38 protein-coding genes (1 of these 38 running past the window's edge) are annotated in these 57,671 nt (G+C 73.3%); 16 read left to right on the forward strand and 22 right to left on the reverse strand.

Annotated features, from left to right (window positions below; translation table 11 throughout):
* Positions 1 to 441: 441 nt before the first annotated feature.
* Both ACYVOO_RS07145 and ptsP read left to right on the forward strand, forming a co-directional pair.
* On the forward strand, positions 442 to 891 hold the full coding sequence (locus ACYVOO_RS07145) for a PTS sugar transporter subunit IIA (protein ID WP_461014775.1): 450 nt from the start codon (positions 442 to 444) through the stop codon (positions 889 to 891).
* 151 nt (positions 892 to 1,042) lie between these two features.
* Positions 1,043 to 2,713 carry a phosphoenolpyruvate--protein phosphotransferase gene (ptsP, locus tag ACYVOO_RS07150; RefSeq protein WP_461014776.1) on the forward strand — a complete coding sequence of 557 codons (1,671 nt, stop codon included), beginning with the start codon at positions 1,043 to 1,045 and terminating at the stop codon, positions 2,711 to 2,713.
* Positions 2,714 to 2,898: 185 nt separating this feature from the next.
* Here ptsP and ACYVOO_RS07155 read toward each other — a convergent pair whose 3' ends face one another.
* Together ACYVOO_RS07155 and ACYVOO_RS07160 are read right to left on the reverse strand one after the other, a co-directional pair.
* On the reverse strand, positions 2,899 to 3,792 hold the full coding sequence (locus ACYVOO_RS07155; RefSeq protein ID WP_461014777.1) for a hypothetical protein: 894 nt from the start codon (positions 3,790 to 3,792) through the stop codon (positions 2,899 to 2,901).
* A gap of 154 nt (positions 3,793 to 3,946) precedes the next feature.
* Entirely contained in the window at positions 3,947 to 5,986 is a 2,040-nt protein-coding gene (locus tag ACYVOO_RS07160) for an acetoacetate--CoA ligase (RefSeq protein WP_461014778.1), read from the reverse strand.
* A gap of 450 nt (positions 5,987 to 6,436) precedes the next feature.
* Here ACYVOO_RS07160 and ACYVOO_RS07165 point away from each other — a divergent pair, with 450 nt between their 5' ends.
* The 6 genes from ACYVOO_RS07165 to glpK all read left to right on the forward strand — a co-directional run bounded on the left by ACYVOO_RS07165 (position 6,437) and on the right by glpK (position 14,777).
* Positions 6,437 to 8,821 (forward strand): glycoside hydrolase family 31 protein, encoded by a 2,385-nt coding sequence (locus ACYVOO_RS07165; RefSeq protein WP_461014779.1) that lies wholly within the window; start codon positions 6,437 to 6,439, stop codon positions 8,819 to 8,821.
* A gap of 14 nt (positions 8,822 to 8,835) precedes the next feature.
* Positions 8,836 to 9,687 (forward strand): M15 family metallopeptidase, encoded by an 852-nt coding sequence (locus tag ACYVOO_RS07170; protein ID WP_461014780.1) that lies wholly within the window; start codon positions 8,836 to 8,838, stop codon positions 9,685 to 9,687.
* Between the two features lie 177 nt (positions 9,688 to 9,864).
* Positions 9,865 to 10,317, forward strand: coding sequence for a Zn-ribbon domain-containing OB-fold protein (locus tag ACYVOO_RS07175; protein WP_461014781.1), 453 nt, complete (start codon positions 9,865 to 9,867; stop codon positions 10,315 to 10,317).
* A complete protein-coding gene (locus ACYVOO_RS07180) occupies positions 10,314 to 11,543 on the forward strand; it encodes a lipid-transfer protein (protein WP_461014782.1) in 1,230 nt (409 codons plus the stop codon). Before ACYVOO_RS07175 ends, ACYVOO_RS07180 begins: the two co-directional genes overlap by 4 nt.
* 917 nt (positions 11,544 to 12,460) lie before the next feature.
* Positions 12,461 to 13,195 carry an MIP/aquaporin family protein gene (locus tag ACYVOO_RS07185; protein WP_461014783.1) on the forward strand — a complete coding sequence of 245 codons (735 nt, stop codon included), beginning with the start codon at positions 12,461 to 12,463 and terminating at the stop codon, positions 13,193 to 13,195.
* Between the two features lie 70 nt (positions 13,196 to 13,265).
* Positions 13,266 to 14,777, forward strand: coding sequence for a glycerol kinase GlpK (gene glpK, locus ACYVOO_RS07190; RefSeq protein WP_461014784.1), 1,512 nt, complete (start codon positions 13,266 to 13,268; stop codon positions 14,775 to 14,777).
* A 144-nt stretch (positions 14,778 to 14,921) separates the two neighbouring features.
* On the opposite strand, the gene ACYVOO_RS07195 is transcribed toward glpK, so the two are convergent.
* From ACYVOO_RS07195 to ACYVOO_RS07210, 4 genes are read right to left on the reverse strand one after another with little or no spacing between them, the layout of a single operon-like run.
* The gene (locus ACYVOO_RS07195) at positions 14,922 to 15,545 is read right to left on the reverse strand and encodes a GTP-binding protein (RefSeq protein WP_461014785.1); all 624 of its coding nucleotides are present in this window, start codon (positions 15,543 to 15,545) and stop codon (positions 14,922 to 14,924) included.
* The gene (locus ACYVOO_RS07200; protein ID WP_461014786.1) at positions 15,526 to 16,050 is read right to left on the reverse strand and encodes a DUF742 domain-containing protein; all 525 of its coding nucleotides are present in this window, start codon (positions 16,048 to 16,050) and stop codon (positions 15,526 to 15,528) included. The genes ACYVOO_RS07195 and ACYVOO_RS07200 overlap by 20 nt, the downstream gene beginning before the upstream one ends.
* Positions 16,051 to 16,071: 21 nt before the next feature.
* Positions 16,072 to 16,503 carry a roadblock/LC7 domain-containing protein gene (locus ACYVOO_RS07205; protein ID WP_453348183.1) on the reverse strand — a complete coding sequence of 144 codons (432 nt, stop codon included), beginning with the start codon at positions 16,501 to 16,503 and terminating at the stop codon, positions 16,072 to 16,074.
* Complete coding sequence (locus tag ACYVOO_RS07210; protein ID WP_461014787.1) at positions 16,500 to 19,514, reverse strand: nitrate- and nitrite sensing domain-containing protein; 3,015 nt, start codon at positions 19,512 to 19,514, stop codon at positions 16,500 to 16,502. The genes ACYVOO_RS07205 and ACYVOO_RS07210 overlap by 4 nt, the downstream gene beginning before the upstream one ends.
* A 236-nt stretch (positions 19,515 to 19,750) precedes the next feature.
* Here ACYVOO_RS07210 and ACYVOO_RS07215 point away from each other — a divergent pair, with 236 nt between their 5' ends.
* Positions 19,751 to 20,245, forward strand: coding sequence for a hypothetical protein (locus ACYVOO_RS07215; RefSeq protein ID WP_461014788.1), 495 nt, complete (start codon positions 19,751 to 19,753; stop codon positions 20,243 to 20,245).
* 37 nt (positions 20,246 to 20,282) lie between these two features.
* Here ACYVOO_RS07215 and ACYVOO_RS07220 read toward each other — a convergent pair whose 3' ends face one another.
* From ACYVOO_RS07220 to ACYVOO_RS07240, 5 genes are all read right to left on the reverse strand, one after another.
* Positions 20,283 to 25,208 carry a hypothetical protein gene (locus tag ACYVOO_RS07220; RefSeq protein ID WP_461014789.1) on the reverse strand — a complete coding sequence of 1,642 codons (4,926 nt, stop codon included), beginning with the start codon at positions 25,206 to 25,208 and terminating at the stop codon, positions 20,283 to 20,285.
* A 95-nt stretch (positions 25,209 to 25,303) separates the two neighbouring features.
* Positions 25,304 to 26,179 (reverse strand): hypothetical protein, encoded by an 876-nt coding sequence (locus tag ACYVOO_RS07225; RefSeq protein ID WP_461014893.1) that lies wholly within the window; start codon positions 26,177 to 26,179, stop codon positions 25,304 to 25,306.
* Between the two features lie 559 nt (positions 26,180 to 26,738).
* Positions 26,739 to 28,250, reverse strand: a complete 1,512-nt coding sequence (locus ACYVOO_RS07230) for a hypothetical protein (protein WP_461014790.1) — start codon at positions 28,248 to 28,250, stop codon at positions 26,739 to 26,741.
* Between the two features lie 167 nt (positions 28,251 to 28,417).
* Positions 28,418 to 32,053, reverse strand: coding sequence for a hydantoinase B/oxoprolinase family protein (locus ACYVOO_RS07235; RefSeq protein WP_461014791.1), 3,636 nt, complete (start codon positions 32,051 to 32,053; stop codon positions 28,418 to 28,420).
* A gap of 165 nt (positions 32,054 to 32,218) precedes the next feature.
* Positions 32,219 to 33,679 (reverse strand): La RNA-binding domain-containing protein, encoded by a 1,461-nt coding sequence (locus tag ACYVOO_RS07240; RefSeq protein ID WP_461014894.1) that lies wholly within the window; start codon positions 33,677 to 33,679, stop codon positions 32,219 to 32,221.
* Between the two features lie 304 nt (positions 33,680 to 33,983).
* Here ACYVOO_RS07240 and ACYVOO_RS07245 point away from each other — a divergent pair, with 304 nt between their 5' ends.
* Positions 33,984 to 35,531: a PP2C family protein-serine/threonine phosphatase gene (locus ACYVOO_RS07245; protein WP_461014792.1), complete on the forward strand. Its 1,548-nt coding sequence runs from the start codon at positions 33,984 to 33,986 to the stop codon at positions 35,529 to 35,531.
* Between the two features lie 45 nt (positions 35,532 to 35,576).
* Here ACYVOO_RS07245 and ACYVOO_RS07250 read toward each other — a convergent pair whose 3' ends face one another.
* Complete coding sequence (locus ACYVOO_RS07250; RefSeq protein WP_461014793.1) at positions 35,577 to 37,085, reverse strand: DNA-binding protein NsdB; 1,509 nt, start codon at positions 37,083 to 37,085, stop codon at positions 35,577 to 35,579.
* Between the two features lie 305 nt (positions 37,086 to 37,390).
* Between ACYVOO_RS07250 and ACYVOO_RS07255 the strand changes: the two genes are divergently transcribed.
* Together ACYVOO_RS07255 and ACYVOO_RS07260 are read left to right on the forward strand one after the other, a co-directional pair.
* Positions 37,391 to 38,551, forward strand: a complete 1,161-nt coding sequence (locus ACYVOO_RS07255) for an aminoglycoside phosphotransferase family protein (protein ID WP_461014794.1) — start codon at positions 37,391 to 37,393, stop codon at positions 38,549 to 38,551.
* 312 nt (positions 38,552 to 38,863) lie between these two features.
* Positions 38,864 to 40,894 (forward strand): N-acetylmuramoyl-L-alanine amidase, encoded by a 2,031-nt coding sequence (locus tag ACYVOO_RS07260; RefSeq protein WP_461014795.1) that lies wholly within the window; start codon positions 38,864 to 38,866, stop codon positions 40,892 to 40,894.
* Here the strand turns inward: ACYVOO_RS07260 and ACYVOO_RS07265 are convergent.
* The 4 genes from ACYVOO_RS07265 to ACYVOO_RS07280 all read right to left on the reverse strand — a co-directional run bounded on the left by ACYVOO_RS07265 (position 40,878) and on the right by ACYVOO_RS07280 (position 47,795).
* Positions 40,878 to 43,361 (reverse strand): glycoside hydrolase family 95 protein, encoded by a 2,484-nt coding sequence (locus ACYVOO_RS07265; protein WP_461014796.1) that lies wholly within the window; start codon positions 43,359 to 43,361, stop codon positions 40,878 to 40,880. The two genes, ACYVOO_RS07260 and ACYVOO_RS07265, sit on opposite strands and share 17 nt — an antisense overlap.
* A 309-nt stretch (positions 43,362 to 43,670) precedes the next feature.
* Positions 43,671 to 44,069 (reverse strand): hypothetical protein, encoded by a 399-nt coding sequence (locus tag ACYVOO_RS07270; RefSeq protein WP_461014797.1) that lies wholly within the window; start codon positions 44,067 to 44,069, stop codon positions 43,671 to 43,673.
* Positions 44,070 to 44,341: 272 nt separating this feature from the next.
* On the reverse strand, positions 44,342 to 44,839 hold the full coding sequence (locus tag ACYVOO_RS07275) for a glycosyltransferase family protein (protein WP_453348171.1): 498 nt from the start codon (positions 44,837 to 44,839) through the stop codon (positions 44,342 to 44,344).
* A gap of 28 nt (positions 44,840 to 44,867) precedes the next feature.
* A complete protein-coding gene (locus tag ACYVOO_RS07280) occupies positions 44,868 to 47,795 on the reverse strand; it encodes an ATP-binding protein (RefSeq protein ID WP_461014798.1) in 2,928 nt (975 codons plus the stop codon).
* A 211-nt stretch (positions 47,796 to 48,006) separates the two neighbouring features.
* Between ACYVOO_RS07280 and ACYVOO_RS07285 the strand changes: the two genes are divergently transcribed.
* Complete coding sequence (locus ACYVOO_RS07285; protein WP_461014799.1) at positions 48,007 to 49,137, forward strand: terpene synthase family protein; 1,131 nt, start codon at positions 48,007 to 48,009, stop codon at positions 49,135 to 49,137.
* Between the two features lie 60 nt (positions 49,138 to 49,197).
* Here ACYVOO_RS07285 and ACYVOO_RS07290 read toward each other — a convergent pair whose 3' ends face one another.
* The 5 genes from ACYVOO_RS07290 to ACYVOO_RS07310 form a co-directional block, all read right to left on the reverse strand.
* On the reverse strand, positions 49,198 to 49,428 hold the full coding sequence (locus ACYVOO_RS07290) for a DUF397 domain-containing protein (protein WP_453348168.1): 231 nt from the start codon (positions 49,426 to 49,428) through the stop codon (positions 49,198 to 49,200).
* A gap of 116 nt (positions 49,429 to 49,544) precedes the next feature.
* On the reverse strand, positions 49,545 to 50,732 hold the full coding sequence (locus ACYVOO_RS07295; protein WP_461014800.1) for a thiolase domain-containing protein: 1,188 nt from the start codon (positions 50,730 to 50,732) through the stop codon (positions 49,545 to 49,547).
* A complete protein-coding gene (locus ACYVOO_RS07300; RefSeq protein WP_461014801.1) occupies positions 50,729 to 51,808 on the reverse strand; it encodes a thiolase domain-containing protein in 1,080 nt (359 codons plus the stop codon). The genes ACYVOO_RS07295 and ACYVOO_RS07300 overlap by 4 nt, the downstream gene beginning before the upstream one ends.
* Complete coding sequence (locus ACYVOO_RS07305) at positions 51,808 to 52,827, reverse strand: Zn-ribbon domain-containing OB-fold protein (RefSeq protein ID WP_461014802.1); 1,020 nt, start codon at positions 52,825 to 52,827, stop codon at positions 51,808 to 51,810. Before ACYVOO_RS07305 ends, ACYVOO_RS07300 begins: the two co-directional genes overlap by 1 nt.
* Before the next feature lie 92 nt (positions 52,828 to 52,919).
* A complete protein-coding gene (locus tag ACYVOO_RS07310; RefSeq protein WP_461014803.1) occupies positions 52,920 to 53,732 on the reverse strand; it encodes a crotonase/enoyl-CoA hydratase family protein in 813 nt (270 codons plus the stop codon).
* A gap of 192 nt (positions 53,733 to 53,924) precedes the next feature.
* On the opposite strand from ACYVOO_RS07310, the gene ACYVOO_RS07315 reads away from it, so the two are divergent.
* Complete coding sequence (locus tag ACYVOO_RS07315; protein WP_461014804.1) at positions 53,925 to 55,556, forward strand: acyl-CoA synthetase; 1,632 nt, start codon at positions 53,925 to 53,927, stop codon at positions 55,554 to 55,556.
* Positions 55,549 to 56,775, forward strand: coding sequence for an NADH:flavin oxidoreductase (locus tag ACYVOO_RS07320; protein ID WP_461014805.1), 1,227 nt, complete (start codon positions 55,549 to 55,551; stop codon positions 56,773 to 56,775). The genes ACYVOO_RS07315 and ACYVOO_RS07320 overlap by 8 nt, the downstream gene beginning before the upstream one ends.
* A gap of 61 nt (positions 56,776 to 56,836) precedes the next feature.
* Here ACYVOO_RS07320 and ACYVOO_RS07325 read toward each other — a convergent pair whose 3' ends face one another.
* On the reverse strand, positions 56,837 to 57,352 hold the full coding sequence (locus ACYVOO_RS07325; protein ID WP_461014806.1) for a VOC family protein: 516 nt from the start codon (positions 57,350 to 57,352) through the stop codon (positions 56,837 to 56,839).
* Positions 57,353 to 57,532: 180 nt separating this feature from the next.
* Here ACYVOO_RS07325 and ACYVOO_RS07330 point away from each other — a divergent pair, with 180 nt between their 5' ends.
* Positions 57,533 to 57,671 carry the beginning of a TetR/AcrR family transcriptional regulator gene (locus ACYVOO_RS07330; protein WP_461014807.1) on the forward strand. 455 nt of this gene lie beyond the right edge of the window, so only the first 139 of its 594 coding nucleotides appear in the window; it begins with the start codon at positions 57,533 to 57,535; the stop codon falls past the right edge of the window.

The following is a 57,671-nucleotide window of genomic DNA, read 5'->3' on the forward strand; positions in this document are numbered from 1 at the left end:
AAACGGACGCTTCCTTTGTACTCACCCTCTCGGGCTTTCCTCCGGGCGCTTCCCTTTCGGTGTCTCCGACTCTATCAGACCCTTTTCCGTTGATCGAAATTCGGGTTGATCGCAGACATGCGAAACCGAATCGACAAAAGAAAGGATGTGGATCATCGGTGACCGCCCACGCTTCGGCTCGGCCTTCGTCGTGGGCAGGGGGACGACAGTACAGGCACGCCGAGAGCAGAGGCAAATCGGTTTTGCAGGGCTGCCGCGAGGCTGCTTGATCGCGCGCGCGTGAGCGCGTGCACGTGAGGCACGGGCCCGTGTGGGCGGGCGGCGCGTCCCCGCACGCGCGATCGGAATCCGTTGTTCCTATGACTTACGCTTCTGAGCGGTGCGCCGTCCTGGACAGGTTGCGACGGCGGCTGATCGATCCTCGCCCTTCGGAGGCTTCCCATGACCACCGTGACGTCCCCGCTGACCGGACGTGCCATCGGACTCTCGGCCGTTCCCGACCCGGTGTTCTCCGGGGCCATGGTGGGCCCCGGCACCGCCATCGACCCCGTCCGGGAGCGTACCGAGGCGCTGGCGCCCGTCGATGGCATCGTCGTCTCGCTCCACCCGCACGCCTTCGTCGTGGTGGACGCCGAAGGACACGGTGTGCTGACGCACCTGGGCATCGACACCGTGCAGCTCAACGGTGACGGGTTCGAGCTGCTGGCCGCCAAGGGCGACACCGTGCGGCGCGGCGATTCGATCGTGCGCTGGGACCCGGCCGCCGTGGAGGCGGCGGGCAAGTCGCCCGTCTCCCCCGTGGTGGCGCTCGAGGCAACCGCCGACTCGCTGACCGATGTCGTGGACGACGGCGACATCGAGGCGGGCAAGACCCTCTTCGGCTGGAGCTGACCCCCGGACCGGCTCCGTCGCACAGGACGCGCGGATCGCACAGATCCCACGGATCGCACGGGGCGCCGGTCACGCGTAAGAGGCGGAAGAGCGCGAGAGAGAACAGCGGTGGCCGTGAGCGAGCCGCCGCACCGAACCGGAGACGGGTGAGATGGACACAACGCTTCGAGGCGTCGGCGTCAGTCACGGGGTGGCGATCGGCGAGGTACGGCACATGGGCACCGCGGTACTGGAGCCCCCGGCCAAGCAGATCGGCCCCGACGAGGCCCCGCGCGAGCAGCAGCGGGCGCACCAGGCCGTGGAGGCGGTCGCCAACGACCTGATCGCGCGCGGCAATCTCGCGGGCGGCGAGGCCCAGGCCGTGCTCGAGGCGCAGGCGATGATGGCCCAGGACCCGGAGCTGATGGCCGACGTCGAGCGGCGGATCACCGTCGGGAGCACGGCCGAGCGTGCCGTGTACGACGCGTTCGCCGCCTACCGGGCTCTGCTGGCGGGCGCCGGTGACTATCTCGCCGGGCGGGTGGCCGACCTGGACGACGTGCGCAACCGCATCGTCGCTCGGCTGCTGGGCGTGCCGATGCCGGGCGTGCCGGACAGCGACCAGCCGTACGTGCTCATCGCCCGCGATCTCGCGCCCGCCGACACCGCGCTGCTGGACCCCGCGCTGGTGCTGGGCTTCGTGACCGAGGAGGGCGGTCCGACCAGTCACAGCGCGATCCTGGCGCGGGCGCTGGGCGTGCCCGCCGTCGTCGCGCTGCCCGGTGCAGGGGAGCTGGTGGAGGGCACCGTCGTCGCGGTGGACGGGAGCACCGGCGAGATCGTGGTCAACCCGGACGCGGACGAGCGGGCCGCGCTGGAGAAGGCCGCCGAGGAGCGCAAGGCCGCGCTGGAGGGCGTCAAGGGGCCGGGGGCGACCTCGGACGGGCACAAGGTGCCGCTGCTGGCGAACGTGGGCGGGCCCTCGGACGTGCCCGCGGCCGTGGAGGCAGGCGCCGAGGGTGTGGGCCTGTTCCGTACGGAGTTCCTGTTCCTGGACAACAGTGAGCAGGCGCCCTCGGAGGAGAAGCAGGTCGAGGCGTACCGGCAGGTGCTGGAGGCGTTCCCCGAGGGGCGTGTGGTCGTGCGCGTGCTGGACGCGGGCGCCGACAAGCCGCTGGACTTCCTGAGCCCGGGCGAGGAGCCGAACCCGGCGCTGGGCGTGCGCGGGCTGCGGACGCTGCTGGACCACCCCGAGGTGCTGCGCGGTCAGCTCCGTGCACTGGCCAAGGCCGCCGAGGGGCTGCCCGTCTACCTTGAGGTCATGGCGCCGATGGTGGCGGACCGTACGGACGCGAAGGCGTTCGCGGACGCGTGCCGCGAGGCCGGGCTGCGGGCGAAGTTCGGCGCGATGGTGGAGATCCCCTCCGCCGCGCTGCGGGCGAGGTCGGTCCTCCAAGAGGTGGAGTTCCTTTCGCTGGGCACCAACGATCTGGCGCAGTACACCTTCGCCGCCGACCGGCAGGTGGGTGCCGTCTCCCGGCTCCAGGACCCGTGGCAGCCCGCGCTGCTCGACCTGGTGTCGCTGTCCGCCGAGGCGGCGAAGGCCGAGGGCAAGAGCTGCGGCGTGTGCGGCGAGGCCGCGTCGGATCCGCTGCTGGCGTGTGTGCTGACGGGGCTCGGCGTGACGAGCCTGTCGATGGGCGCCGCCTCGATCCCGTATGTGCGCGCCACGCTGGCGAAGCACACGCTCGCGCAGTGCGAGCGTGCCGCTTCCGCCGCGCGGGCAGCGGACACCGCCGAGGAGGCGCGGATCGCCGCGCAGGCGGTGCTGTCCGGGGAGTGAGCGCGGGGGCCGGGGCGCCCCTGGCGTCCCCGGCGTCCCGGTGATCGCTGACGACGGTGATGACGGTAATGACGGCGACGGTGCCGGTCGGTCCGCTGCGGCGGGGCGGTCGGCACCGTTCGCGTTCCGGCGCCCGTCCGCGTACGGGCAGCGTCCCCGTGTGGCACGTGCGGCACGTATAGCTCTCAGCAGTGCAGGTCACCTCCCGGGTGGGGCAGTTCGAGTCCGGGGAGGTGATCGACGCCGTGCTCGGGCGGCACGGGATCGCCGGTGACGGGGTCCGTGCAGTAGGCCGTGAAGACCTCGGCGGCTGTGAGGGCGCGCAGCCAGTCGCCGTGGAGGTTCCAGCCGCGCACCGTGTCCCGGGCGCCCTCCCGTTCGGTGCGCAGGACCAGGCCGCCGGGGCTGTCCGTGGCGAGTCCGGCGGCCAGTGAGGTGGTGAGGGCGAGCGCCGCGGTCTCGTCGACGCGGAGGGCTCCGTCCTCGTCGGCGTACGCGTCGAGCGCGGTGACGAGCGGGGAGCCCGGGACGCCGACGCTGCACACCAGGTGGTGCGTGCCCTCCCCCGCCGCCTCCATGAGGAGGGACACCGCCCGCGCCGCGCGGTCCAGGGAGACGCGCGCGATATCGGCTCCGCAGGCCGCGCACGCGCCGGCGCGGGAGAGGACCTCGGCGGCCTTCTCCCAGGCGGCCCGGCACGCCTGGGTGTCGGTGAGGGCCTGGACGAGCCGGGCCATGGGCTGTCCCGTGTACGCCACCGTGGCCCCGGAGGCGGCGACCTCCGCGACATAGCGGGTGCGGCTCGCCGGGGTGTCGGGATCGAGGCGTTCCTCGTGGCAGAAGAGGCGGTAGTCCACGGCGTCGAAGACGGCGACGCGGGTGTGGATGCCCTCTCCGGAGAGTGAGCGCAGCAGTCCCTCCATCTGCCGCAGATACGTCCGGTGGTCCGCGAAGGTGAAGGAGCGATAGCCGCGCATCAGCGCGAAGTCGGACTCCTCCGCCAGGACGGCGACCGTGCTGGGCGCCTCGCGGCGCAGTGCCCTGTGCGGGCCGCGCTTCCGGCTGCGGGTGTGTGCCATGGGGTCCCCCCTGGGTGCGTACGGATCACTTGGTCACTCACCGTAATCGGGGGGTCTGACATCGGGCGCCGCTGCGGCCCCGCACGGGGTGCGGGGCCGCAGCGGTCAGGGGTCAGTGGTCAGGGGTCAGTGGTCAGGGGTCAGTGGCCAGGGGTCAGGCGTCGTGCGGGGTGCGTTCCCGCGCGAGGCGCTCGTAGAAGCGGAGCAGCTCGACGTTGTCGACGGAGCCGGGGTTGACGGCCTTGTCGAGCGGGGTGCCCTGGAGGAGCCGCTTGACCGGGACTTCGAGGCGCTTGCCCGTGAGGGTGTGCGGGACGCCGGAGATCTCGATGATCTCGTCGGGGACGTGGCGCGGTGACAGGCCCTCGCGGATGACGCGCTTGACGCGGTCGCGCAGCGCGTCGTCGAGGGTGGCGCCCTCCGCGAGGTGGACGAAGAGCGGCATCCAGTAGCCGCCGTCGGGCTGTTCGACGCCGATGACCAGGGATTCGCGGATCTCGGGGAGGCGTTCGACGGCCTCGTAGATGTCGGCCGAGCCCATGCGGACGCCCTGGCGGTTGAGGGTGGAGTCGGAGCGGCCGTGGATGACGACGGTGTTGCGCTCGGTGAGGGTGATCCAGTCGCCGTGGCGCCAGGTGCCGGGGAACATCTCGAAGTAGCTGTCGCGGTAGCGGGAGCCGTCGGGGTCGTTCCAGAAGCGGATCGGCATGGAGGGCATGGGCGTGGTGACGACGAGTTCGCCGACCTCGCCGATGAGGGGCTTGCCCTGCGGGTCCCACGACTGGAGCCCCGTGGCGAGGGAGGGCGCCTGGAGTTCGCCGGTGTGGACGGGGAGGGTGGGCACGGCTCCGGCGAAGCAGCTGCACACGTCCGTGCCGCCGCTGACGGAGGCGATCCACATGTCGGCGGAGACCTCGTCGTGGATCCAGCGGAAGCCGTCGGGCGGCAGCGGGGAGCCGGTGGTGGCGACGCACCTGACGCGGGAGAGGTCGAGGTCGCGCCCTGGGTGGACGTCCGCCTTCCGGCAGGCCATGACATAGGCGGCCGAGGTGCCGAAGACCGTGGCACCGGTCTCCGCCGCTACGCGCCACTGCGCTTCGGTGGACGGGTATCCGGGGCTGCCGTCGTAGGTGACGACCGTGCAGCCGGTGAGCAGTCCCGAGACGAGGAGGTTCCACATCATCCAGCCCGTGGAGGTGTACCAGAAGAAGCGGTCCTCGGGGCCCGTGTCGTTGTGGAGGCTCAGTTGCTTGAGGTGCTCCAGGAGGATGCCGCCCTGGGACTGGACGATGGCCTTGGGCAGGCCCGTGGTGCCCGAGGAGTAGAGCACCCACAGGGGGTGGTCGAAGGGGACCTGCTCGAAGACCGGTGAGGCGTCCTCGGAGCCGGCGGGGGCCGAGGTGACGGCGGACCATTCGAGGGCGCCCTCGGGGGCCGGGGTGCCGATGAGGGGGACGTGGACGACGGCGCGCAGGGTGGGCAGCTCACCGCGCAGTTCGGCGACGGTCTCGCGGCGGTCGTGCTCCTTGCCGCCGTAGCGGTACCCGTCGACGGTGAACAGGACAGTGGGCTCGACCTGCTGGAAGCGGTCCAGGACGCTGCGGGCGCCGAAGTCGGGGGCGCACGAGGTCCACACGGCGCCGACGGCCGCGGTGGCGAGGAGGGCGATGGCGGCTTCGGGGATGTTGGGGAGGTAGCCGCTGACGCGGTCGCCCGGACGGACGCCGAGGCGGCGCAGCTCGGCCGAGAGCGAGCCGACCTGGCGGCGGAGTTCGGACCAGGTGACGGGGGTGGGCTCGTGGCGCTCGTCGACGTGGAGCAGCGCTGGGTCGTCGGCGCGTGCCGGGTCCTCGGAGGCGCGCAGCGCGTGCTCGGCGTAGTTGAGGGTGGCGCCGGGGAACCAGCGGGCGCCTGGCATGGAGGCGTCGGCGAGGACAGTCTCGTAGGGGGTGGTGAAGCGGATGTCGAACCACTCGGTGACCGCCTGCCAGAAGGTGGTCAGCTCGTCGACGGACCAGCGTTGCAGGGCCGCGTAGCTCGCGACGGGGTCGCCCGGGGTGGCAGCCGGGGCGCCGTGCCGTTCGGCCGCCCACTTCTGGAAGCGGGTGATCCGGGCGCTCTCGACGCGTTCGGGGCCCGGCTGCCAGAGGGGTTCGGGCGCGGGGGACGGCGTCGTGCTGTGCGCTGCGGTCATTGCGGCTCCCTGGCTGGTCCCTGCGTTTTGCTACGCGTCGTGTCGTGGTGTGTCGTGCTGTGTCGTGTCGTGGCTGGTGCCGGCGTGTGGGTCGTCGTGTTCCGTGGTCGTCTTTCGTGGCCGTGCGGCCCGTCGTCCGGCGGGCCGGGATGCGCGGCGTGCGTGCTGGGGGTACGTGCGCGTGCGCGTGGCTGACCTGGACGATGCCACGTGATCAACTTGGACGCCAGGGTCGGCGTCACACCCCCGGGGTCCGGGGAATGTGGCCCGGCCACGGGTCGGCACGCGCGCAGGGGCGCGCGCCGCACGCGTCGTGCGCCGGGCGCGGGCGGCCCCGGAGGGCCGTCGGAGCCGAATCGGCGTCCCCTTGGCGAACGCCCGGCAACAAAGCGGGTGAACGGAAGTTGAACGGCACTGACTCACACCGGACACGATGGCAGGCTGAGCAGCATGGATGCGCGTGGCCTGGTGCGGTCGGTAAGAGTGGTCGGTGCGGCGCGGGGTGCGCGCGCCGTGCGGTCGGCGTGGCGGCGCAGGCGCGCGGACGCGGCGGGACTGCCCCGGCAGCGCGCGGAGAGAGCCCGGGTGCCGGGCCGGGTGAAGAGCGCGGAGCCCCAGCCGGGCGGTGGCGTGATCCGGTTCGAGCGCTCGTCGCTGCGCGTGCGGGTGGCGGCGGGCGGCGCGGTCTTCTGCGGCTGGGACGGAGCGGGCCCCGAGCCCTCGTACGCGCTCGCCCATCAGGTACCGGCCGCCGACACGCGGGCGCAGTTGGAGCCGGACAAGGACGGCGGCTGGCGAGTGGTCTCGGAGCGGATGCTGGTGACCGTCTCGCGGCACGGCGCCGTGGACATCAGGACGCCGGGCGGCGTGCTGCTCCGTCGCGAGATGCCCCCGCGCTGGTGGGAACCGGAGGGCGAGGAGCGGCAGGAGCCGCCGGAGGGCGAGGAGGGGCACGAGGGCCCCGAGGGACCGGGCGCGCGCTGGCTGGTGCGCTCCGAGGTGACGCCCGACGCGCGGTTCTTCGGCCTCGGCGGGCGGCCGGGCGGGCCCCGGCTGCGCGACGGCACGTACCGGCTGTGGAACACGGGTCCGGGCCCCTCCGGCACGGACCGGGTGCCCGTCTACGTCACCATGCCGGTGCAGCTCGTCGTGGCGGACGCGGGGACGCACCTGGTGTTCCACGACAACTCGTGGGACGGCGAGGTCACGCTGCGCGAGGGGCGCGAGGGCGGCGGCTCAGGCCACGACAGGCCGGGCCGCTGCGCGGTGCGGGTCAGCGGCGGGCCGCTCCGCTACTGGGTGATCGCGGGAGCGCCCGCGCGGGTGCTGTACGGCTGGGCCTCGCTGACGGGCGCTCCGGCGCTGCCGCCGCGCTGGGCGCTCGGCCATCAGCACGGGCGGTGGGGTTTCCGCGACGAGGCGGAGGTGCGCCGGGTGGCGGCCGGGTACCGGGAGCGGGGGCTGGCCCTGAAGGCGCTGCACCTGGACATAGACCACCTCGACGGGCACCGGGTCTTCACCGTCGACCGGGGGCGCTTCCCCGATCTGCCGCGCCTGGCCGCCGAACTGCGCGGTGAGGGGGTGCGGATGGTCTCGGCCGTCGATCCCGCCGTGAAGGCCGAGCGCGGCACCGCCGTCTACGACAGCGGCTCGGCGGCCGGGGCCTTCGTGCGGGACGCGCGCGGGCGCGAGGTGCGCGGGGTGGCGTGGGCGGGCGAGGCGGTCTTCCCCGACTTCACCGATCCGCTGGTGCGCAAGTGGTGGAGCGGGCTGTACGCGGAACGGCTCGCGCAGGGCTTCTCCGGGGTGTGGCACGGCAGGAACGAGCCGACGTCCTTCGCCGCGTTCGGCGATCCCACGCTCCCCCTCTCGTCGCGGCACGCCCTGGAGGGCCGGGGCGGCGACCACAGGGAGGCGCACAACGTCTACGCGCTGACCATGGCGCGCGCCGGGCACGAGGGGCTGCGGGAACTGCGGCCCCAGGAGCGCCCGTTCCTCTTCTCGCGCTCCGGCTGGGCGGGGATGCAGCGATACGGCGGCTCCTGGTCGGGCGAGGTGGCCACGGGGTGGGCGGGGCTGCGTGCCTCGCTGTCGCTGGTGCTCGGCATGGGGCTGTGCGGGGTGCCGTATTCGGGCCCCGACATCGGGGGGTTCACGGGGACGCCGTCACCCGAGCTGTATCTGCGCTGGTTCCAGCTGGGCGCGTATCTGCCGCTGTTCCGCACCTTCGGGGCCAAGTGGGCGGGCCGGAGGGAGCCGTGGGAGTTCGGGCCCGAGGTGCTGGAGCACTGCACGGCGGCGCTGGCGGAGCGGGAGCGGCTGCTGCCCTACTTCGTCACCCTCGCGCAGTTGGCGCACCGCACGGGCGCCCCGTATGTGCGGCCCGTGTGGTGGCAGCATCCGCGGGACCGGGCGCTGCGCGACTGCGAGGACGCGTTCCTGCTGGGGGACGCGCTGCTGGTGGCGCCCGTGCTGGAGGAGGGGGTCAGGCGGCGTGCGGTGCGGCTGCCGCGCGGACGCTGGTACGACACGGCGACGGGGCGCGCGTACGAGGGCCCGGGGACGGTGCACGTCGAGGCTCCGCTGTCGCGGATACCGGTGCTGGTGCGGGCCGGTGCGGCGCTGCCGGTCAGGGGCGACGGCGGGGAGACGGAGCTGGAGGTGTGGGCCCCGGCTGCGGGCCGCACGGGGAGCGGGCTGGTGATCGCGGACGCGGGGGACGGCTGGGAGCGTTCAGAGCCGGAGCGCTTCACGGTGCTGCTGCGCGGGGGAAAGCCGGTGGTCGGGCGGGGTAACGGGGAGCCCGTGGGGTATCCGGTCCGGGTCCGCACCTGATAGATGAAGGGGTCATGGCAATCAGACGACCCTTCCGGGGCATCGGGTTCGCGGCGGCGCTCTTCGCCGCCGCCTCCCTCCTCACCGTCGCACCAGAGGCACAGGCCGATGCGCGGACTCAGGCGCAGGCTCAGACGCGGGCCGCGCCGGAGCCGAAGGCTCCCGAGGAGTTCGTCGCCCTGCGCGACGTCGACAAGTCGATCCTCCAGGAGATCCGCTATCCCACGGAGCACAACTTCGTGGGTGAGCCGGTCGACGGCTACCGCCAGCCCCTGTGCATCGTCACCAAGGACACCGCCAAGGCGCTGCACAAGGCCCAGGTCTCCTTCCTGAAGCGTGGCTACTCCCTGAAGGTGTACGACTGCTACCGGCCGCAGCGGGCCGTCGACCACTTCGTGGCGTGGGCCAAGGACCTCGACGACCAGCGGATGAAGGACGAGTTCTATCCGCGCGTGGACAAGACGCGCCTCTTCGAGGACGGCTACATCGCCGAGAAGTCGGGGCACAGCCGCGGCAGCACCGTCGATCTGACGCTGGTGAAGCTCCCGGCCCAGCCGACGCGTCCGTACGAGCCCGGTGAGCCGCTCGTGCCCTGCTTCGCTCCCCAGGAGGAGCGCTTCCCTGACAACTCGATCGACATGGGGACGGGCTTCGACTGCTTCGACACGCTGTCCCACACGCTCGATCCGCGCGTCCAGGGCGAGCAGCGGGAGAACCGGCTGCGGCTGAAGGACGGCCTTGAGGCGGCCGGGTTCACGAACCTGCCCGAGGAGTGGTGGCACTTCACGCTCTCGGACGAGACGTTCCCCGACAGCTACTTCGACTTCCCCGTCGACCGGCGCTCACTCGAAGGCAAGCGGAAGTAGCCGCGCCGCGCACCCCAGGGCAACGCGCGGGGCAACGCGCGACGGCGGCTCGGGACCACCCCCGTGGGCCCCGTGCCGCCGTCGGCGCTCGTGACACCCGGCTCGTTCCCGTGCCAGACTCCTGACGACCCATCAGATTTGATGGGGCGCGGAGCCGCGACACCCAGGGAGGGACCGGTGCCACCTATACGTACGCCCGTCGCCGATGGATGGTTCAGCGAAGAGGGCGGGGATTTCACCCTTCTCGGTACCAGATGCCTCACCTGTACCTCGGTCTTCTTCCCGCGCGAGGACACCTTCTGCCGCAACCCCTCGTGCGCCGGTACACGCCTGGAGGAGGTGCCGCTCTCGCGGCGTGGCCGCGTGTGGTCCTACACGGACGGGCGCTACCAGCCGCCCCCGCCCTACGTCTGGGACGCGGACCGTGAGTGGGAGCCATACGCGCTGGTCGCCGTCGAGCTGGAGGCGGAGCGCATGGTGGTGCTCGGGCAGGCGCCGCCCGGGGTCACGGTGGACGACCTGGCCGTCGGCATGGAGGTCGAGGTGGTGCCCGGCGTGCTCAACGAGGACGCGGAGCACATCTGGACCACCTGGCACTGGAAGCCCGTGCCCGTGGAGGGCGCGCGGTGAGCGCCGCGACGCACGAGGGCGGGGACGTGACGCCGCAGGGCGGGGACGTGGCCGTCCTCGGCGCGGGGATGCACCCCTGGGGCAAGTGGGGCCGCCCCTTCGTCGAGTACGGGGTGACGGCGGCCAGGGAGGCGCTGGCGGACGCGGGCCTGGAGTGGAGCGACGTCGACTCGGTCGTCGGCGCCGACACCGTGCGCGGCGGCTACCCCGGCTATGTGGCGGGCTCGACGTTCGCGCGGGCGCTGGGCTGGCAGGGCGCGCGCGTCACCAGCGTGTACGCCGCCTGCGCCTCGGGAGCCCAGGCCGTGGCCACGGCACGCGCGCAGATCCTCTCGGGCATGGCGGAGACGGTGCTGGTGGTCGGGGCCGACGCCGCGCCCAAGGGCTTCTTCCGGCCCGCGGGCGGCGACCGCGCCGACGACCCGGACTGGCAGCGCTTCCGGATCCTGGGCGCGACCAACCCCGCGTACTTCGCGCTCTACGCGCGCCGCCGGATGGCCCTGTACGGCGACACGGCCGAGGACTTCGCCCACGTCAAGGTCAAGAACGCGGCTGCCGGGACGCTGAATCCGTACGCGCGCTACCGCAAGGAAGTCAGCCCAGGAGACGTCGCCGCCTCGCCCGTCGTGGCCGATCCGCTGCGGCTGCTGGACATCTGCGCCACCTCCGACGGAGGCGCGGCGCTCGTCCTCTCCAGCCTCGGTTTCGCCCGCCGCCACGGCGCCGCGCGCCCCGTGCGCGTCCGCGCCGTCTCCACCGTCACACCGCGCTACCCGAACACCCTGCTGGACCTCCCGTACCTGGCGACCGACTCGGCCGCCGCCGTGCCGGAACCGGAGCGCGGCTTCCGCGCCTCGATCGCGGACGCCGCCTACGAGGAGGCGGGACTCGGGCCAGGGGACATGTCGCTGGCAGAGGTGTACGACCTGTCCACCGCGCTGGAACTCCAGTGGTATGAGGACCTCGGATTCGCCGCCGAGGGCGAGGGCGCCGCGCTGCTGCGCTCGGGCGGCACGAAGCTCGGCGGGCGGCTCCCCGTCAACACGAGCGGGGGCCTGGCCTCCTTCGGTGAGGCCGTGCCCGCGCAGGCCATCGCGCAGGTCTGCGAGCTGACGTGGCAGTTGCGCGGCGTCGCGGGCGAGCGCCAGGTCCCGGGGGCCAGGGCGGGGATCAGCGCGAACCAGGGCCTGTTCGGTCACGGCTCGTCGGTGATAGCGGTGCGGTAGCCCTTCGCAGGGTGCGGAAGGAAACGGGGGTGCTTTGTTCGTCGGGGGTGTTGCGCGGGACGGTTCGCCGGTGAGGTGGGCGCCGCAGGGTCCCGCGCTGATTTTGTGCCCCTGCCCGGGGGTGCCGTCGTGTGGCGGGGCGCCGTGTTCGGCTGCCTGGCCGGTGGCTTCGGCGCGGCGTATGGACCGGTGCGTCGCGGCTGGCGCCGCGTGATTCTTGGCTTGCGCCGGTGGCCGTGTGGGATTGCTGTGTGGTGGGGGTCGGCGCCGCGCCGGGGTGTCTCCTCGGCGTGAAGGTCTCGCGTTCGGCTTTCCGCCGGTGACTTGCTCGTCCTGCGGGGACACCCCACCGCACCACCTCCCACCCGGTGACCAACAGCAGGTCGGTGCCCCCTCCGCTTGTCACCATGCTGTGTGCCCGCACCTGACGGTACGGACCCAGCCCTGCCCGGGAAGCCGACGACGGCGGCCCACCACCCTTGTTGTGGGCAAGCGTCCCGCTCGGCGGGACGGGTGGGCACAACCCGTGCCACCGGGCCGCAGTCGCGCAACGAACCCCAGGGGGCTCCGACAGAGCGCACCCCCACGAGAAACGGGCACCCCGTGCGGGGGGCAACGTCGCGCCCTGTGAGAGAGCGCCGCCCGTGAAGGGCCAACCCCCCGTTTCAATCCGCACCCCGCGAAGGGAGCCGCACCCCGCGAAGGGGAACCGCGGACGCGGCCAGTCCGCACCGTCCATGACCTTGACGGCCCCTCACCAGCGTTGAACACTGCCGTCACGCTCGTCGCGGAGGCCGGGCGTGGCGCGGGCCACCTGGCTTCGCCGTCCCCTGGCGCCGCTCCGTAGCCACGGAAGCACGCACCCTACAGGGGACCGCCGGGGCCGCCACCCCGGCCGAGGGCACTAGGAGCCGTTCATGGACCAATTCTCCAACGGGGACATTTTCGCGGGTGAGATCATCGGCACCGCGATCCTGATCCTCTTCGGCGCGGGCGTCTGCGCCGCGGTCAATCTGCGCTTCTCGAAGGCGAAGGAGGGCGGCTGGATCGTCATCGCCTTCGGCTGGGGCATGGGCGTCCTGGCGGGCGCGTACACCGCGGCGCCCCTGTCCGGGGGGCACCTCAACCCCGCGGTCACCGTCGGCATCGCCATGGACACCGGCCAGTGGGGGAAGGTCCCCGTCTACTTCCTGGGGCAGATGATCGGCGCGATCATCGGCGCGGTGCTCGCCTGGGGCGTGTACTACGCGCAGTTCACCGCGAACACGGACCCGGAGTTCGCGCAGGACACCCTCGGCAACTTCTCCACGATCCCCGAGGTCCGCAATCCCGTCGCCAACCTCATCACCGAGGTCATCGCGACGATGGCGCTGGTGCTGCCCGTGCTGGCCTTCGGCCTCACCAAGGGCCTCGGCGAGTCCGGTACCGCGACGCTGATCGTGGCGCTGCTCGTCGTCGGCATCGGTCTCTCCCTCGGCGGGCCCACGGGCTACGCCATCAACCCCGCCCGCGACCTCGGCCCTCGCATCGCCCACTCGCTGCTGCCGATCCCCAACAAGGGGACCTCCGACTGGGGTTACGCCTGGGTCCCCGTCGTCGGCCCCCTGCTCGGCGCCGTGATCGCGGCCGGGATCTTCAAGCTCGCCTACTGACCACGCCGGGGCGGGACGGACGCCCCTGGCTCACCGGCCTCCTGAGCGCACTTCCGAGAGGGACGTGACCATGACGGACAAGTACGTCGCCGCAATCGACCAGGGCACCACCTCCAGCCGCTGCATCGTCTTCGACCACGACGGCGCGATCGTCGCCGTCGACCAGCGCGAGCACCGCCAGATCTTCCCCAAGCCGGGCTGGGTGGAGCACGACGCCACCGAGATCTGGTCCAAGGTCCAGGCCGTGGTCGCGGGCGCCCTCGCCAAGGCGGGACTGCGCGCCGACCAGCTCAGCGCCCTGGGCATCACCAACCAGCGCGAGACGACGGTCATGTGGGACCGCGCCACGGGCAAGCCCGTGCACAACGCCATCGTCTGGCAGGACACCCGCACCTCTGCCCTGTGCGCGGAGCTGGGCGGGGACGACGGCCAGGACCGCTTCCGCGACCGTACGGGGCTGCCGCTGGCCAGCTACTTCTCCGGGCCCAAGGCGGCCTGGCTGCTGGACAACGTGCCGGGGCTGCGGCAGCGCGCGGCGAACGGCGAGATCGCCTTCGGCACCATCGACTCATGGCTCATCTGGAACCTCACCGGCGGCACGGACGGCGGCGTGCACGTCACCGACGTGACCAACGCGGGCCGGACCATGCTGATGAACCTGGAGACGCTCCAGTGGGACCAGTCCATCCTCGACGCGATGGATGTGCCCGCCTCGGTGCTGCCCGAGATCAAGTCCTCGGCCGAGGTCTACGGGAGGGCCGTCGGGCAGTTGGCCGGGGTGCCCGTCGCGTCGGCGCTCGGTGACCAGCAGGCGGCGGTGTTCGGGCAGACCTGCTACGGGGTCGGCGAGGCCAAGAACACCTACGGCACCGGCTCCTTCCTGCTGCTCAACACGGGCACGCGCCCGGTGGCCAGCAAGAACGGCCTGCTGACGACGATGGGCTACCAGCTCGGCGGCGAGGACGCCGTCTACTGCCTCGAAGGCTCCATCGCCATCACGGGCGCGCTGGTGCAGTGGTTCCGCGACCAGCTCGGCATCATCTCCGACGCCTCGGAGATCGAGCCGCTGGCGGCCAGCGTGGAGGACAACGGCGGCGCGTACATCGTGCCCGCCTTCTCCGGGCTCTTCGCCCCGTACTGGCGCTCGGACGCGCGCGGCGTCGTCACCGGGCTGACCCGCTACGTCACCAAGGCGCATCTGGCGCGGGCCGTCCTGGAGGCCACGAGCTGGCAGACCCGGGAGGTCGTGGACGCGATGTACCAGGACTCGGGCGTCCAGATCACCACGCTCAAGGTCGACGGCGGCATGACAGCGAACGGGCTGCTGATGCAGCATCAGGCGGACGTGCTCGGGGTGCCGGTGATCCGGCCCGTGGTCGCCGAGACGACCTGTCTGGGCGCGGCCTACGCGGCCGGGCTCGCGACGGGCGTGTGGTCGGACCTGGACGAGCTGAAGGCGCACTGGAAGCGGGACGCGGAGTGGACCCCGGCCATGGACGCGGGGGCGCGCGAGCGGGAGTACGCGAACTGGCGCAAGGCCGTGGAGCGCAGCTTCGGCTGGCACGAGGACGGCGAGGGCTGAGCCCTCTCGCTGAGCCCTCTCCTGGTCCGCCTGCCCTGACGCCGCCCTCCCCAGGAGTCCGGAGATCCGGTCCGGTCCGGTCCGGTCCGGATCCGTGTCCGGGACCGGGGAGGGCGGCGTTCGGGGTGCCTTACGGGGCGGCGTTCAGGACGTGGCCGCGGGCTGCGACCCCGCCGCGCGGTCCGCGATCCGCATCGCGTGCTCGACGACCGAGACCAGCACGTCGCGCGCCGACTGCCGCGTACGCGCGTCGCACAGCATCACCGGCACGTGCGCGTCCAGGTCGAGCGCTTCCCTGATCGTCTCGGGCGGGTAGCGATCCGTTCCCTCGAAGCAGTTGACGGCCACCGTGAAGGGGATGCCGCGCCGCTCGAAGTAGTCGATGCCCGCGAAGCTGTCCTCCAGCCGCCGGGTGTCGACGAGGACCACGGCGCCGAGCGCGCCCTGTGCCAGCTCGTCCCACAGGAACCAGAAGCGGTCCTGGCCCGGGGTACCGAAGAGGTACAGGACGAGGTCTTCCTTGATCGTGATCCGGCCGAAGTCCATGGCCACTGTGGTGGTGGACTTGCTCTCCACCCCCGAGGTGTCGTCCACGGCGCTGCCCGCCTCGGTCAGCGTCTCCTCGGTGCGCAGCGGTCTGATCTCGCTGACCGCTCCGACGAGGGTGGTCTTGCCGACGCCGAAACCGCCCGCGACCAGGATCTTCAGTGTCACGGGTTCGACCGGTGCGGTCTTCCCTCCACCGCGCTTAGAGCGCCCGAAGGCCATTGATTACCTCTCTGAGGATGCTCTCGTCCGGCAGCTCCGCCGGGGGGACGGGGCGGCTGACGCGGACCAGTTCCGCGTCGATGAGATCGCCGATGAGGACGCGTACGACGCCCACCGGCAGGTCGAGTTCCGCTGCCAGCTCGGCCACCGACTGGGGCGAGGCCCGGCAGAGCTTGACGATGTCGAGGTGTTCGGGAGCCAGGGTGCGGTAGGCGTGCAGATCGGCGTCCCCGTAGGGGAGATCGTCCCCGTAAGGGTCCTCGTCCCCGTAGGGGAAACCGGTGTCCCCGTAGGGGCCGGTGCCGTTGCCGTTCGGGTGCGCGCCGGGGGCGCCGTCGGTGCTGTCGGCACCGGCGGCGTCCGCCGCGCCGTCAGGGCTCTCCGCGATCACCAGTGCGATGAGGTCGAGCCGGTGCTGTCCGGTGCTGCTGCGGGTGCGGCCACGCGTCATCGCGTACGGCCGCACCACGGGCCCCGCCGCGTCGTCGAACCAGCGGTCCTTCATCGGCCCGTCCAACCCGTCCCGTCAGCTTCCGCCGAGGTCCGAGCGTGGCGCGGTGCCCAGGTGGGCGCCGACCCGCTTCACCAGCAGGGTCATCTCATACGCGACGAGGCCCACGTCCGAGTCGGCGTCGGCGAGCACCGCGAGGCAACTGCCGTCGCCCGCGGCGGTGACGAAGAGGAACGCCTCGTCCAGCTCGACGACGGTCTGTCTGACCGTACCGGCGTCGAAGTGGCGGCCGACACCCTTGGCCAGGCTGTGGAAGCCGGAGGCCACCGCCGCGAGGTGCTCGCCGTCCTCACGGGTGAGGTCCTGGGAGGCCCCTCTGGGGAGCCCGTCGCCGGAGAGGACGAGGGCCTTGCGGATACTGCCGACGCGCTGGACCAGCTCGTCGAGGAGCCAGTTCAGCTCGCCGCCCTGCGAGGCGGTGTTCGCTGTGGCTTTTGGTGCGGTCATCGACCGTCCCCCTCCGGTGTCGTTCCTGGTGCTGTCTCCCCCGCATCATCCCCCGTCGGCGCGGCGTTCTCCGCACGTCCGCGCTGCCAGCCGCGCTGGAGCGAGGCCATGCGGCTGCGTACCTCGTCCGCGTCGCGGTCCCAGGGCCGGTCGGCCTCGGAGGCGCCGCCGGTGCGACGGGCCTCCCCCGCGGGCCGGCCCGCCTCGCGAGCCTCCTTCTTGAGCTGGGGCGCGAGGCTGGCCTGGCGCACCCGCCTCGGCAGCCCGCCGAGTTGCGCGGGCCTGTCCACGGGCGCCTCGTCTCCCGCCCCGGGGGACGGCGGGGTCCGGTGCGCCGCACCGGGCTCCGGCTCCGTACGGGAGCCGGGTCCTGCGTCCGGGGAAGGACTGGCGGAGGAACCGGCCCACGGGCCGGGTTCGGCCCGTTCCGGCTCGCTCCCCGGCCGCCCCGGGATGCCTTGTGTTTGCTCCGGATCGCTTTCGCGTCCGTTTCCGAACCCGCTGCTCCCGCGCTGCCTCGCGCGCCCTGCGGAGTCGCCCGGTTCGCCCGGTTCACCCGGCGCGACGGCCTCGGCGTCTTCGGAGCGCCGCTCGCGCCGTGGGAGGCGCTTGCCGTCCCCCACGGTGCGCCCGTGGTCGGAGATCAGCACGGGGGTGTGGGGGCGGCGGCGCGGCAGGGGCGCGGGGCGGCCGTCGTCGCCCGGACTGCCCGGACTGCCCGGACTCCGCTCGCCCGCGCCCTTGCCACCCGGCGCCTTCTCCCCCGAGCCCTTCTCGCCGGGGCCCGCCGAGGGCAGCGACGGGTCGGTCTCGTCGTCGGCCAACTGGTGCTGCTCGGGCGCGGGTCCGGAGCCGGATCCCGGGCCCGGAGCCGGTGCCGTACTCCTGCCCTTGCGGTTGCGGAAGAGCCTGCCACCGCTGTCGGGGCCGTCCAGCTCGCCGAGCGGTGCCTCCAGCTCGACGGGCCCGTCCAGCGCGTCCAGCACACGGCGCGCCGTGCTGCTCTCCAGGGAGGGGACCCGCGCCTTGGTGAGCGCGTCGCGCCGCTTGCTCAGCGGCTCCTGGCCCGCGCCGCTCTCGACGGTGCCGCGCTGCTCGCGCTCGTCGTCGCGGGCCGGGGTCTCGGTGAGCACTGCGCCCGGGATCAGGACCACCGCTGTGGTGCCGCCGTACGGGGAGGGCTGGAGCGAGACGCGGACGCCCTGGCGCTGGGCGAGCCGGGAGACGACGAACAGGCCGAGCCGGTCCGTGTCGGACAGCTCGAACTCCGGGGTCTCGGCGAGCCGCAGGTTGGCGTCGAGGAGCGCGTCGGCAGCCATGCCCAGGCCGCGGTCGTGGATCTCCAGGGTGAAGCCGTTGGCGACCCGTTCGCCGAGCACCTGGACCGCCGTGTGGGGCGGCGAGAACACCGTGGCGTTCTCCAGGAGTTCGGCGATCAGGTGGGTGAGGTCGGCGACCGCGCTGCCGTCGACGGCCAGCCGGGGCAGCCTGCGCACCTCGATGCGCTCGTAGTCCTCCACCTCGGCGACGGCCGCGCGCACCACGTCCATGAGCTGCACCGGCTTGCGCCACTGCCGGGAGGGCGCGGCACCGGAGAGGATGACCAGGCCCTCGGCGTGCCGCCGCATGCGGGTGGTGAGGTGGTCGAGCCGGAAGAGGTCGGCCAGTTCGTCGGCGTCCTCGGTGCGGCGTTCCATGGTGTCGAGGAGGGTGAGCTGACGGTGCAGCAGCACCTGGTTCCTGCGGGCGAGGTTGACGAAGACCTCGGAGACGCCCTGGCGCATGTCGGCCTGCTTGACGGCCGCCTCGACGGCGGCGCGCTGGAGGGTGTTGAGCGCCTGCCCGACCTGGCCCGTCTCGTCGGGCGGGTAGTCCAGGCGCGGCGCCTCGGTCTCCACGTCGATCTGCTCGCCGGCGGCGAGCCGCCGCATGACGCTGGGCAGCCGCACCCCGGCCGACTCGTTGGCCTGTTTGCGCAGCGTGCTCAGGTCGCGGACCAGTTCACGGCCCACCCGGAAGGAGATCACGAGTGAGGCCAGGACGGCGATGAAGCCCAGCACGCCGGCGGCGCCCGCCTGGACGAGCACCTTCGTGGCGGCCGGTTCCATCCGCTGCTTGTAGCGCTCGCCCGCCTCGTACCCCAAGCGTTCGAGGTCGGTGAGGACGGTGGAGGCCGCTGCCTCCCAGCGCTCGGAGTCGACGATGCCGGTGGCGCCGCGCGCTCCGGCGCCGATGATGGCGTCCTCGTAGCTGCGCAGCGTGCGGCCGTCGGTGCCGTTCCAGTACTTGTCGAAGCGTTCGCGTTCCTCGGCGGGCAGCGACTGGAGGTTGGTCTCGTAGGCGAGGTTGCGCTCTGCCACCCGGTCGGAGAAGGCGCGCCGGTCGCCCTTGGTCATGTGCCCCGCGGCGAGTGCCGCCGACATCAGTGCGTCCTCGCGGGCCAGGTATTCACGGGCGCGGGTGAGGCCGACGAGGGCGCGGCTCTGCTTCTCCAGCTCGGGGTCGTTGAGGCCGCCGAGGGAGGTGAGGAACGTGTAGCAGGGGTCGATGAGTTCGTTGTACGCCTGGAAGGCGCCCCCGCGCGTGAGGGTGTTGTCCTCGACCTTGGAGCGGACCTTGTGCAGGCCGTCGAGACCGTCCACGAGGTCGTCGAGGCGGGCGAGGGAGGTGTGGCTCAGGCCGGAACGGACGCCGGAGTCGGCGGCGTTGGAGCGTATCTTGGAGACGGTGCTGTCCGTCTCGCGCTGCTGCTTGTGGAGCCGGGTGAGGGCGTCGGAGCGGCGCGGATCGGCCAAGTAGACGAGAATCTGCCGCCGTTCGTTCTGTATCGCCTGCGCGGTGTCCTCGGCCGGGTAGCCGACCTTGTCCAGCGTGTCGGAGGCGTCGAGGAGTTCGGCGGCCTCGCGGGTGGTGATGTAGGTGGCGAATCCCCAGATGGACACGAGGGAGACGAGCGGCACCAGCAGCAGCACCACGATCTTCCGGCGGATCGACTTCCCGCGAAAGCGCATGGCCTCCCCTACGTCAACCCCACCGCGCGGGGGCGAGTTTCGACAGCAAACGGCGCGAGCCTACTACTGCGGTGAGGCCCACTCGTAGATGTGTCCGTGCGTGGGAACAGGGCGTCCAGGGTGCCTCATCCTGAGTTGTCCGTCGATGCCCCGACACGTGTTCGGAGATTGTGGCGCAGGACACGCACGTGGAACGGTAAGCGTATGGAAGATCGTGAAGGGGGAGTGAAGGATCCATGTACGCAAAGCCCAGGCTGCCCGACCCGGTCCGCGCAGCGGCTGTCCGCGCGGTCGTCATCGTCGCGCTGACCCTGGTTCTCGTGATGGTCGCCGTGCTGTGCTCGCTGGCCGGAGTGTGGCTGGCCTTTCCGATGGTCCTGGCCACCGTCGCCGGGACGGTCGTGGCGACGTGGGCGGTGCTGGACGTGTGGGTGACCCGGCAGGTCTGGATCCAGCGGCACGGCGTGGTCTCGGAGCCCAGCAGCGCGGCCCGCTCCCGTGCGTGGGCACGGGAGCGGGAACGAGAACGGGCGCGGGCGCAGGAGCGGGAGCGGGGACGTGAGCGCGCGGGGGACGCGCGGGTGCCGGGGCCGCGTGGTCCGGGCCGGAGCCCCGGTCCCGGTCCCGCGTACGGGCCGGGGTACGACGCCGGTTACGGGCCCGGACGGGCACGCGGGCACGCCGCGGGTGAACAGGCGGGCGCCACGCGACGGGCCGACGGACGGCGCTGAGCACCCACGCCGGGCCCCGGCCCCCGGAGGAGGCGGCTTACGGGGCCGGGCTGTCCGCTGACGTACGGGGCCCGGCGGGGGCGCCTTCGGCCGCGACGGGCTCGTCGCGCACCGGCTCATCGCGCACCGGCTCGTCGGCGGGCGGAGCGGCGGGTCCGTCGGCCACATCGGCGGGCTCCGTGGACGTGTCCTCGGGCTCCGGGGTCACGCCCGGTGCCTTCGGCGGCTCCGCCTGGGGGCCGTCGGGGCGGCGGAACATGCGGGTCGCGGTGATCTCGCCGTGGACCGTCTCGCCCTCCGGGTCCTGCTGGGGCAGGCCGGGCCGCAGGTGCTCCTCGACGCTGATGTACTTCAGCCCCGCGCGCAGGTCCGCGTCGTTCCGCAGCCGGATCACGAGGGGGAACTCCGCCAGCGCCGTCGTGTCGAACAGGCCCGTCGTGTAGAGGAGCTGGACGCCCAGCGCGTCGGCCACGGCCCGCTGGAGCTCCAGCAGATACGTGGCGTTGGCGCGGCCGATGGGGTTGTCCAGGAAGAGGGTGCCCGCGTGGCGGTGCTTCTCGTCGCCCCTGTCGTTGCTGCGCAGCGCTGCCATCGTGCAGTAGAGGGCGATGGCAGCCGTCAGCAACTGGCCGCCGGAGAAGACGTCGCCCATCTGGCCGACCGGTACGCGCTCGGCGCGCAGCACCGCGTCGGGCTTGAGGATCTCCACCGACACCCCGCGCGGCTGGAGCGCCGCGTGGACACCGCGCAGCAGCAGTGACATGCCGTCCCTGCGCAGGTCCGAGTTCTTGCGCACGGCGGAGCGCGTGGCCTCGTCGATCACCTCGCCCAGGCGCTCCGTCAGCGTGGCCTGGTCGGGGTCGTCGAAGCGGATGCGCAGGAACTCCTGGCCCGACCACTCCCCCAGCCCCTCCGGCAGCCGCGAGAGCCGCTGGGCCGAACGCAGCGTCGTCAGCGAGGACTCGACGAGCCCGCGCAGCCGGTCCACGATGCTGTCGCGGTTGCGTTCGAGCTGCTCCAGCTCGTCCGTGAGGACCCGTAGCCGGGGCGCGAACGCCTCGGCCCACGCCGCCGCGTGCTCCGGCAGCGCCGCCGCGGGCAGCTCCCTGATCTGCTGGCGTGCCGGGGTGCGCACCTGCTCGTAGCGGGTGGAGTTGGCGTGCCGTACCAGGACGTCGCTCGCCTCGCGCACGGCCTGCTCGGCCGCGCTGAGGTCAGCGGCGCAGCCGCGCAGCGAACGGCGTGCCTCCGCCGCCGACTGGCGGGCCTCGGTGAGGCTGCCCGCGTACGCCTCGGTGCGCTCGGGCTCCTCGTCTGGCGCGGTGGCGTGCGGGTCGCGCAGGAGATCACGGAGCATGGCGGCCGTCTCGTCGAAGCCGCCCGCCGCGTCCTCGGCCGCGCGGTGCGCGCGCACCAGCTCGCCGTGCGTCGTGCGCGCCGCATCCAGCGCGTCGTCGCGGGAGGCCAGTTCGCCGTTGGCCGTGCGCAGCAGGGTCTGGGCCGCTCCGGCGTCGGCGGGGACGAGGTCCTCGGGCAGCTCCGTGTGCGCTTCGCCGTCCTCGGGAGCGAGACGTTCGGCCTCGCCGCGGAGCCGTCCGAGCTGCTCGCTGGCGGCCGAGGCGCGGGTCTCCAGGTTCTGTACGAGGGCCTCGGCGCGGGCCGCCGCGGCCTGGCGGGAGGGCCCGTCGGCCCCGTCGGGCCCTTCGAGGAGCTGGGCAGCGCGGGTACGGACCTTGTTGGTGAGGCGGTCGAGCGCGGCGAGGGCCGCCGACTCGTCGCTCTCGGCCCGCGCCTGCTCGGCGCGCAGATCGGCGCCGACGCCGACCTTCTCGTAGAGCTGCGAGGCCGAGCGGTACGCCTCGCGCAGCGAGGGCAGCGAGGTGGGCGAGGGCTCGGCAGCCTGCTCCTCGTCGAAGTCGTCGGGCACGCCCGCGATCTCGGCGCGTTCGGCGCGCAGTGCCCGCGCGGTGCGGCGTGCGTCGTCGGCACCGCGCTGGGCCGCGCGGCGGTCCTCGTCGGCGGCGCGGGCGCGCTCCACGAGGGCTTCGGCGCGCTCCTCGGCCGCCGCTGTCTCGTCGGCCAGTTCGCGCAGCCTGGTCTGCCAGTTGGCGCGCTCGCGCAGCCGGAAGGCGAGCCCGGCGAGGGCGTCGGCGCTGCGCCGGGCGCGCTGGGCGCGCTCCTGCCGCTCGTCGCGGGCGCGTGCGGTCTCGGCCGCTGCCTCGTCGGCCTCGGCGCGTGCCGTACGGGCCTCGGCCAGGCGGGCGCGCGCGGCGTCGGCGGCCGTACGCGCCTCGCTCGCCGCAGCGGCCAGCTCGGCGAGCCGTCCGGGCGGGCAGCCCGTGCGCCAGGAGGCGAGGCGGGCCGCGAGCGCGCGGTCGGCGGTCAGGCGTGCGGCGAGGGCGCGGATCTCCTCGTCCCGTGAGGCGGCGCGCAGCCGCAACTGCTGGCGTTCGTCGTCCGCAGCGTGCTCGTCGTGCATGGCGGGGTTCGGCGGGACGAGGAACACGTCGGAGCGCCGGTCGCCCTCGGAGCCCGGCGCGGGGGTGGGCGCCAGGAGCGCGGCCGCGGTGCCCACGGCCACGGCCGAACGCGGGAGCAGTGTGGCCTCCGCGAGGACGTCGCGGGCCCTGGCGTGGCTGGCGGGGTCGGTGATGACGACGCCGTCGACGAGTTCGGGGCGCGCCGAGAGCACGGCGGCGTGGTCGACGGGATCGACGGCCTGGGCGAGATAGCGCCAGCCGGGGAGCGCTGGGATGCCGTACTCGCCGAGGTACTCGACGGTGGCGGTGACATCGGGTCCCGGCGGCAGCAGTCCGCCGTCGCCGAGGGCGCCCAGCATGCGGGAGTCCTCGGCGGCTGCGGTGCGCAGCTCGAAGAGCTGGCGCTCGGAGGCGCCGACGGAGTCGTCGAGCAGTTCGCGCAGTTCCTCGGCGTTGCGGTCCAGCTCAGCGGCGCTGAGGCCCCCGGCTTCCGGGGCGGCGACGGAGGCGGCGTCGTGCTGGTGCGGGGCGGCGTCGGCGTCCGCCGTCCCGGCGGTCTCCTTGCCGGTGCGCTGCCCCGGGAGTCCGGCGCCCCGCTCGGCGCGGCCCGCGCCGTGGTGGGGCATCCCGAGCAGTTCGGCGAGCCGCTCCTCGGCGCCCAGCGACTCGGCCGCGCGGCGCTCGCCGTCGTAGGCGGCCTCGGCCGCCTCGGCCGCGTCCACGGCCCGCGCCGAGGCGAGTTCGGCGGCGGAGTGCTCGGCCGCCGCTTCCCGCGCCTGCTCGGCGGTGCGCAGCGCGGTGTCCCTGGCGCTCTCCCAGGCGGCGACCGCCTCCTTCTCCGCGTCGCTGGCGGCGAGCGCGGCGCGCGCCGGATCGGCCTCGGAGCCGGAGCCGGGGTCCGCGCCCTCGGGGGTCTCGATCCAGCCGGCGCGCACGGCCTCGGCCGTCTCCTGCTCGACCTCGGCGAGGCGCTGGCGCAGATGCTCCGTCTCGCTGCGCGCCCGCTGTGCCTCGGTGGCGGCCGCCGTGGCGTCCCTGTGGGCCGCCTCGCTCTCGGTCTGGAGCGCGGCGGAGCGCTCCTCGCCCTCGGCTGCGATGTTCTCGCCGCGTTCGGCGGCGGCGTGCAGGGCCCGGACGAGTTCGGCCGCGGCCTTGGCGCGGGCCGCCAGCGCGGGTGCCGCGTCGCGCTCGGCCTCCTGGATGGCGGCGGCGACGCGCGCCGAGCGGTCGGCGGCCGTGCGGTGCTGGAGCACCGTCTCAGCCGCCTGCCAGGCGGAGTGCAGGGTGCGGGCCTCCGTCAGCTCGCGGCGCTGCGCCGCCGCCGACTTCTCGGCCGCCGCCAGGGCGAGCGAGGCGTGGCGGTAGGCGAGTTCGGCGGCGACGAGCGAGGAGCGGGCCCGCGCGGACCGCGCCTCCTCGACGGCGCGCTCCGCCTCGTCCGCCTGCTCGGCCAGCTCGGCGGCGCGGCCCCGCTCCTGGGTGCCGCGCGCCGCGAGGCGGCGGGCGAGGGTGCGGGTGCGGTGCTCGGCGGCGCCGTGGATCTCGCGGGCGCTCTCGCGCTGCACGGCGGACTCGGCGATGCGGTTGAGGAGGTCGAGGGAGCCCGCGGTGAAGTCGCGCTCGGCGGTCAGCTCGGCCCGGCGGCCCAGCTTGTGCGCGAAGCCGTGCACGAGGTCGGCGAGGCCGTCGGTGTCCCGGGTGTCGGTGACGGCGCGCAGCAGCAGATCGGTGAAGTCCGAGTCGTTCTTGACGGCGAAGAGGCCCGCCGCCTCGCCCTCGTCGGCGTTCATCTCGCGCTGGTAGCGGAAGAGTTCGGGGTCCAGGCCGAGGGCCGTCAGATGCTCGTTCCAGCGCTCGTGGATCTCCTCCCAGACGACGTCGAGGTTGGGATACGCCTTGCCCGTCTCGGTGAGGACGTCACGGAAGCCCTTCATGGTGCGACGCCGTCCACGCGCGGAGGACGCGCCCTCGGACGAGGGGCGCAGCGCCGCCGACTCGGCGACGGGCAGGGAGTCCAGGCTCATGCCGGGCCCGGGGCGGAACGAATACCACGCCTCGGCGAACTTCCGCGGGTCGTTGGACACCTGCCGCCCGCGCCACTCGCTGACCTTGCCGACGACGATGCTCTCGCCCGTGAGCGTGTGCTGCCACTCCAGCGCCACGTGGCCGCAGTCGTCGGCGAGCAGGAACTTGCGCAGCACGCCGGAGCTGGCGCCGCCGAGGGTGTTGCGGTGGCCTGGCAGCATGACCGAGAAGATCAGCTTGAGCAGGACGGACTTGCCGCCGCCGTTCTCCAGGAAGAGCACGCCCGCGGGCGCGGGGCGGCAGGGCGGGCCCGTCGGCTCGTCCTCGAAGAAGTCCGCCTGGGCCGGGGCGGGGCTGGGCACCGGGTCGCCGACTCCGCGCAGGTCCAGGACGGTGTCGGCGTAGCGCGCACCGGCGGGCCCGATGGAGTAGAGGCGGATCCGGGACAGCTCGTACATGGCGGCGGGCTCTCGTTGTCTCGTACGGAGTGGGGCTGGGTCTGGGTCTGGCGGGGGCTGGGTCTGGGCGGGGGCCGGATCAGGCAGGGGGGCGGTCAGGAGTGGAAGGGCAGTCCGGCGTCGGCCGCGACGTTCAGATCGTCGCCCTCGTCGGGCGGCAGCAGGCTGGCGCTGCCGTCGCTCACGGGGACGACGCCCAGCTCCAGCAGCTCCGCCATGGCGGCGTTCCCCGCCATGTCGCGGACCTGGAGCTGATAGCGGGCCGTGGTGCGGTAGGTGCCTCCGGCGTCGTCCCCCGTGCGCTGGAGGAAGCCGGAGTCGACGAGGAAGGTGACGGCCTTGGCGATGATGCCGGTCGTCGAACCGGCGAGCCTGCGGGCGTCCTTGGTGGCGCCTGTGGAGCTGCGGCGTGCGTACACCCGCCAGGCGGCCTCCAGCCCTGGCGCTCCGGTGGCCGGGTCGGTGTTCTCGCCCTCCACCTCGGCGCGCTCCTCCAGCCTGCGGCACGCCTGCCGGACGAAGGCGTCCACGCCGTTGACGCTGATGCGGCCGATGTAGCCGTCGTCGGCGAGGTCCTCGGGGCGGGGGAAGGCCATGGCGGCGACGGCGAGATGCGCGAGGCCGTGCAGGAAGCGGTCGCCGGAGTCGGCGGTCGCGCGGCGCGCGTAGTCGCCCATGCGGACGGCGAACACGGAGTCCTCCTCGGCCGCGAGCGCCATGCCCGCGCGGGTGGAGACTTCCAGCACGACCAGGCCGAGGCCCGTCGCGACGGCGTCGGCGAGACGGGCGAAGGCGGGCTCGTCGCGATAGCGCCTGAGCAGCTCGGCGTACTCGGCGTCGCGCGCGGGGAGCAGCTTGGGGTGCAGCCCGAAGGACACGAGCCGCGCCGCGTCGGCGGCGTCGGCCGGGGTGACGGCGGACGGCGCGGCGCGCGGTCCGTGCTCGGCGGGACCGTGGCCGCCCCCCTCCACGGCCTCGGGCCCTGCCCAGGACCCGCCGCCGCCCACCGCGCCGTCCACGGGCGCGGCCGTGTGGTCGTCGTACTCAGTCACGGTTGCGGTGCTCCTGGGACTCGGGGTGGAACGGGGATACGGGGGCTCGGAGAGAGCGCGGTGGCGGGGTACGGGACACGGCGGGCCGGGCCCCTCCTCACCTCGGCGCACACGGCGCGGACGGCACGGCGGACGGAGACACCACCGCACCCGGCAACCGCGCCGAGAGCGGCCCCGCGCCCCACGAACCGGGCACGCCGAACAGGCACCCGCCAGCCCACGCCTGACGCGACGGGCAGACCGCGCCACCGACTGTGCGGCACCACGGCGCGGACGACACGGCCCGCCGCGACCACAAGCCCCAAGGCACCACCGCGCCCGGCGACCGCACCAGGGGCCGGTCCGCGCCGCGCAGGCACTCGCGCGGGCAGGTCAGGCCGCTCGCGTACGCCCGGCGTCCGGGGCCCGCCAGGCGGCGAGAACCGTGCCATGGGCCGGGCCACAGATCTCGGCTGCCCGGCCGCGGAAGTGGCCGTCGTCATGCCACCTCCGAGCGTTCGGCGGCCATTCCGGCCGAGTCCAGGAGGGCCTTGCCGACGATGAGATCGGCGCCGCCGAACTCCGCGTCGTCCAGCTCGGTGCCGTCGTCCACGGCGAAGAGCAGTTGCTGTTCGCCCTGGCGGTAGGCCGTGCCGACGGGCGGGCTCGCGGCGTGGACGGCGAGCAGCGCCACCAGGTAGGGAAGTTCGGGATCGCGGCGGCGCGCGTCCGCCAGCAGCCCCGACAGGCGCCGGGGCGCGTCGGCGGGGAGGTCCAGCAGTTCCATCGCGGACTCCAGTTGCTCCTCGCTGAAGCGGCTGTCGTCCGGCGTGGCGATCAGATCGGGCTCCGGCATCTCCGCGCCCAGGTGCTCGCGCGGCGTGGGCGGGGTCAGCAGTACGTCGACGAGATCGCCGACCCGGACAGCCCCGGGCGTGCGCAGCCCCGTGCCGCGCGCGAAGAAGGCGTCCGTCACGCGCGTCGCGCTCTCCAGGGGCAGGGGCAGCAGGGGCGCCACGAGCTGCCCGTACAGATCGAGGCCCGCGCGCGCCGCCGGGGGCGCGAACGCCTGTCTGTCCTGCTCGGCGCGGAAGAGGGGGCCCGCCTCCAGCAGCCGGGACTGGAGCTGGGTGTGGCGGCGGATGCAGTCCTTGACGATGTCCACCAGCTCTGCGGCGCGCCGCTTGTGGTCCGGGCCGCGCTCGGAGGCGGCCTCGTCCCTGGCCTTGCGGATGTTGGTGAGGATGGCGTTCTCGTGGCGGTACCTGTCGGCTACGTGGTCCAGCGCTTCGGCGATCATGTCCGGGACGGTGTTCAGCCAGTCGACCGCGCGGACGTTGCGGCGGGTGGCCTCCAGGGTGCGGCGCAGCGTCTCGGCGTACTGGACGGTGCGATAGCGGGCCTGCTCGGCCGCGAGCTGCGCGTCGGCCAGCCTGCCCCGGTTGATGAGGACTTCGAGCTTGACCTCGGCGGCGATCTGGGCGCTGGTGACATCGGTGTCGAGAGCGCCGACGAGGACGTTCACCGCCTCGTCCGTGGTGCGCAGATAGACGCTCCCGCCGGGCCCCGCGACCTCCTCGATGAGCTTGAAGTCGTAGTCCCTGCGCACATAGGCGCCGTCGGGCCCGAAGGTGCCGTAGACGGCGCGGAAGCCTCGGTCCACGCTGCCGACGTTGATCAGGTTCTCCAGCACCCAGCGGGCGACGCGCTCGTGCTCGGCGGCGGAGCGCCGGGGCGCCTGCGCGGCGACGCGGGGCAGCAGCCTGGCCACTATCTGCTCGTGATCGGCGCCGGTGTCGAAGTCCATCTGGAGAGTGACGAGATCGATCGCGGCGAGCGCGACCTCGGCCATGGCGTACGTGCTGTACTCGCCCGCGAGGTTCGCCTTGCGGGTGTCGAGATCGTGCAGGGGGGCGGTGCACGCGAGCGCGCGCAGCCGACGGGCCAGGCCCTCGTCGGCCGCGGGGCCGGGGGCCGGGGACGGGATGGTCGTCGGCACGTGCTCAGTCACGACGGACACACTAAGCGGTCACACTGACAACAGCCGAAACGGCACGGATGTGGTGGTACGTCCATGCCACCGTGCCTGACCTCGGAAGGCCCCGCGCGAGGCCCGGTACGGCGCCCGTTCCGTCCGCCTTCCGTGCGTCTTCCGTCCGTCGTGCGCCGCTCACCTTCTCAGGCGCGCCCGTAGCCCCCGCCACCGGGTGTGCGCAGCACCAGGACATCGTCCACCCCGGCTTCGGCCGCGTCGCGCCCGGCCAGCTCCTCGACGGTGCCGTCGGCGCGCTCGATCACGTTGACGCCGAGCGCGCCCGGCTCGCCGCCTGCCATGCCGTACGGGGGAACGCGCCGGTGCCCGGTGAGCAGGGCGAGCGTCATCGGCTCCAGGAAGCGCAGGCGGCGCACCACGCCGTCGCCGCCCCGGTGGCGCCCCCGGCCGCCGCTGCCCTCGCGCACGGCGAAGCCGTCCACGCGCACGGGGTAGCGGAACTCCAGCACCTCGGGGTCGGTGAGGCGCGAGTTGGTCATGTGGGTCTGCACGGCGTCGGCGCCGTCGAACGCGTCGCCCGCGCCCGAACCGCTGGCGACGGTCTCGTAGTACTGGACGCGGTCGTTGCCGAACGTGACGTTGTTCATGGTCCCCGAGCCCTCGGCCTGGACCCCGAGGGCCGCGTACAGGGCGCCGGTGACGGCCTGCGAGGTCTCGACGTTGCCCGCGACCGTGGCCGCCGGGTAGGCGGGCGCGAGCATGGAGCCCTCGGGGATGCGGACCTCCAGCGGGGTCAGACAGCCGCTGTTGAGGGGGATGTCGTCGGCGACGAGGGTGCGGAAGACGTAGAGCACGGCGGCCAGGACGACGGAGCTGGGCGCGTTGAGGTTGTCGTCGCGCTGGGGCGAGGTGCCGGTGAAGTCGAGCACGGCCGCGCGGCGTTCGCGGTCCACGGTGACGGCGATCCGGATGACGGCGCCGCTGTCGGTCTCGTAGGCGTACTCGCCGTCCGCCAGCTCGGCGACGATCCGGCGCACCGACTCCTCGGCGTTGCCGCGCACATGGCCCATGTAGGCGCGTACGACGTCCAGGCCGAACTGGTCGATCATCTTGTGGATCTCGGCGATGCCCTTCTCGTTGGCGGCGATCTGGGCGCGCAGGTCGGCGAGGTTGGCGTCGGGGTCGCGGGAGGGGTGGCGTGCCGAGGCGAGCAGCTCCCTGGTCTCCGCCTCGCGCAGGGAACCGTCGCGCACCAGCAGCCAGTTGTCGAAGAGGACGCCCTCCTCGTGGACGGTGCGGCTGAAGGCGGGCATGGAGCCGGGGGTGAGTCCGCCGATCTCCGCGTGGTGCCCGCGCGAGGCGACGAGGAAGAGGAGATCGCGGCCGTCCCGCGAGAAGACGGGGGTGACGACGGTGACGTCCGGCAGGTGGGTGCCGCCGTGGTACGGATCGTTGATCGCGTAGACGTCCCCTGGACGCATGCCGGCCGTGTCACCGCCCGGGTCGCCTTCGGCGCCGGGCCCGCCGTCCGCTCCCGGCCCCCTGCGGCGCAGCACCTCCTTGATGGACTCCCCCATGGAGCCCAGGTGCACGGGGATGTGGGGCGCGTTGGCGATGAGGTTGCCCTCGCCGTCGAAGAGGGCGCAGGAGAAGTCGAGCCGCTCCTTGATGTTGACGGAGTGCGCGGTGTTCTCCAGGCGCACGCCCATCTGCTCGGCGACGGCCATGAAGAGGTTGTTGAAGACCTCCAGCCTGACCGGGTCCACATCGGTGCCGACGGCAGAGACAGGGGCGCGGGCCGCCACGCGCGTGAGCAGCAGATGCCCGCGCGGGTCGGCGGCGGCGCGCCAGCCCGGGTCGACGACGGTCGTCGCGTCCGCCTCGGCGAGGATCGCGGGCCCCTCGACCGTGTCGCCGGGACGCAGGTCGTCGCGCCGGTAGAGCGCCGTCTCGCGCCACTCACCGGCCGTGTGCGTCCGCACCACGTCGGCGGGCTCCAGGTCCCCTTCCCGCTCCCCCTCGGGCGCGGTACGGGCGCTGTGGGGCCCGGCGGCCCCGGTGGCCTCGGCGACGGCCGTCGCCACGACGACGGGCTTGTCCATGACGAAGCCGTACCGCGACCTGTGCTCCTCCTCGAAGCGGGCCAGCATGGTGGCGCAGTCGTCGAGCGCGACGGTCAGGGCCGCGTCCGTGCCCTCGTAGCGCAGTTGCAGGCGTGCGGAGGTGGCGATGGCAGCGTCGGGGATGCCGTCGGAGCGCAGCTCCTCGCGGGTCTGCGCGGCGAGCCCGTCGCACAGTTCCCGCACCTCGGTGAGGCACGCGTCGGTGAGCCGGGCCTCTACGGAGCGCTCGCGCAGCGCGGTCGCGTCGGCGACCCCGATGCCGTAGGCGGACAGGACACCGGCCAGCGGCGGGACGACGACGGTGTCCACGCCGAGCGCGTCGGCGACGGCGCAGGCGTGCTGGCCGCCCGCGCCGCCGAAGCTGGCGAGCGCGTAGCGGGTGATGTCGTGGCCGCGCTGCACGGAGATCTTCTTGACGGCGTTGGCCATGTTGAGGACGGCGATCTCCAGGAAGCCGGCGGCGACCTGTTCCGGAGTGCGGCCGTCCGCCGTCCGTTCGGCGAGCCGCGCGAAGCCCTCGCGCACGGCCTCGGCGTCGAGCGGCGCGTCGCCCCCTGGACCGAAGACGGCGGGGAAGTGCGCGGGCTGTACGCGGCCGAGCATGACGTTGGCGTCGGTGACCGTCAGCGGCCCGCCGCGCCGGTAGCAGGCCGGTCCGGGGACGGCGCCCGCCGAGTCGGGGCCGACGCGGTAGCGGGCGCCGTCGTAGTGGAGCACGGAGCCGCCGCCCGCTGCGACGGTGTGGATGTCCATCATCGGCGCCCGCATCCGCACACCCGCGACCTCGGTACCGAACACGCGCTCCAACTGGCCCGCGTAGTGGGAGACGTCGGTCGACGTGCCGCCCATGTCGAAGCCGACGACCCGCTCGTGGCCGACCTCCGCGCAGGCGCGCGCCATGCCGACGACGCCGCCCGCGGGCCCTGAGAGCACCGCGTCCTTGCCGCGGAAGTGGGTGGCCTCGCGCAGTCCGCCGTTGGACTGCATGAACATCAGCCGCACGCCCCGGAGTTCCCCTGCGACCTCGTCCACGTAGCGGCGCAGCACGGGCGAGAGATAGGCGTCCACGACGGTGGTGTCGCCGCGTGGCACGAGCTTGATGAGCGGGCTCACCTCGTGGGAGCAACTGACCTGCGTGAAGCCCGCCTCCCTGGCGAGCCGCGCGGTCTCCTCCTCGTGCGCCCAGTGGCGGTAGGCGTGCAGCAGGACGACGGCGGCGCTGCGGAAGCCCTCGGCGTACGCGGCGCGCAGCGCCTCGGCCGTCGCCTCGCGGTCCAGCTCCCGCACGGTGCCGCCGTCGGCGGCCATCCGCTCGGGCACCTCGATGACGCGCTCGTACAGCGCCTCGGGGAGCACGATGTGCCGGTCGAAGAGGCGGGGCCGGTTCTGGTAGGCGATGCGGAGCGCGTCCCTGAACCCCTCCGTGGTGACCAGGACGGTGGGCTCGCCCTTGCGCTCCAGCAGCGCGTTGGTGGCGACGGTGGTGCCCATCTTCACGGCCTCGATCCGCTCCGCCGGTACCGGCTCGCCGGGGGCCGTGCCCAGCATGCGGCGGATGCCCTCGACGGCGGCGTCGCGACAGCGCTCCGGGTCGTGCGAGAGGAGCTTCTCGGTCACGAGGCTGCCGTCGGGCCGCTTGCCCACCACGTCGGTGAAGGTGCCGCCCCGGTCGATCCAGAATTCCCATCGCCCGCTCATCCCGCCATCGTGCCAGGCACGGACGCGACGGCGAGGGGTCCGGCGACGTGTCAGGTGAGGCCAGCGGCAGAGAAGTGACGTGGACGGCGGAACCCGCCGGCGACCCTGGGCCCGGGAACCCGTCGGCGCCACCGAACCCCGTCGGGGCACCAGGTCCGGAGCCCGTCAGCGCCCTCCGTCGGGGCTGAGCCTGCCGCGCACGGCGCTCTGGACACCGGCCTCCTCGGCCGGGTCGGCGGCGAGCCTGCGCAGCCTCTCGACGACGCGCGCGTCGCCCGTCGTCGCGCACTGCGCCGCGACCTCGCGGGTGGTCTCCTCGCAGTCCCACAGGCACTCGATGGCGAACCCGGCGGGAAAGGAGGGATCGGTGGCCGCCAGCGCGCGGGCCGCGCGCCCGCGCAACTGGGAGGAGGCGGTCTCGCGGTAGATGTGGCGCAGCACCGGTGCGGCACAGGCGATGGTGAGCCGTCCGGCGCCGTCGACCAGGGGCCACAGGGCCTCGCTGTCCGGGCCGTGACGGCGGATGGTGCGGCGCAGCGCGGTCAGTACGGCGTCGGCGTCCCGGCGCGCGCCCCGGCAGGCGAGCATCTCGGCGGCGACGGCGGCCAGCCCGTCGGGCAGCGTGTCCTCGGGGGCCACGGCCCACTGCCTGGCCCTCTCCAGTGCCGCCACGCTGCGCATCCTGGCGAAGGAGGTGAGCGCGGCCGTGGAGACGGTCTCGTTCGGGTCGGCCGCTGCCTCCTCGATGAGGTCGAGCACCCCGGCACCGTCGCGCTCGGCGAGGTGGCGCAGCGCGGCGGCGCGCGCCGCCTCACGGGGGCCGCGGGCCGCGGCGAGCAGTTCGGCGCGGTCCTCGGGCCCCGCGACGGCGGCCAGGCAGCGCGCCGCCGCGGACTCCCTGTGCTGGGGCGGGTGCTGTTCGTACCCGTCCTGTGCCCAGTCGAGGACCTCGCGGACGCTCCATCCCGGGCGCGGCCCCGAGGTGCGCATCTGACGCTGCCAGCGGTCGAAGGAGCCCTGCTCGCGCACCCGCCGCAGCCGGTCGGCCTGCGCCGGGTGGGCCGTGTCCTCCGCCCAGAGCCGCCAGGGGCGTGGCTCGAAGGCGTCACGCGCGGCGGCGGCGAGTGCCGCGTCGCCCTCCGGGGTGCCGGGGAAGCGGGCGAGCACGGCGGGGCCGAGTGCGCGCAGCCCGGCGTCCTCGTCGCGGACGGCGAGTTCGTCCAGTGCCCACTGCCAGTTGGCGCCCGCCGTGGCGTAGCGGCGCAGCAGGGCGAGCGCGCCCTCGTCCCCGTAGGAGGCGAGGTGGCCGAGCACGGAGAGGGCGAGCCCGGTGCGGGCCTCGGCGTCGGCCGCGTCCCCGAGCTGGTCGTCCGGGTGGAAGAGGTGCTTCTCGAAGTCGTCGAGCCCTGCGTCCAGCTCCATATGGAGGCGGGCGTAGTAGAGCGAGCGGTGCTCGATGTGCCAGTCGCGCCGGGGGTCGTGCAGCACGCACTGGCGAAGCGCGGCGAGCGCTTCGGTACGCGGCGCCGCCAGGGCATGCAGCGTCCCGTCGCCGCGGCCTCGCTGGAGGAGGCCGAGCAGGGTGCCGCTGGGCGCTATGTCGGAATCGACGGAATCGACGAACATAAGGGTCAGCATCCGGTGCGGGGTCTTCGACTGGCAACGGGATTTCCGTTGACCGGCATTCTTGCCGGTGGCCACGGTTCTACTCCTGGTTCGTGGGCACGCCCAGGGGCGGGACCGGCGCGGGGAGCCTACCGGGGAATCTTTCATTCCGCCGACCTGGGGGTATGCACCGGCACGGGCCGGTACGCCCGGTCTCGTGCATATGCCCTCAGCACCACCGCATCGTGTGTCGCGAAATCCCTTACGGGCCGTCGCAGGCTGTGCAAGAGTCGTTACCGGCCCTCATCCCGTATCGGAGCCCGTTATGCCGTCCCACCTCCATGCGGACCACTCGGCGGCCCAGCCTCCCCAGCGAGGCGTGCTGGACGCCCTGATCACGCAGACGCGCCGCCTGCGCGGCGGCATCGACGCCGTGCGCCGTGACACCGCGAGCGCGTACGAGGAAGCCGAGGCCGATCCGAGGACGCGCTGGCAGCGCGCGCTGTGCGATCTCGCGGTCCACCACCTCGACGATCTCAACGGTCACCTCGGCCAGCTCCGCGAGGGCTCCCCCGACGCTTCCCCCGACGCGCCCGCGCCCCTGGGGGAGGCACCCGGGGACGGCCACGGGGCCCCCTCGGCCGCCCCTCCCTTCCCGCCCGGGGCCTATGGCGCGGTGCCCGTCGCGGCATATGCGCCCGGGGGCTCCGCCTCGCTGGTGGCGCGGGTGGGCAGCGCCGAGTGGAATCTGCTGACCGACGAGGTCTCCTGGTCCGACGAGCTGTACGCCATCTTCGGCCGCACCCGCGCCGACGGCCCCCTCTCCCTGGACGAGCTGCCCTCCTGGGTGCTCGAGGAGGACCAGCCCGCGCTGGCCGCCGCCGTCACGGACTGCCTGGTCGACGGCAGGCCTATCGACCAGGAGTTCCGCGCCGTCCGCCCGGACGGCGCCGTCCGCACCCTGCACATGGTCGGCGAGCCCGTGCTCGACGACGACGGAGGCACCGCCTCCATGTGGGCGGTGCTCCGCGACGTCAGCGAGCTGCGCCGCAGCGAACGTGCCGTGCGCGAGTCCCGCGACTCGCTGCGGCGCGAGGAGCACATCGCCAGGACCGAGCACCGGCTCGCCGTCGAACTCCAGGAGACCGTGCTCCCGCCGTGGCGCGGCTCCCTGCGCTTCCCGCACTCCGGCGCCGGGACCACCGGGTCCCTCGATCTCGCCTCGCACTATCTGCCGTCCGCCACGAGCGCGCTGATCGGCGGCGACTGGTACGACGCGATGGAGCTGCCCGACGGCGCCACCCTGCTGTCCGCCGGTGATCTCACCGGGCACGGGGTGGCGGCCACCTCGGGCATGGCGATGCTGCTGGGCGCCGTGCGCGGCATGGCGGTGGCCGGGGTGGGGCCCGGCCCCCTCATGGGACATCTCAACCAGCTCCTCGACTCTGCCTCCCAGCCCGCGCTGGGCAGCGCGGTGTGCTGCCGCTACGACCCGCACGCCCGCTCCCTGACCTGGGCACAGGCGGGCCATCCCGCGCCCCTGCTCTTCCGCGGCGGCGAAGGCAGGGTGCTGCGGCCCCCCGAGGGCGTGCTGCTGGGCGTCACCTCGGGCGCGTCGTACGGGGAGCACACCGAGACGCTGCTGCCCGGCGACGTACTCGTGCTGCACACCGACGGACTCGCCCCGCGCAGCGGCCGTCTGGAGGCCGACGAGGACGAGCCGCAGACGGGCGCCGACCGCCTCCTGAGCCTCGCCCCCCGCTTCGCCTCAGCGCGTACGGCACAGGAGTGCGTGCGCGCGGTGGTGGAGGCGTTCGGCGACAAGGAGCGCGAGGACGACGCGTGCGTGCTCGTCGCCCGAGTGAGCCCGTGATCGATCCCCGTGATCTGTGAGCCGTGCCCCGTGAGGGGGCGGTGGTCACACGCTCCTGGTGATGGCCCCCGCCCCCTTGACCCCCTTGCCGCGTGCGGGCCTGGGCGCCTTCGGCAGCGCCCGCTGGATCTGTTCGCGGAGGTCCTCGATGCGCGCGTAACCGGCGTACTGCCCGGTCAGGCGGTACATCTCGCGGAGCCGGTCCCATGTGCGGTGCGAGGAGTTCTCGCCGATGCTCATGAGGGCCAGCCGGGCGTAGCGGTCGGCCTGTTCGGGGTCGTTGCCGATGAAGCAGGCGGAGGCCAGGGAGAGATAGTCGAAGATCTTCGAGCGCTGGCGCCCCTTGACCCGCAGATCCAGGGCGCGCTTGGCGTGCTGCTCGGCGTTCTTGGCGGCCGAGGGATCGTGCTCGGCGAGCGTACGGAAGGCAAGCGCCTGCATGCCGTGCAGATCCGCCTCGTCGAACATCTGCATCCAGCTCGGTGGCGGCACATCGCCCTTGTCCGAGGCGAACAGCTCCTCGGCCTCGCCGAGCGTGCGCCGCATCGCCTGGCCGCGTCCCATCGACGCCTGGGCCCACGCCTCGATGGTGTGGAGCATCGCGCGGGTGCGCGGCAGGGTCTCGTCCCCCGAGCCCGCGTGCGCCAGCTTCATCAGATCGAGTGCGTCGTCCGGGCGGCCCAGATGCACCATCTGGCGCGCCGCGCGGGAAAGCGCTTCCCCCGCGCGGGGGCGGTCGCCTCCCTCGCGGGCCGCGTGCGCGGCGATCACGAAATACTTCTGCGCCGTGGGCTCCATCCCCACGTCGTGGGACATCCAGCCCGCGAGCACGGCCAGATTGGCCGCGACGCCCCACAGCCTGCGCTGGAGGTGGTCGGGGTGGTGGTAGGCGAGCATGCCGCCCACCTCGTTGAGCTGGCCCACCACGGCCTTGCGCTGGAGCCCGCCGCCGCGCGCCGCGTCCCAGGCCCGGAAGACCTCGACGGAACGCTCCAGCGCCTCGATCTCCTGCGCCCCTACGGGAGCCGCTTCGTACCGGTCCAGGGAGACCTGGTCCATGGGGAAGACGTTGTCGGTGTGGGAGGCACCGGTCACCAGGGCGGGATCCGCCTGGAGCCAGTCGTACATGGCACTGGAGAGTGCCGATCCTGCGGTGAGCGCGGCACCCGCGCCCATCAAGCCGCGTCGGTTGAGCATGAGGTCCATTCCCGTGAATTCGGTGAGGACCGCGGCAGTCCGCTCGGGCACCCACGGCAGCTCGTCCGGTCCGGACCGCTGCCGCTTCCCCGCTTGCCCTGGCTTGCTGAACCCGAGGTCCTCGGTGGTCACGACACGGCCGAGTCGCTCGGTGAACAGGGCTGCCAGCACTTTGGGCACCGGATCGCGCGGGGACTCCCCCGTGTCGATCCAACGCCGCACTCGCGAGGTGTCGGTCGCCAACTGCGGGTGGCCCATGGCCGCCGCCTGCCGGTTCACTAGCCGCGCGAGTTCCCCCTTGGACCATCCGGCGAGGCCGAAGAGGTCCGCGAGGCGGGTGTTGGGTCCCTTTGTCACGTCAAGCCCCCAGGTTCTCGGCTGAGTTGACACTAACGGCCCGCTTCACGGCGCTGCGAGCATTCGCCAGGGTTCGCCAGGGTTCGCCAGATGGTGTGCCACCCGGGCCGGGGTGTGCTGTAGGAACGCGCCAACCCGGCCCGGTTCGCACACCGACGACGGCCCGGACGTCGTCCACACCGACGTCCGGGACGCCGGGTGTACGTCAGGTCATTCTGGACGACCGGCATTCCCCAGGGTGCACAGGTCGCCACCGGGCCGGGAGCGCTGCAACCCGTCGGCGCACGAAGGGATCCTGCTCGCCCATGTATCCAGCAACGTCCCCCGTGTCCGCGCCCCTCCGACCGCGTCTGCCGCAGCCCTACGGCGGCAGGGGCACGGTCTCGCCCCCCGATCCGCCGTTCCAGTCCCCTCCGCACGGCGGCCCCGGAAGGCAGCGGCGTGCGAACGGCACCGGGACTCCTCCCCTCAGCGGCAGACTGGACCTGTCAGGGCCCCAGGGCGCCCAACTGCGTTCGGCCATCGCCTCCGTGCACCGCATCTGCCCCGACTTCCACCCCGTACAGGTGCTGCGCCGCTACGGCCGCTCCGTGCTGCTCGCGGGCACGGCAGGACGCAGCCCCGTCGTGGCCAAGTGTTTACTGGACCATTCGACCGCGTGGGCCGAGCGGTTCCAGCACGAAATAGCCGCTTACCGTACGTTCGTGCGCCACCGCCCGCCGGTGCGGGTGCCGCGGCTGGTGGCCGCCGACCCCGAGGCGTGCACGCTCGTCATCGAGAAGCTGCCCGGGAGGATCATCTCGACGCAACGTCACCCGTTCGAGGCACCGCCACGCGGCGATCTGCGCGCCGTGCTCGGCTCGTTCTGCCGGGTCAACCAGTGGCAGCCGCCGCCCTCGATGTTCGAGCGGCCCGTCGACTACCCGGCCCGCCTGGCGCGCTACCACGAACTGGGCCTGCTCACCGACCGCGACCTCGGCGACCTCCAGAAGCTGCTCCACGGCATCGCGCACGCGGGAGGAAAGCAGGGCGCGCCGTGGCAGTTCTGCCACGGCGACGCCCTGCTCACCAACGTGCTGCTGGCCCCCACGGGGCCCTCGCTCGTCGACTGGGAGCACGCTGGCTGGTATCTGCCGGGGTACGACCTGGCGACGCTGTGGTCCGTGCTCGGCGACGCCCCCGTGGCACGGCGTCAGATCAGCCAGCTCGCGCAGTCGGCCGGGCCCGCCTCGCGCGACGCGTTCCTGGTGAACCTGATGCTGGTGCTCACCAGGGAGATCCGCAGATACGAGACCGCCGTGCAGCGCACCATGCGCGACCCCTCCCCCGCCGTCGGCCTTCCGACGGGCGGGGAGCGCCCCGGCGCGATGGCCACCGGTGAGGAGCAGCGACTGCTGCTGCGGCGGCTGCACGACGACTGCGGGCTCGCGCGACGCGCGGTGCGCGCCGCGGTCGGCACCCGCTGAAGCGTCCGCGGGCCCCTCAGCCGGGGCCCGCGGACCGCACGTCGGACGCCGCACGTCGGACGCCGCACGTCGGACGCCGGTCGCCGGACCGCCGTCGTATCGCACGCCGATTCCGCGCTCCACCGGTCTGGACCGGTGAAGCGCCGCAGGCCCCGGCGCCCCCGTGCGGAAAGCGCGCGGAGAGCCCGCGCACCGCGCCTGACGTGCGGCTTCCCGTGCGGTGCGGGGTGATTGACGTATCGTCGGGCAACCGATACCTCTGAGGACTGTTCGTGCCCCGCACGACACCGCGCACAGTCCGAGGAGGCTGCCTTGCCTGGTTCCGTCACCGACCCCAACAGACGCTCCGTCAGACTACGCGCGCCAGTACCGCGTGGGCACCGCGCGCGGGCCGCCGGGGTCGTCGGCGCCGCCGCCGCGCTCCTGCTGCCGCTGGCGCTGGCCGGTCCGTCCGCCACCGCCGAGCAGCGCGAGGACGACGCGCTCCAGCGGCAGTTCGCCGAGGCGGCAGAGCGGTACCGGGTGCCGCAGAGCGTGCTGCTGGGCGTCTCGTACCTCCAGTCCCGGTGGGACTCCCACGAGGGCGCGCCCAGCGTCTCCGGCGGCTACGGCCCGATGCACCTCACGGACGCGCGCACGGCGCTCGCCGACTCCTCGCAGCCGAAGCACGCCGACGACGAGGACGCGCGCGGCGACACGGCGCGCCCCCTCCGTACGGAGGACGCCGAGACGGACCGCGCCATGGACACAGCCTCGGGCGAGGTGCCCGCGAGGCTGCGCACCCTGGGGCAGGCCGCGCGGCTGACCGGGCTCGCGCCCGAGGCGCTGCGCGATTCGACGGAGGCGAACGTGCGCGGCGGCGCCGCGCTGCTGGCCTCGGTACAGAAGAGGCTCGGGCGCCCCCTCAGCGCCGACCCCGCCGACTGGTACGACGCGGTCGCCGCCTACCCGGGCGGCAGCGGCGAGGCGGCGGCGACCGCCTTCGCCGACGACGTCTACGACGTGATCCGCGAGGGCGAGCGGCGCACCACGGACTCCGGGCAGCGGGTCACGCTGGAGCCGAGCCCGTCGGTGCGGGCCGCCGGGCGCGAGGAGAGCGCGGCGGCCCAGGACGACGGTCCCGTGGAGTGCCCGCGGAGCGTGTCCTGCGAGTGGATCCCGGCACCCTACGAGGAGTACGAGAACGACCAGGGCCAACTGGACTACGGCAACCACGACAAGGCGCGCAGGCCCGCCTCGCAGAAGATCGACTACATCGTCGTGCACGACGTGGAGGGCTCCTACGAGGGCGCGCTCAACCTCGTCCAGGACCCGGAGTACGTCTCCTGGCAGTACACGCTGCGCGCCTCGGACGGGCATATCGCGCAGCACGTCCCGCTCAAGGACGTCGCCTGGCACGCGGGCAACTGGTACGTCAACTCCAAGTCGGTCGGCCTGGAGCACGAGGGCTTCCTGACCGATCCGGACGCCTGGTACACGGAGGCGATGTACCGCAGCTCGGCGCGGCTGGTGCGGTATCTGGCCGCGAAGTACGACATCCCGCTGGACCGTCAGCACATCCTCGGGCACGACAACGTGCCCGGTGTGACGGCCGCCAGCATCCCGGGGATGCACACCGACCCCGGCCCCTACTGGGACTGGCAGCACTACTTCACGCTGCTCGGCGCGCCCTTCGGCAAGGAGGCAGGCAAGGACAGCCGCATGGTGACCATCCGCCCGGACTACGACGGCAACCGGCCCGTCTACACCGGCTGCGACAGCGCGGGCGAGCCCTGCCCGTCGCACGGCTCGGGCGCCGTGCGGCTGCACACCGCGCCGGACGCGGACGCGCCGCTGGTCAAGGACATCGGCCTGCGCCCCGGAGGGGGCGAGTCCACGACCGGCGTCAACGACACGGGGGCCCGCGCCTCCACGGGGCAGCGGTACGCGGTCGCGGACCGCGCGGGCGAGTGGACGGCCATCTGGTACCTCGGCGAGAAGGCGTGGTTCCACAACCCGCGCAAGGCGCCCACGGCCGTGCCCGCCAAGGGCCGTCTGGTGACGCCGAAGGAGGGCAGGACCGAGATCCCGGTCTACGGGCGCGCTTACCCGGAGGCGGAGGCGTATCCGCAGGGCGTGCCGGTGCAGAAGCTGTCGCCGCTGCCGTACACGGTGAAGGAGGGCCAGTTGTACGCGGCGGGGCCGAAGGCGAGGGGCGAGTACCTCTACGCCACCACCTTCGACCCCGAGGGCGAGAACTTCACCGTCGTACGGGGCGGTCTGACGTACTACCAGATCCAGCTCGGGCACCGGGTGGCCTTCGTGAAGGCCGACGATGTGCGGGTGGTCAGCTCCTCCTCGTAGCGCGAGGGGTGACGGTGTAGGTGTGTCCCGCGAGGGCGGCGAGCACGACGGTGCCGCCGCCCTCGTCGCGCACCCGCACCGTCCTGCCGACGCCGCCCTCCGCGGACTCCCGCACCGTGCAGGGCCGCTCGAAGAGCGCGCAGCGCAGCCGCACCCGGCCGTCGCGGCCCGCGCGCAGGACGGCCCTCTCGGGCGCGCCGCCGCTCCAGTCGATGTCGACGGTCAGATCGCCACTGGCGCGCAGGCCCCGCACCGAGCCGTCGGGCCAGCCGCTGGGCAGCGCGGGCAGCAGGTCGACCACGTCGCGGTGGCTCTGGAGCAGCATCTCGACGACTCCGGAGGTGCCGCCGAAGTTGCCGTCGATCTGGAAGGGCGGGTGGGTGTCCCACAGGTTCGGCAGGGTGGAGTGCCTCAGTTGCTGCGCGAGCATGGTGCGGGCGTGGTCGCCGTCCCGCAGCCGCGCCCAGAAGTTGATCTTCCATGCCTTGCTCCAGCCCGTTCCGCCGTCGCCGCGCGCGATGAGCGAGACCTCCGCCGCCGCGGCCTCCGGGCTGCCAGGCGCGATCTGGCGTCCGGGGTGCAGCGCGTAGAGGTGCGAGACGTGGCGGTGGTCGTCGACCGGGTCGTCGAGGTCGGCCTTCCACTCCTGGAGCTGTCCCCAGGAGCCGACGCGCAGACCGGGGTCGAGGCGCTCCAGCGCGGCGGTCAGGCGCTCCCTGAACTCCCGGTCGGCGCCGAGGGTCTCAGCGGCCTCCAGAGTGGAGGTGAACAGGTCGTGCACGATCTGCTGCGACATGGCGGCGCCCGCCGTGAAGTCGCCGTGCTCGGGCGAGAAGCTGGGCGTGACGACGAGGGTGCCGTCGCGCGGATCGGTGCGGAGGTTGCCGAGCCAGAACTCGGCGGCCTCCTTCATCGCGGGGTAGGCGGTGCGGCGCAGGAAGCCGGTGTCGCGGCCGAAGCGGTAGTGGTCGTACAGGTGCCGGGTCAGCCAGGCGGCGGCCTCGGGGAACCAGAACGCGGTGGGCCAGTCGTGGACGCCGGTGAAACCGTAGGGGTTGGTCTCGTTGTGCACGACCCAGCCGTCCGAGCCGAACATCTCGCGCGCCGAGACCCGCCCTGGCGCGCGCAGGGCCGTCACGAAGCGGTGCAACGGCTCGGCCGTCTCGGCGAGGTTGGCGGCCTGCGCGGGCCAGTAGTTCATCTGGAGGTTGATGTTGCCGTGGTAGTCGGCGCTCCACGGGGGCTCGGTGCTGTGGTTCCAGACGCCCTGGAGGTTGGCGGGCAGCGCCACGGGCTCGCCGGGGCGTGCGGGGCGCGAGGAGGCGATGAGCAGATAGCGCCCGTAGGCGAAGTAGAGGGCCTCCAGGGCGCGGTCGGCGGGGGTGGAGCCGTCGCCGTAGCCGGAGAGGAGGCGGTCGGTGGGCACGTCGGCCGGCATGCGCTGGCCGATGTCCAGGCGGACCCGGTCGAACAGGGCGCGGTGGTCGGCGGCATGCTCGCGGCGCAGGGCGCGGTGGCCGCGTGCGAGCGCTGCGTCGAGCGTGGCCGTGACGCGCCGGTGCGGGTCGGCGCCCCGGTAGCCGGGACAGGTGTCGGCGTAGTCGGTCCCGGCGGCGAGGGCGAACCAGGCGCTGTCGGCGCCGGTGACCGTAACGCTGCCGTCGTCGCCGTCGCTGCGGCTGCCGCCCTCGGTGCGCACCGCCAGCTGGGCTTCAAAGAGGAGCCCGTTGTCCTGGAGCGCGCCGCGTAAGGTGACGCGCCCGGAGCGCGCGCTCACGGTGCGGTCCTCGTGGGGTGACGTGGTGCGCAGGGTGAAGCCGACCTGGCCCGGTGCGTCGGCGGTGAGGCGGCCGACGAGGACGCCCGCCGGGTGGGAGGCGAAGAATTCGCGGCGGTGGGTGACGCCGTCCGCCGTGTAGGTGACGCGGGCCACGGCCTCGCCCAGGTCCAGTTCCCTGCGGTAGGCGGTGGCGTCCCCCGGTGCGGCGGGCGCCGAGGGGAAGTCGAGCAGGAGGTCGCCGAAGGTCTGGTAGGCGCCGTAGCCGGTCTTGGGCTGGCCCAGTTCCTCCGCTACCCGCTCGGGCTCCGCGCTGCCCTCGGCGTCGAGGAGGTCGCGCACCCGGTCGAGGGCGCCGGGGCGTGGTGCGCGCCAATTGCCGTGGTCGTAGCCGGGGGAGCCTGGGCCGCCGGTCCACAGGGTCTTCTCGTTGAACTGGACGCGTTCGGAGGCGAGCCGCCCGAAGACGGCGGCGCCGAGGGAGCCGTTGCCGACGGGCAGGGCCTCGCCCTCCCACTGGGTGGCGGGCTGCTCGTACCAGAGCGTCAATTCATCGGAGGGCTGAGACGTGCCGTCCGGGGGCGGTGCGGCGGAGGCGTGGGGAGCGGTTCCCACGGTGAGCGCCGCGGTGCCTCCCACCACCGTCTTGACGGCGGTTCTTCGGGTGATGCCACTGTTGCCTTGCCTCATGGATGGCCTCCTGGGGCCAGCTCGGACGACGGCCTGACGGGCAGCCGTCAGGCTAGAGATCCGATGAAAGCTCGGCAAGAGGCTCGACGCGGGCCCACGAGGGGTTCAGCCGAGATACGCGTCAACAGGGCAATGAGTGGATCTTGACTCGGCTTAGCGCATGGTCAGCACGGTGGTGCCGCAGTAAATGCGTACACCTCGCCCCGGAGTCCGATGCGGTCCGCCGCAGGTCGCGACCCAGCGCATGTGTGACGGTGGTGGGCGCGGTCGGGGCCGTGGCCCCGACCGCGCTGACCTTGCTCGCCCGTCCTATTCGGTGACGGTGGTCCAGGGCCGGCAGGTGACCGTTTCGCCGTTGTCCCTGGCGCAGGCCTTGAACTTGGCCTTCTCGCCCTTGCTGAAGCCGGGAATGCGGATGTTGTCGGAGCCGCCGTTGGAGGCGTAGACGGTGTCCTTGAAGGAGCCTTGTTCGACCGTCATCTTCACCGAGTAGCCGGCGGGGATGAGGTCGTCGTGCAGGTAGAGCCGGTCGGAGTCGCCGCTGGAGTTGCGGTCGTCCCATTCCACCTCGCCGTAGGCGTTGCCGGAGCCGATGTACCAGTGCGCCCCGTCGACAGTGCCGCTGCGCTGGCCGGCGGAGGCAGGAGCGGCGACGGCGCCCAGGGTCAGGGCGCCCGCCGAGATGGCCAGCAGTGCGCGTGTGCGCATGTTCATAGTGTTCCCCCGTATCGGAGTCTGTTGTCTCTATGAGGCTCGCAGCGCTCCGGGGGCGTGGATAAGAGGTTTCGGCTGAGTCCGAAAGTGCGGGTGACCTGCGGCAGGTCACGGTGCTCGGCGATAGCCGCACGACGCGGGAACGCGCAGCGGGCACGTACAGCACGCGCAGCGGGCACGTACAGCACTCGCAGCGGGCACGCACAGGGGCCGCCGAAGCGGTGGGGGGCAGGCTCGCGCGGCGGAACGGGCCGGACGGGAGGGCGTTACTGCTGGAACATCTCGGCGGGCAGCGGCTTCAGCAGCGCGTAGAGATCGCTCGTGATGGGCCGGTCCCAGCTCGCGATGGTGACCAGGACACCGTCGCTCCGGTCGAACTGCACGCACGAGATGCGGTCCTCGGAGCACTTCACGCGCCGCACGATGAGGAGGTTGTCCTCGTGCATCACCGGATCGTCCTCGACGCCGGTGACCTCGACCGGCTCGTCGTTCTCCAGCGCCACCAGAAGCTGGGCCACCTCGAAGGGCACCTGCCCGTCGGCGACCTCGCGCGCCGGGGAGCCCTCCGGCAGGTTGCCGATGATCATCGCCGGGCCACGGCCGCCGAACAGGTCGTAGCGCAGGAAGACGCCCTGGCAGGTGCCGTCGGGTGCGGGCAGCAGGCCCGCGCCGAGATTGCCCGGCCAGTCACTGGGGTCCATGGCCAGGACATCGAAGTCCGGCCCTGCGGGGACGGCAGCGCTGCGGCGGCGGAGGAACGACATGTCGCCATGGTACGTGTCCCCTTCCCGCTCAGTGTCCCGGGACCACCGGCTCGCTCACCGCCCTCAGCCGCCGCTCCAGCAGCCGGGGCAGCCCGGCGGGGTCCGTGCCCAGCTTGCGGTACACCCCGGACAGCAGCCGGGTGACCGCCTCCTCCCCCGTGCCGAGGCCGGCGGCGATCCGCGCGGTGCTCTGCCCGGCCACCGACCGCTCCGCCACCGTGCGCTCGGCCGTGGTGAGCGTGTCCGTGTCGTCGTCGCGCAGCTGGAGCGGGGGCAGCCCGGCCGCCGCCAGCTCGTCCCGCGCCGTCGCGGCGAGCGCGAGCGCCCCGCAGTTCACAGCGCCCTCCAGACCGCGGTAGAGCTGGTCGGCCGCCTCCTGGGCCAGCCCGGTCCTGCGCAGCTCCGTGCCGAGGCACACGAGGGCCGCCGCCAGTTCGTACGCGGCGGGCGAGCGCTCCAGCCAGCGCACCGACTCGCGCAGCCGCTCCAGCCTGGCCGCGCCCGTGGCGACCAGCGCGCGGGTGCGCAGCGCCTGCCCGACCGCCGAGGGCGCGCCGAACCTGCGGGCGCGCTTCAGCGCCTCGTCCGCGTATCCGGCGGCCCGCTCGGGCGCGTCGGGGCAGACGGCCTCGGCGAGCCGCAACTGCCAGGGGCACCAGGCGGGGTTGCGCATGCCGCGCGGGTCGAGGCGGCGGCCCGCGGCCGTCAGCTCCTCCTCCGCCTCTGCGCGCAGCCCGCGGGCGAGCAGGAGTTCCGCGTAGACGGTCCGGGAGTCGGGGTAGACGACGGCGTTGGGCGTGACCTGCCCGTAGGAGTACGTCTGGGCCAGCTCCCACGCCTGCTCGTGGTGACCGCGCGCCAGCAGGATCTCGATGAGGATGCCGATGGCGAACCACTGCGCGGGGATCCTGCTGCCCACCCGGTCCGCGATCCGCAGCCCGCCGCGCACCAGGTCCTCGGCCTCGGAGAGACGGCCGCGGCGGTAGCGGATGTAGCCGAGGAGTGTGAAGCCGAAGGAGAGGTGGGCCCCTCGCCAGCCCTTGCGCTCGCACTCCGCGATGCCCCGGGTGAACAGTTCTTCGGCGCGTCCCGGCTGGTCCGCGTACATGAAGGTGAGGGCGACGAGCACGGGCACCTCGAAGCCCCAGTGCTCGTCGGTCCAGCTCATCCCGTCCCCGAGTGCCTCCTCCGCGTAGCGCAGCGCGACGGCCGCGCTCTCGCCGCGCACCATGGCGTCCCAGCCGCGCAGCCCGAGGATGTAGCGCTCGGCGGTGCCGCGCCCCGTCAGGTGGGAGGCGAGGCGGGCGAGCTTGCGGGAGCGTGCCGGTGAGTCCTCCTCGTCGGCCCGGAAGGCGTTCCACATGAACTGCTCGGCCTGCATGCGCAGCCGGGTGCGCGGGTCGCCAGCGCGCCGGGCCTCGGCCTCGACGGTGCGCGCCGCCTCGCCCAGCCGGTCGGTGTGGCCGAGTGCCTGCGCGAGCCGGTAGCTGACCAGCTCGCGCAGGGCCGGGTCGAGCGCCGGTTCCTCCAGTGCGGCCCGCAGGTGGTTGACGGTGGCGGCGGGCGAGGTCAGCAGCGCCGAGCAGCCGAGTTCGAAGAGGACGACGGGCCGCTCCTCCGCCTGGGGCGGTTCGCGCAGTGCGCGGGCGAGGCAGCGGTGTGCCGCCTCGGGTGCTCCGGCCCGCATGTAGGCGCGCGCCGCTTCGCGCAGTCCCTCGACCACCTCGGGGTCGCCGTCGGGGTGCACCTCCAGCAGGTGCCGCGCCGCTGCCGTGGGCCCCATGCCGGCGGCGACGACGGCGGAGGCGGCCTGCCCGTGCAGCGCGGTGCGCAGCGCGACGGGGATGGCGCGGTAGACGGCGGTGGCGACGAGGGGGTGGGTGAAGTCGATCCTGTCCTCTTCGAGGTAGGCGGGGCGCAGGATGCGGGCCTCCCTGAGCTTCGCCGCGGCCTCGGTGGTCTCCCGCTCGCCGAGCCCGGCCACGTGTGCGGCGAGCCGTCCGGTGGCCTCGGCGCCGAGTACGGCGACGGCCCAGCACAGCCGTACGGCGCTGAGCCCGAGCCGCTCCAGGCGCTCCAGGTGGCCGCTGCCCTTGACGGCGGAGGCCAGTTCGCGCAGCTGCGGGACGTTGTCGAGGCGGGGCTTGACGTTGTTGTCGTAGGACCTGGCCACGACCTCGGCGACCTCGAAGGGGTTGCCGCCCGTGACCGCCCAGCACTCGCGGCAGAACGGGTCCTCGGCCTCCTGGCCGAGCCGGTACCGCACGACGCGGGCTACGGCGTGCGCGGTGAGCGGGGCCAGCTCGTACGGGCGCGAGCCGTCCCGCTCGACGAGGCGGCGGAAGGCGACGGCGCCTGAGGGCAGGTCCTCGGGCCGGTAGCCGAACACGATCAGCATGGGCAGTTCGGCCGCGCGGGGTGCGAAGCCGGTGAGCCAGGCGAGCGACTCGGCGTCGGCCCAGTGCGCGTCGTCGAGGATCATCACGACGGGTTCGTGGCGCACGGCGAAGCGGGTCACCAGCCAGTCCAGGCCGTCGCGTACCCCCTGCGGGTCGGGCATGCCGCCGTCGGGCGCGACGAGGCCGACGGCGGGGGCGACGATGTCGTACCAGCTTCCGAGTATCCGGCGGTGCTCGTCCTCTCCCTCGGCGGCGAGCACGGGCTGTACGAGCTGGCGGACGACGTGGAAGGCGGACTCCTGCTCCTGCTCGCCGCCGCGTGCGCGCAGCACCGTGCAGCCCTGGGCCGCGGCTCTGCTGCGGACCTCGCCGAGAAGCGTGGTCTTGCCCGCTCCCGCGACGCCCGCGAAGGCGAGCACACCTCCCGCTGGCGGCTCGGCGGACGCGCCGCTCCCACCGCTCAGCCGGATCAGCCGCTCGTTCACGGCGGCCAGTTCCGATTCCCGCTCCAGCAACATGCGGCTCACCCCTCTCAGGTGGCCTGTGGTCTGCGGCATTTCGGCGCTCCTTACGCGGGCAGACGTCGCCGACGGTACGCGCGTGCGGGGTCCGGATCGGCCGGTACGCCCATATCCGCGCGACTTTCCCGCGCGGTACCGGCTCCAGGAGCGTGCGGCCCTTCCCGCACGCCAGCGGCGCACCTCCGTGCATCGGAGAGCGACGTTACGGGCATGGCCGCGCCGGTGGCCTTCCGCTTCACTTCCGGGCATGAACGGCTCCGCCGCGGTACGGCGTACCGCGCTCCTCGACATCCCCTTCTCCGCCGCCGTCAACGACTCGGTGGAGACCGCACGGCGTCACACCCTCCGCTGGCTGCGGACGTTCGGGCTGCTCCCCGGCGAAGAGGCCGCAAGAGAGTACGACGCGCTGCGTCTGGAGCGGCTGATGGCCGCCTTCTATCCCGGCGCGAGCAGCGCCGATCTCTGTCTGGCCTGCGACTTCAACGGCTGGTTCTTCGTCTTCGACGACCAGTTCGACGGCCGGCTCGGCCACCGGCCGCGCGACGTGGGCCCGCTCGTTGACCGCCTCGTCGGCTGCCTCGGCCCGGCGGCCGACTCCGGGAGCGGCCTCTCGACCGGCCTCGGGGCCGATCCGCCGCTCGTCGCCGCGTTCCGCGACGTGTGGCTGCGCGCGAGCGCGGGCATGCCGCCGTTCTGGCGGCGCCGCTTCGCGGCGCACTGGCGCGGCTATCTGGAGTCGCACCGCTGCGAGGCCATGGACAGGGTCACGGACGAGGCACCCTCGCTGGAGCGCTTCCTGCGGGTCAGACGCCACTCGATCGGGGTACGCCCCTGCCTCGACTACGGGGAGCGCGCGGGCGGCTGCGTCCTCCCGGAGATGCTCTACAGCGCCCCGCCGCTCACGACGCTGCGGGAACTCACCGTGGACGTCGTCATCTTCGTCAACGATCTGGTGTCGCTGGACAAGGAGCTGGCCGTCGGCGACATGCACCACAACAGCGTCCTCGTCCTGCGCTCGCGCACCGGCTGCTCGCTGGAGGAGGCCACGGCGCGGGTCAGCCGCCTCGTCAACACCCGTGTGGCGCGCTTCCGGCAGCTCGCCGACGATCTGCCGCGCGCCCTGGAGGAGCGCGCGACGCCCGTCCGTACCCGCGCGGACGTGGCCCGCTGCCTCGACACCATGCGCGATGTGATGAGCGGCAACCTCGCCTGGTCGCTGGAGACCGCGCGCTACGACGCCTCGGGCGTCGCCGCGGTCAGCGACGGGCGCGAGCGCCCCTGGGCGGGGCTCGTCGGGTCCGAGGCGGCCGTCGGGGAGGACGGTCACGGCGAGGACGGGCGGCCTCTTGCGGGCGGGCCGCGGCCGGTTCCCGGCTGAGGCGAAGGAGCGGCGGGGCCGGGCCTGGCCCGCGTCAGGCCGGGCCCGGAGCACGTCAGGTCAGGTCAGGTCGAAGCGGCCGTCACGCGCGCCGTGCACGAAGGCGTTCCACTCCCCGGGGGTGAAGATGACGGCGGGGATGTCCGGGGTGCCGCCGTTGCGCATGGCGATGTAGCCCTCGACGAAGGCGATCTGGACATCGCCCCTCCCCTGACTTCCCGACTGCCACTGCGCGTTGGCGAGATCGATCTCCGGCTTCGTCGCCATCGCGCTGATGGTGCTTTCGGCCACGTCCGTGCTCCTCCCGGTTCGTCGTCCGGCGGTCAGCCTAACCACGTGGGGCGGCCTCCGGACAGGCCGCGGAACGGCGCGATCCAAGAACGCCCCGGCGCCGCCCCGCCGCTTCCTCACGCCCCCGGCGGCTCGTCCCCCACCACCCACATGGAGAAGAACTGCGAGCCTCCTCCGTAGGCATGGCCGAGTGCCTTGTGGGCACCGTCTATCTGATGTGCCCCAGCGCGGCCCCGCACCTGGAGGGCCGCCTCGGCGAAGCGGAGCATGCCGGAGGCGCCGATGGGGTTGGTGGAGAGCACGCCGCCGGAGGGGTTGACGGGGAGGTCGCCGTCGAGTTCGGTGACGCCTGACTCGGTCAGCTTCCAGCCCTCGCCCTCCTCGGCGAAGCCCAGGTTCTCCAGCCACATGGGCTCGTACCAGGAGAAGGGCACATACATCTCCACCGCGTCGATCTCCCGGCGCGGCTCTGTGATCCCCGCCTGCCGGTAGACGTCGGCCGCGCAGTCGCGCCCGGCCCTGGGGCTCACCGCGTCCTTGCCCGCGAACAGCGTGGGCTCGCTGCGCATCGCGCCGCCGTGCACCCACGCGGGCGGCGCGGGCGAGCGCCTGGCGCCCTCGCGGCCGGTGAGGACCATGGCGCAGGCGCCGTCGGAGGAGGGGCAGGTCTCCGAGTAGCGGATGGGGTCCCACAGCATGGGCGAGGACTGGACCTTCTCCAGGGTGATGTCGTGCTCGTGGAGGTGCGCGTAGGGGTTCTTGAGCGCGTTGCGGCGGTCCTTGTACGCGACGAGGGAGCCGATGCCGTCCGGGGCCCCGGTGCGCCGCATGTAGGCGCGCACGTGGGGCGCGAAGAAGCCCCCGGCGCCCGCGAGCAGCGGCTGCTGGAAGGGGACGGGCAGCGAGAGGCCCCACATCGCGTTGGACTCGGACTGCTTCTCGAAGGCGAGGGTGAGGACGGTGCCGTGGACGCCGGCCGAGACGAGGTTGGCGGCGACGAGTGCCGTCGAGCCGCCCACCGAGCCGGCCGTGTGCACGCGCAGCATGGGCTTGCCGACGGCGCCGAGCGCGTCGGCGAGGTACAGCTCGGGCATCATGACGCCCTCGAAGAAGTCGGGCGCCTTCCCGATCACGACGGCGTCGATGTCGCTCCAGTCGAGCTGCGCGTCCGCCAGCGCCGCGAGCGCGGCCTCCCGTACGAGCCCGGCGATGGACACGTCGCGGCGCGCGGCGACGTGCTTGGTCTGGCCGATGCCCGTGACCGCGACGGGTTCCGCGGCCCTCCGCGTGCGCTGCGTGGTCATTCCGCGTCTCCTTCCAGAACGGCGACCAGGTTCTGCTGGAGGCAGGGCCCGGAGGTCGCGTGCGCGAGGGCGCGCCGGGACTCGCCCCGGCCGATGCGGGCCGCCGCCTCGCCGAGCCGGATGAGCCCGGCGGCCATCATGGGATTGGCGGCGAGCGCGCCGCCGGAGGGGTTGACGGTGACGTCGTCGCCGAGTTCGAGTGCCGCGCGAAGCACGACCTCCTGGGAGGTGAAGGGCGCGTGCAGCTCGGCGGTGTCGCAGGGCGCGGCCGAGGGGTCGAAGTGGCCCGCGTGCTCGGCCGCGAGCCGGGTGGAGGGCGACTCGGCGAGGTCCCGTACGCCCGGGCTGTGGGCCTCGATGCGGTGGTCGATGCCGCGTATCCAGGCGGGACGCTCTGTGAGGCGGCGTGCCGTGTCGCCGACGGCGAGGACGACGGCGGCGGCGCCGTCGCTCAGCGGCGGGGTGTCGTGGGCGCGCAGGGGCTGGACGAGGTAGTCGGCGTCGAGCAGTTCGGCTGCCGGAGGGGAGCCGCGGAGCTGCGCGTGCGGGTTGTCGCGGGCCGCCTCACGGCTGCGTGCCGCGATGGTGGCGAGTTCGCGCTCGTCGGTCCTGTCGCTGTCCAGGAGGGTGCGCGCCTGGAGCGCTGCGAGCGCGACGGAGTCGGGCCACAGGGGGGCGAGGTAGTACGGGTCGAGCTGGCGGGTGAGGACGTCGCGCAGCTCGCCGGGCGAGGACTTCCCGTAGGAGTAGACGAGCGCGGTCTCGGCCTGCCCGGTGAGGAGCTTGACCCACGCCTCGTACAGCGCCCAGGCCCCGTCCATCTCGACGTGGGACTCGGAGATGGGCGGCCAGGCGCCCACCCCGTCCAGTGCCATGGTGAAGGAGAAGGGGCGCCCTGCCAGGTAGTCGCTGGAGCCCGAGCAGGTGAAGTCGATCTCTCCCGCGCGCAGCCCGGTGCTGCCCAGTACCTCCTGGAGCACCGGCATCAGCATCTCGACCTCGGACAGGTCCTCGGCGCGGCGTACGTGCCCTGTCTGCGCGAAGGCGACGATGGCTACGTCTCGCGGGGGAAGCATCACAGCAGCTCCTTGTAGCTGTCGTAGTCGGCGTCGGGCTCCCCCGTGGGGCGGTAGTGGTCGGGGTACCGGCCGTCCTCGGTCCAGACGGGCTCGACGCGCAGCCCCATGCGGACCTGGTCGTACGGGATGCCCGCGATGCGCCCGTGGAGGGCCAGGCCCGCTCCGTCGAGGGCGATGTGGCCGTAGACGTAGGGGACTTCGATGTCGAGGTTCTTCGCCTTGATGTTGACGATGCAGAAGGTGGTGACGGTGCCGCCAGGACCGACCTCCACCTGGTCCGTGGTCGGGACGCCGCAGGTGGGGCAGGCGCCGCGCGGGGGGACGTAGACCTTGCGGCACTCGGGGCAGCGCTCCCCGAGGGTGCGGTGCTCGGCGAGCGCGCGCAGGTAGCGGGACTGGGCACGGCCAGGGGTGTGGGTGTAGTCGAGGCGGGCGTGCGCGGTGATGCCGGTGACGGGATCGGCGTCGGCGCCGGCGAACTCGCCGCTGTGCGGGGCTGCTTCGGCCGGGGCCGTTTCGGCCGGGGCCGTTTCGGCCGGGGCCTCCGTTCCGTCCCGCGTGCCGTCGTACGGCTCGAAGCAGGCGATGTCCGTGATGGCGCCCGTGCGCTCGGCGGCCCAGCGCACCCGTACGCGCATGCCGGTACGCACCGCGTCGGGTCCGGGGGCCGCGAGGGCGTGCAGGAGCGCGCTGTCCGCGCCGTCGAGCCGCACCAGCACCCAGGCGAACGGCTCGGCCAGCGGCTGCCCGCGCCGGGGCTGCGGGTTCCAGGCCCAGGTGGTGACGGTTCCGGTGGGGGCCACCTCGACGAGGTCGCGGATCTCCTCGGCGGTGACGGGGTCGTACTCGACGGGCGGCACCAGCACCCTGCCGTCGCTCGCCTTCACCCCGAGGACGGTGCGCTCGCGCAGCCCCGTCAGGAAGGCACTCTGGACGGGGCCGAGGGAGCGGGTGAAGGGGAACTCGACGACGAGGGGCGCGCGCAGCACGTCCGGTGAGGGGGCGGCCGAGGTCATGGCGGGTCTCCATTCTCCGTGCACGGGCCGGGGGCCGGGGGCCGGGTTCTCGCGGAGGGGGGCGGGGCGGGCGTCCGCGCGCGCCCCGGTGGCTACTCCCGGCGGTATACCGGCGGGCGCTTCTCCGCGAAGGCGCGGGCGCCCTCCTTCGCGTCGGCGGTGGAGAAGATGGGCCAGCCGCGCTCCAGTTCGGAGGCGAGGCCCTCTTCCTCGGTCATCTCCGCCGTCTCGTACACCGACGCCTTGACGGCCTCGACGGCCAGCGGCCCGCAGGCGTTGATCTGCTCGGCGATCTCCAGCGCCTTCACGAGCGCTTCGCCGTCGGGGACGACGTGCCCGATCAGCCCGACGGACCTCGCCTCCTCCGCGCTGTAGGAGCGCCCGGTGAGCAGCATCTCCAGCGCGTGCGTACGGGGGATCTGGCGCTGGAGGCGTACGGTCGAGCCGCCGATGGGGAAGAGGCCGCGGCGCACCTCGAAGAGCCCGAAGGTGGCGCTCTGCCCCGCGACCCTGATGTCGGTGCCCTGGAGCATCTCGGTGCCGCCCGCCACGCAGTGGCCCTCGACGGCGGCGATCAGCGGCTTGCGCGGCCTGTGGTGGCGCAGCATCGCCTTCCAGTGCAGGTCGGGGTCGGCCTTGAGACGGTCGCGGTACGGGTCCTCGTCGCCGCCGCCCGCCATGCCCTTGCCCGCGAGGGCCTTGAGGTCCATGCCCGCGCAGAAGGAGGCGCCCGCGCCGGTGAGGATCACCGAGCGGACGGTCTCGTCCGCGTCGGCCTCCAGCCAGCCGTCGTACAGGCCGACGAGCATGGGCAGGGACAGCGCGTTCCTGGCCCCGGGACGGTTCAGGGTGAGGACGAGGGTGGCTCCCACGCGCTCGGTCTTCAGATGTTCGGTGCCGCCCATGGCCGTGTCCTTCCGGTCCGCCGGTTCCAGACCTGGAACAGGTTGCAGTAGCGGGGGACCGACTTCAAGAGTTTTCTGACAGACAGTCAGATTTTCTTGCGGGGCCCCTTCCCGTCTTCCGCCGTCGGTGCTCTGATGACCGCCACGCGACACCGAGTCAGCGCGAACACACGCCGGGTCAGGAGGAGCGCCGTGGAGTACAACCTTGCCGACCTGTTCGAGTCGGTCGTCGACACCGTCCCGGACCGCGAGGCGCTGGTGTACCTGGACCACCCCGGTACCGGGGCCGAACGCCGCCTCAGCTACGCGGAACTGGACGCCGCGGCCAACCGGCTCGCCCACCACCTCGCCGAAAGCGGCATCGTCCCTGGCGAGCATGTGGGCCTGCACCTCTACAACGGCGTCGAGTACGTCCAGACGGTGCTGGCCTGCCTCAAGATCCGAGCGGTCCCCGTCAACGTCAACTACCGCTACGTCGAGGAGGAGCTGGCCTACCTCTACCGGGACGCGGATCTGGCGGCCCTCGTCTTCGACGGCGAGTTCACCGCACGGGTCGCCGCCGCACTCCCCAGCGCGCCCCTGCTGCGCCATCTGATCCGGGTGGGTGAGGCCGCCGCGGGGGCGCCCGTACCGCGCGTCGAGCCCGTGCCCTTCGAGCGGGCCGAGGCGTCGGGTTCACCCGACCGGGGCTTCCCGCCGCGCTCGGGCGACGACCAGCTCATCATCTACACCGGCGGCACCACCGGCATGCCCAAGGGCGTGATGTGGCGCTCCGAGGATCTCTTCTTCTCCGGGCTCGGCGGCGGCGCGCCCACGGGCGAGCCGGTCGCCAGGCCGGAGGAGCTGGCCGAGCGGGTCGCGGCGGGCGGCGAGGGGCTGGTCTTCTTCCCGACCCCGCCGCTGATGCACGGCACGTCCACGCTCACCACCTTCATCGGCCTGAACTACGGGCAGAAGATCGTCATCCACCGGAAGTTCGTGCCCGAGGAGGTCCTGCGCACCATCGAGCGCGAGCACGTCACCGCCGTCTCGCTGGTGGGGGACGCCATGCTGAGGCCGCTCGTCGACGCGCTGGCCGGGCCGCTCAAGGGCACCGACTGCTCCTCCCTGCTGGCGGTCTCCAGCTCGGGCGCTGTGCTCTCGGAGACGGTACGGGCGCAGTTCGCCGAACTCGTCCCGCACGCCGTCCTCATCAACAACTTCGGCTCCTCCGAGTCCGGCTTCAACGGCACCGCCACCCCCGACTCGGGCCCCGCGAAGGGCTTCCGTATCGCCACCAACTCCGGCACGGCCGTGGTCGATCCCGCGACGCTGCGGCCCGTCGAGCCCGGCGGTGAGGGCCGCATCGCGCTGCGCGGCCATGTGCCGCTGGGCTACTACAACGACCCCGTCAAGACCGCGGAGACGTTCTTCGAGGCGGACGGGGCGCGCTGGGTGATGCTCGGCGACATGGGCACCGTGGACGAGGAGGGCATCGTCACCGTCCTGGGCAGGGGCTCGCAGTGCATCAACACCGGGGGCGAGAAGGTCTACCCGGAAGAGGTCGAGCAGGCCCTCAAGTCACATCCGGACATCTACGACGCGCTGGTCGCGGGCGTTCCCGACGAGCGCTGGGGCAGCCGCGTCGCCGCTGTCGTCCAGATCCGCGAGGGCGCGCCCCGGCTCTCCGAGGACGAGGTGCGGGAGCACTGCCGCGCGCATCTCGCGGGCTACAAGATCCCCCGCACCGTCGTCCTCAGCGACCACATCCAGCGCTCCCCCAGCGGCAAGGCCGACTACCGGTGGGCGAAGGCGGTGGCGGAGAGGGCGCGCGACGATGCGTGACGGGCCCGGCGCGCCAGGTGGCCCGCCGGAGGCGCCGGACCCCTTCGCGCCCGCCAGGATCGGGCCGCTGACGCTGCGCAACCGGGTGCTGAAGGCGGCCACGTTCGAGGGACGTACCCCGCGCGGCCTGGTGAGCGAGGAGCTGATCGCCTTCCACCGTGCCGTCGCGGCCGGCGGCGCGGCGATGACCACCGTCGCCTACTGCGCCGTCGCGCCTGAGGGCCGCACCGAGCGGCGGCAGATCCATATGCGGCCCGAGGCCGCGCCGGGGCTGCGCGCGCTGACCGACGCCGTGCACGCCGAGGGGGCCGCCGTCTGCGCGCAGGTCGGGCACGCGGGCCCGGTCGCCGACGCGCGCTCCAACCGCCTGCCCGCGCTCTCCCCCGCACGCCGGATCAGTCCCCTCACGGGACTCGCGACGCGGGCAGCGACGGAGGACGACCTCGCGCGCGTGACGCGTCAGCACGCCGAGGCCGCGCTGCTGGCCGCGGAGTGCGGATTCGACGCCGTGGAGCTGCACTTCGGCCACAACTACCTGGTCAGCGCCTTTCTCAGCCCGCGTCTGAACCCGCGCGCCGACCGCTGGGGCGGCCCGCTGGAGAACCGCGCCCGACTGGCCCGGCAGATCGCGCGGGCCGTGCGGGAGCGGGTCGGCGAGCGGATCGCGGTGACCGCGAAGCTGAACATGCGGGACGGGGTGCGGGGCGGCCTGGAGGTGGCGGACGCGCTGCGGGTGGCGCTGCTGCTCCAGGACGACGGCTGCCTGGACGCGCTGGAGCTGACGGCTGGCAGCTCGCTGGCCAACCCCATGTACCTCTTCCGCGGGGACGCGCCCGTGAAGGAGTTCGCCGCGGTCTTTCCCCCTCCGGCCAGGCTCGGGGTCCGGCTGCTGGGGCGGTTCTTCCTGCGTACCTACCCGTACGAGGACTGCTACCTGCTCCCGCTGGCCCGGCGCTTCCGCGCCGCGCTCGACATGCCGCTCGTCCTGCTCGGCGGCATCACGGGAAGCGCCTCGCTGGCCCGCGCGATGGACGAGGGGTTCGAGTTCGCCGCGATGGGGCGGGCGCTGCTCATGGAACCTGGGCTGGTGTCCCGTATGCGCGAGGAGGCGGGAGCGGGTGGCTGTGGTGGGGTCCGTTCCGCGTGCGTCCACTGCAACAAGTGCGTGCCGACGATCTACAGCCGCAGCCGCTGCGTGCTGATGGATCCCTCGCCCTGAGCCGACGCGCCCCCGGCTCCCGGGGTTCCGGGGTCCAGGGGGCCGTCGGCCGGCCACGGCGTCAGACGATGACGTTCCCGTTGAAGACGCCGAGCTCCTCGCGGTACAGCTCGACCGGCACCCCGTTCGGGTCGCGCAGATACAGGCTCTCCTCCACGCCCCGGTCCGGGCCCGCGTAGCCGATGCCCGCCTCGTCGAGCGCCTTCCTGGCCGCCGCGTGCTGTGCGTCGTCCACCGAGAGCGCCAGGTGCTGGATGCCGCCGACGGTCTCCTCGAAGGGCGGGTGGTCGTGTCCGGGGAAGTCGAAGAACCCCAGCAGGTTGCCGTGTCCGATGTCGAAGAAGAAGTGGCTGGAACCGCTGTAGTCGCGGTTCTCCACGATCTCGACGAGCGGGAAGCCCAGCAGCTCCTGGTAGAAGCGGATGGTCTCCTCGACGTCCCGGCAGATGAACGCGACGTGGTGGACCCCGCGCGCCGTGGTCCGTGGGCGCCGGTCCCCCGCCAGCAGATAGCGGTTCCGCAGCTCGTCCCTGCGGACACGCAAGGCGTCCAGCTCCGCTCCTGTGGGCTCAGGCATTCCGTCTCCTCCGAGATTGATTCGCTCTTCAACAAGACTGCACCCTCGGAGTGCCTCCGGGCGAGAACGGCTCACCGCGCGCGTCACGTATCTTGAGGCCACGGCGGGGACGCGGGGCACAGGACGGCAGAGCGACAGAGCGACAAGGCGACAGGGCGAGAGCGCGAAGGGAGCGGCGCGGTGAAGGACGGCGACGAGGGCACGGGGCAGGCGGCCCGCCCCAAGCGGGCTGACGCCCGGCGCAACGAGGAGTCGCTGCTCGACGCGGCTGCCGCCGTCTTCGTCGCGTCGGGCGTCGAGGCGCCGGTGCGCGACATCG

The sequence above is a fragment of the Streptomyces daliensis genome, from assembly GCF_054782395.1.

What these genes read in the sequence shown, in the direction of transcription:
- ACYVOO_RS07145 (WP_461014775.1), top strand. Translation starts at nt 442, where the DNA reads ATGACCACCGTGACGTCCCCGCTGACCGGACGTGCCATCGGACTCTCG.
- ptsP (WP_461014776.1), top strand. Translation starts at nt 1,043, where the DNA reads ATGGACACAACGCTTCGAGGCGTCGGCGTCAGTCACGGGGTGGCGATC.
- ACYVOO_RS07155 (WP_461014777.1), bottom strand. Translation starts at nt 3,792, where the DNA reads ATGGCACACACCCGCAGCCGGAAGCGCGGCCCGCACAGGGCACTGCGC.
- ACYVOO_RS07160 (WP_461014778.1), bottom strand. Translation starts at nt 5,986, where the DNA reads ATGACCGCAGCGCACAGCACGACGCCGTCCCCCGCGCCCGAACCCCTC.
- ACYVOO_RS07165 (WP_461014779.1), top strand. Translation starts at nt 6,437, where the DNA reads ATGGATGCGCGTGGCCTGGTGCGGTCGGTAAGAGTGGTCGGTGCGGCG.
- ACYVOO_RS07170 (WP_461014780.1), top strand. Translation starts at nt 8,836, where the DNA reads ATGGCAATCAGACGACCCTTCCGGGGCATCGGGTTCGCGGCGGCGCTC.
- ACYVOO_RS07185 (WP_461014783.1), top strand. Translation starts at nt 12,461, where the DNA reads ATGGACCAATTCTCCAACGGGGACATTTTCGCGGGTGAGATCATCGGC.
- glpK (WP_461014784.1), top strand. Translation starts at nt 13,266, where the DNA reads ATGACGGACAAGTACGTCGCCGCAATCGACCAGGGCACCACCTCCAGC.
- ACYVOO_RS07195 (WP_461014785.1), bottom strand. Translation starts at nt 15,545, where the DNA reads ATGGCCTTCGGGCGCTCTAAGCGCGGTGGAGGGAAGACCGCACCGGTC.
- ACYVOO_RS07200 (WP_461014786.1), bottom strand. Translation starts at nt 16,050, where the DNA reads ATGAAGGACCGCTGGTTCGACGACGCGGCGGGGCCCGTGGTGCGGCCG.
- ACYVOO_RS07205 (WP_453348183.1), bottom strand. Translation starts at nt 16,503, where the DNA reads ATGACCGCACCAAAAGCCACAGCGAACACCGCCTCGCAGGGCGGCGAG.
- ACYVOO_RS07210 (WP_461014787.1), bottom strand. Translation starts at nt 19,514, where the DNA reads ATGCGCTTTCGCGGGAAGTCGATCCGCCGGAAGATCGTGGTGCTGCTG.
- ACYVOO_RS07215 (WP_461014788.1), top strand. Translation starts at nt 19,751, where the DNA reads ATGTACGCAAAGCCCAGGCTGCCCGACCCGGTCCGCGCAGCGGCTGTC.
- ACYVOO_RS07220 (WP_461014789.1), bottom strand. Translation starts at nt 25,208, where the DNA reads ATGTACGAGCTGTCCCGGATCCGCCTCTACTCCATCGGGCCCGCCGGT.
- ACYVOO_RS07235 (WP_461014791.1), bottom strand. Translation starts at nt 32,053, where the DNA reads ATGAGCGGGCGATGGGAATTCTGGATCGACCGGGGCGGCACCTTCACC.
- ACYVOO_RS07240 (WP_461014894.1), bottom strand. Translation starts at nt 33,679, where the DNA reads ATGTTCGTCGATTCCGTCGATTCCGACATAGCGCCCAGCGGCACCCTG.
- ACYVOO_RS07245 (WP_461014792.1), top strand. Translation starts at nt 33,984, where the DNA reads ATGCCGTCCCACCTCCATGCGGACCACTCGGCGGCCCAGCCTCCCCAG.
- ACYVOO_RS07255 (WP_461014794.1), top strand. Translation starts at nt 37,391, where the DNA reads ATGTATCCAGCAACGTCCCCCGTGTCCGCGCCCCTCCGACCGCGTCTG.
- ACYVOO_RS07265 (WP_461014796.1), bottom strand. Translation starts at nt 43,361, where the DNA reads ATGAGGCAAGGCAACAGTGGCATCACCCGAAGAACCGCCGTCAAGACG.
- ACYVOO_RS07270 (WP_461014797.1), bottom strand. Translation starts at nt 44,069, where the DNA reads ATGCGCACACGCGCACTGCTGGCCATCTCGGCGGGCGCCCTGACCCTG.
- ACYVOO_RS07275 (WP_453348171.1), bottom strand. Translation starts at nt 44,839, where the DNA reads ATGTCGTTCCTCCGCCGCCGCAGCGCTGCCGTCCCCGCAGGGCCGGAC.
- ACYVOO_RS07280 (WP_461014798.1), bottom strand. Translation starts at nt 47,795, where the DNA reads ATGCCGCAGACCACAGGCCACCTGAGAGGGGTGAGCCGCATGTTGCTG.
- ACYVOO_RS07285 (WP_461014799.1), top strand. Translation starts at nt 48,007, where the DNA reads ATGAACGGCTCCGCCGCGGTACGGCGTACCGCGCTCCTCGACATCCCC.
- ACYVOO_RS07295 (WP_461014800.1), bottom strand. Translation starts at nt 50,732, where the DNA reads ATGACCACGCAGCGCACGCGGAGGGCCGCGGAACCCGTCGCGGTCACG.
- ACYVOO_RS07300 (WP_461014801.1), bottom strand. Translation starts at nt 51,808, where the DNA reads ATGCTTCCCCCGCGAGACGTAGCCATCGTCGCCTTCGCGCAGACAGGG.
- ACYVOO_RS07305 (WP_461014802.1), bottom strand. Translation starts at nt 52,827, where the DNA reads ATGACCTCGGCCGCCCCCTCACCGGACGTGCTGCGCGCGCCCCTCGTC.
- ACYVOO_RS07310 (WP_461014803.1), bottom strand. Translation starts at nt 53,732, where the DNA reads ATGGGCGGCACCGAACATCTGAAGACCGAGCGCGTGGGAGCCACCCTC.
- ACYVOO_RS07320 (WP_461014805.1), top strand. Translation starts at nt 55,549, where the DNA reads ATGCGTGACGGGCCCGGCGCGCCAGGTGGCCCGCCGGAGGCGCCGGAC.
- ACYVOO_RS07325 (WP_461014806.1), bottom strand. Translation starts at nt 57,352, where the DNA reads ATGCCTGAGCCCACAGGAGCGGAGCTGGACGCCTTGCGTGTCCGCAGG.